Raw genomic sequence first — 57,099 nt, 5'->3', positions numbered from 1 at the left:
CTGGTGCACTTCCCCGGAGCGGTGGTCGTGGTCAGCCACGACCGTTTCTTCAGCGAGAAAATCGCCAACCGCCATGTCGTGTTCGGCGCCGACGGCGCGGAACCGGGTCAAATCGACGTCCGCGTCGCGTAGCGGTGTTCAGCCCCAGGCCGGCGGCGAACTCAGGTCGATGACGGTTCCATCGGGAGTCCGGAGGTAGGACACCGTCTGGCCCCAGGGCTGCACCGCGGGGTGCTGAAGCGGCGTTGCGCCGGCGTCGACAGCCCGGGCGAAATCGTCGTCGACCGCCTCGCTGAGCAGGGCGATCTCCACACTGACGTCCGACGGCGACGGCGGGGTGCAGCGGTATCCCTCGGGCAAGTGCCCCTGGCCGGCGTTGAAAGTCGCCAGCGAGATGGTGGTTTCGCCGGCGTGGACTTCGCCGTAGCCGGCCTCCGCGATGAAGCGGGTCTTGAGGCCAAAGGCCTTCTGGTAGAAGCGCAGGGACGCCTCGACATCGGCGACGTACAGAATGACTTTTCCAAATTTCATCGGGATCTCCTCATTTAGTCGGCGGCGCGGCGGGCCGCCGGAGTGCCGGCCGCTACTTATCTGACGCGCAGGCCGCTGAGAATGTGACGGCATGCTCTTCCGGACCGTGCACAGCGCCGTGGCCGCGGGATAATAGGAGCATGACCGAACAGGACCAGGACCGCGATCCGTGGGATGAGTTCGACAGACTCACGCCTGCGGGACCGGACCGCGTTGAGGGCTACCCCGGGGGCGAACCTGTGGGCTTTGGCTTCCGTACGGGCGTGCGCAGCGCGAAGGTTGCCATCGGCTTCGCCGTCTACGCCCTGACACTCGGGACCATCCTGGTGGTGATCGGAGCCGCCGTCTTCATCGGCGAAAGCCATTGGCTGATGGTGGGGCTCATGGTCCTGATCGAGGTGGTCTTTATCCTGGCGTTCAAACGGCTGGTCTCGCTCGCGCGGCGCCGCCGCTGACAGAACCGGCATTGGGAAGTCCCCTATTTCCGGGGCCGCGACGTAACGGCCAGGTAGGCCCCCAGCGCGCCCACGCCGCCGATCCCCGCGGCGAAAAGGGTCTTGGGCCAATTCCGCCACCGGTCGGGCTGCACGGATACCAGATCCCCGACAGCATTGATCAGGGCGGCGGTGATCAGCCCGGCGACGATCCGGTTCCCGGTCTTCTCCGCCTTGTCCATGAGCCGGTCCAGCTCATCGGCCCGGAAATGGATATCGATGCCGCCACGCTCCAGGACGTCCACTGCCCGGCGGATGATGTCCGGCGCGTCCGTCCCGAGGCGCAGGGCTTCCCGGCCGAGCTTCTTCAGCCGGTCCGCCAAAGCCTCGGGGGATAGCGAGCCTAGGATAATCCTCTGCGTGAACGGGCCCAGCTGTGTGGTCAGTTCGAATCCGGGATCCAGCTGTTTGCCCAGACCGTCCGCCATCACCAGCATCTTCAGCATGAGGGCTGTTTCCCTCGGCAGCCGCAGGCGGTATTCGCGCAGCAGGGCCGCCAGTTCGGCCAGCACCGCAACGATCGGAATCTCCGCGAGCGGCCGGCCGGAGTAGCGGTCCACCAGCCGCCCCAAAGCCGTCTGCAGATCGCTAAAGCCGCTGTCCGCCTGCGCCCCGCACATGCGGACCAGCGCCGTGGTCAGCCGGGCGGCATCCTGTTCCACGATCGCCAGCAGCATCCGGACCAGCTGATCGCGCGTGGAGTCGCTGATGTGGCCCACCATGCCGAAGTCGATGATGCCCAGGCGTCCGTCCGCCTCCACGAAGAAGTTCCCGGGATGCGGGTCGGCATGGAAAAAACCGTCCTCGAACACCATCTTCAGCAGAACGCTGCAGGCCTTCCTGGCCACCGCCCCTGCGTCGATCCCGGCCTCCCGCAGCCCGGCGGCGTCGTTGACTTTGATGCCGCGGATACGCTCCAGTGTCAGAACCCGGGATGTCGTGGTGTCCCAGAAGACCTGGGGGATATGGACCCGTGCTTCGTCCGCGAAGTTCGAGGCGAAACGTTCCGCGTTCCGGCCCTCCTGCAGGTAGTCCAGTTCGGCGCGCATGGTCTGGGAAAACTCTTCCACGAGGGCCGCCACATGGAATTCGGCGGCCCTCATGGAAGCCCGCTCCGCCCGTTTGGCCAACTCGGCCATGATCTCCAGATCCTCATTGATCTGGGCCACGACGCCGGGCCGGCGGACCTTGACCACGACGTCGACCACGCGGCCGGCGCCTGCCGGGTCACCGGAGACGCTGGATTCAGGGTCTCCGGGGTCCAGGGCAATCCGGCTGCAGTGGACCTGGCCGATGGAGCCCGTGGCGAGGGGAGTGTCGTCCAGCCAATCGAGGAGCCGGTCCGCCGCGGGACCAAGTTCCTCGGCGATGACGGTGCGAACCTCGCCGGCGGCAATGGGAGGGGATGCGTCCTGGAGCTTCGCGAGCTCGGTGACGTACTCCGGCGGAAGCACATCGGTGCGGGTGGAGACGATTTGGCCGAACTTGATGTAGACCGCCCCGAGGTCCTCCAGTGCGAGCCGGACGCGCACGGGCAGGCTCACGCCCGAGGGCCCAGCCCCGCGCCCCGGGGATCCGCTGGCCGGCCGGAACCAGTCCAGCCCGAGGTTCCCCAGCGCGAATCCCAGTCCGTGCCTCGTCAGGGTCTCCACGATGTCCCGGAACCGGTCCCGCCGCGCGCTCATGACGACAGACTACGGAGACGCGGACCCGCCGCCAAGACCGCGGAGCAGAAGCCGAGGTTCCGGCAGGACACGATATCCCGTGTCCCGCCGGAACCTTGCCGTGGCTAGGCCTTCTTCCTAAGCCCGCCCGCCATCATGATCAGGCCCGCCCCGACGAACAGCACGGCAACCCACAGCAGATCCGTGCTGGCGCCGGTGCGGGCCAGTGTTGTTGCCCTGGGTGCGGCAGCCGGAACCATCGAGGATCCGGAGACCACGACGCCGGCTCCGGGCGCCACTGCTGGCTGGTGCACCGCCGGCTGGTTCACAGCGCGCGGGTTCGCGGCAGCTGCCGTAGATTCGCCCACAACGCCGATCGACGCAGCGCCGAGGATGATCGGCGCCGTCACGGGTGCGGTGACCTGGGTGCCGGAGAGCAGCCCGTCGGAACCGCTCGTGCTGTTCCCGGGTGCGGGCTGGCCCGCGGTTCCGGGTGTGCCTCTGGTTTCTGCGGCTGAGTCGCCGAGCAGGCCCAGTGAGGTGGCGCCGAGGGTGATCGGCGCCGTCACGGGTGCGTTGACCTGGGTGCCGGAGAGCAGCCCGTCGGACCCGCTCGTGCTGTTCCCGGGTGCGGGCTGGCCCGCGGTTCCGGGTGTGCCTCTGGTTTCTGCGGCTGAGTCGCCGAGCAGGCCCAGTGAGGTGGCGCCGAGGGTGATCGGCGCCGTCACGGGTGCGTTGACCTGGGTGCCGGAGAGCAGCCCGTCGGAACCGGTGGTACTGTTCCCGGGTGCGGGTGCCGGCGCGGGCTGGGCCGCGGTTCCTGGTGTGCCTCCGGTTTCTGCGGCTGAGTCGCCGAACAGGCCCAGTGAGGTGGCGCCGAGGGTGACCGGCGCCGTCACGGGTGCGTTCACCTGGGTGCCGGAGAGCAACCCGTCGGAACCGCTAGTCGTGTCGGCTGCGCTGGCAGCGGTAGTTCCGAGGGCCAGCAGCCCTCCGGCAAAGAGGGTGCCAAGCAGCCCTCGTCGAATACTTTGATGCATGATGAATCTCCTGACGAAATTGGTGGCGGGCGCTGGTGCAGCCCGTATGGCCTCGTCCGCGCCATGGCGCGGTAGGGCTCCACTAGTCGGGAGATGATCCGGGTTCGAAGGAAACCGGCGAAGGTGCCCGCAATAGCGCACCCCGGACAGGGGATGCAGTGGGGCTTGGGATCATGAAGTGGTGGTTGGACAGCCAGGGAGGAACCGAGGGGCTCCCGCCGGTGTTGGCGCTTCCGGCCGCTCCGGAACGTGGCACGGCGGGCACGGGATGCAAGAGTGCGTCCAGGCCGCCCTCTGCCGGGGACTCCGGCGCGGCAGAGCCGGCCACGGCGGCCGGTGATTGGAAGTGTCCGCGGTGTCCCGACGTAGCAGCAGCACTAGCGGCAGATGATGTTGAAACCCCGGTCCTCGTCGACTCTGACGTGACGTCAACAAGTGGGTTTGGGGACGACGGCGCGGTTTCTTCCCAGACGCCGGGGAGAACATCAGAAAGCGAACCGCCGGGGAGCACTTCAGGCAATGCGGTGCCGGTGCCCGGAATTGGCGACGGTACGGGAACCCCGTGGTCGATAATCGGCTCCACTACGGTGTCCAGAATCTCGTTCACGGTTCCAATGACGGGTAGGACAGCCGCTGAAGCCGCGCCGACCACCGTGTCAGCCAAAGTTGCGACCGGGTCAGTCAAGGTAGCGACCGGGTTCGCTGGGGCGAGCGCAGGAAGCGCGATGACAGTCATCAGACCCGAAGGGGCCGGCGGCTGCTCAGTCTCCAGCTGAAGGACGTCGCTCCCGGCGTGATCCGCGGCAGAGGTTGCGATCGCAAGGACCGAAGGGCTGGTGCTCGTCACCAGCGGAGCCGGTTCAAGTGTGGAGTCAGCCGTAGCAGCCGGGGCCGAGAGGGCCAGCCACGAGGTGGCCGCCGCGGCCGCGAGCAGGACGGGGCGGAGCAAACGCCATATCGGACGTGTGTTTTTCACTCGGAACGCCTCCCCCCAGGTCAGCGAATAGGCCAGTGGACCCACCATAGGCACAGTCCGGAAGCCAAGTCCATGGAAAACCGGCGGAAAATCCGGCGAATGGATAAACGTGCAGGCCTTTGGCGCCGCCGGCGAATGCCCCGGGACGGGGGCGCGGTTTGTTCCAAAAGCGACTCAGGCGAGCTATGTCAGAGCCAGCCTTTTTTCTTGAAGATGCCGTACATCAGGGCGGCTGTGCCGGCCATCAGCCCGATCGCCATGGGATATCCGAAGCTCCACTGAAGCTCGGGCATCCGTTCAAAGTTCATGCCGTAGACGCCCGCGACAAAGGACGGTGCGAAGAAGATCGCAGCCCAGGACGAAATCTTCTTGACCTGCTCGTTTTGTTCCGCGCTGGCCTCGTTTTGGCGGTTGGCTGTCAGCGTTCCGTCGAGCGTGAGGGCGTTTTGCAGCAGGTCCCGGAAGGAGTCGGCGCGTGAGATCAGCCGCTCCACATGGTCCTCGACGTCGCGGAGGTTGTGCTGGAGCTCGGAATTGACCTGGTACTTTTCGAAGCCGCGCCGCAGCAGCTCGATCATGGCCGGGAGCGGGTGGATGGCGCGCTGGAACTGGATGACTTCGCGGGCCAGTTCGTAGATCCGCCGGGAGACGGTGGAGTCGCCGCTGAACAGCTGGTCCTCGATCTCGTCGATGTCGTTCTCCAGTCCCGCTACGACGGGCACGTAATCGTCCACCACCTGGTCCATCAGTGCGTAGAGCACAGCCTCGGGGCCGTGGCACAGGAGGTCGGGGCGCCGCTCCAGCTTTCGCCGCACCTGGGCCACCCCGCCGGTCTCGGCGTGCCGGACGGTGACTACGAAGTTCTTGCCGGTGAACACGTGGAGCTCGCCGAACTCGACGGTTTCCGTCTCGTCGAGGTACCGCGCGGGCCGCAGAACGGTGAAGAGGTTGTCGTCGTAGCGTTCGAGTTTGGGTCGCTGGTGGGCCGAGATCGCGTCTTCCACGGCGAGCCGGTGCAGCCCGAACTCCGCCGCGACGGCGGCCATTTCGACTTCCGTCGGCCGGTACAGGCCGATCCACGCCATCCCGCCGTGACGGTTGAGGGTCTCAAAGGTCTGCTCAAGGCTCTGCGGCTCGGCGGTGCGGGCGCCGTCAACGTAGACGGCGTTATCGATGATAGTCACCGGCTCATTATCCCGGCTTCCGCTGCCTTGGCCGCGCGGGCACGGCCGGCCGCGACGGCCGGCGCGTCCGGGGAATCACTTCGACCGGGCCGGTGCCAGGGAACTGCCTTGGGCGAGCCGGCTGATCAGCGGTTCGGTGCGGTACTGGATGTGCGTGTGCAGGGCCAGGACTGTCTCGGTCCGGATGACGCCCTTGATCCGGAGGATGGAGCGCAAGGCGGCCTGCAGGTTGTGTGTGTCGGTGGCCACGACGCGGCACCACACATCGCCGCGCCCGGAGATCTCGTGGACTTCCAGGACCTGTGCGATCAGGCGCAGGGCGCCCACCACGCCGTCGAGTTCCCGGTGGTTGACCTCGATCGTGACGAAGGCGACCACGTCGTAGCCCACCGCCTCAAGATCGATCTCTCGGCCGCCGTCGCGCAGCAGACCGGAACGCTGCATGCGCCGCACGCGGGACTGCGCGGTGTTGCGGGCGATGCCCAGTGCATCGCTGAGTTCCCCGATCTGGATCCGTGGGTCCCGGATCAGTTCCAGCAGGATCTTCAGGTCGGTGGGGTCCAGGCTGTTCAAATCGTCACTCCGGTTTATTCTGACAGTTTTCGATTGACTGTTTTGATCAATTTTGGCACGAAAATAAGCCGTTTAGATCAGTGATGCTGCATTCTTTAGGTATCAAATCTTCGCGGGCTGGCGGTTCCCCCATCACAGGGAGCACGCGGCCCGCTTCCACGCAAGGGCACGGACATGACGGTCTTCAGCGAACTTCGCATGCGCCCGGCCACAGCAGACCGCTGGGGCTGGGACGCTTCCACGACGGCGCGGCTGGTGATGGCCGGCGTCGTGATCTTCACGCTGCTGGTCGGGGCGAACCTCGCCACCCCGCTGTACCCGCTGCTGCAGGCCAAGCTCGGGATCACCGCGCTCGATGTCACAGTGGCCTTCTCCGCCTACGTCCTGGCGCTCGTGGCCACCCTGATCCTGGCCGGCCACTGGTCCGACCACATCGGACGCCGGGCCGCCCTGGTGCTCGCGGTGCTCGTTGGCCTCGCCGGCGGCTCCGTCTTCGCCACGGCGAACAGCCTGTTCGCGCTGTGCGCCGGCCGAGCCCTGCAGGGCATTGCGGTGGCGCTCGCCACGGGCGCCAGTTCGGCAGCCCTGCGGGAGCTGCTGCCCAGCCGTCCCGAGTGGGCCTCGAGATTCACCCTGCTGGCGTCCGCCGGCGGCGTGGCGGCCGGCCCCGCCATCGGGGGAGTGCTCTCCCTGCTGCCCGGGCCCACTTCCACGCCGTATTTCCTGCATTCAGTGGTCCTCGCCGCGCTGCTGCTTCCGCTGTCCCTGCTCAAGGCCCGGCCGGCCATCACCTCGGTTGCGGGTCCGCAGCCGCTGCGCGTGCTGGCGCCCCGCCGGCCGTCGGTGTCCAGTGACGCGCGCGGCGCCTTCTGGCTCGCGTCCTCGGTCGGGTTCCTCAGCTTCACCGTCTTTGGCTTTTGCCTCTCGCTGGCGCCGGGGTATTTCGCCCAGATCGTCCACGCCGATTCGCGGCCGCTCATCGGCCTGCTGGCGGGACTGACCCTCGGGTCCTCCGCGCTCAGCCAGCTGCTCGCCGTGCGGGGGCGGTTTGTGGTGCCGATCGGACTGGGCATGCTGGCCGTATCGGTGCTGCTGATCGCGGCGGCCGCCGCCTGGACCAGCCCCTGGCTGCTGATCCTCGCGAGCATCACCGCCGGAATCGGGCAGGGCGTGTCCTTCCGGACCGTCTTCAACGATGTGGCCGGCAAGGTGGAGGCCGCGCGCCATGCCCAGATCATCAGCACCGTCTATGTCATCACATACCTCGGCAGCGCCCTGCCCGTCATCGGGCTGGGCCTCGCCGCCGGCGTCGTCGGCCTGCAGGCGGCGATTGCCGGCTTCGTCGTGGTCTGTTCGATCGCGGCGGTCACCCTCGCGGTCATTACGCTGCGGGCGGCGCTGCGCCCGGCCGCCTGAAGTCCGGGGGCTCCGGCTCTGTCCGGCCCGGCGCGACAGCGACGCAGCGGCGCTAGTCCGGCAGCGGGCCCTGGTTGCCCTGGATGTGGTCGAACACGAGCGTGGTCTCGGTGTGGCCCACCACGGGATCGGTGGCCAGGTTGTCCAGCACCCAGTCACGGAGGTCCTCGGTGGTGGCGACCGCGATGTGCAGCAGGTAGTCCACCGAACCCGAGGTGTGGAAGGTCGAGAGCACGGCGGGAAGCTTGGGCACCCGGGACGTGAAGCGGTCGATCTGTTCCCGGTCATGGGCGCGCAGCCTGACGGCAATGAGGGCCTGCACCGAGCGGCCGATCGCGGACAGGCTCAGCTTCGCCTCGAAGCCCTGGATGATCCCGCGGTCTGAGAGGGCGCGGGTGCGCATCAGGGCGGTGGACGGCGCGATGCCCACCAGCTCGGCCAGCTGCTTGTTGGAGATTCGGGCATCGGCCACGAGTGCCGCGAGCAGACGCTCGTCGATGGCGTCCAGCGGCTCGCCGGCACCCGCTCCCGGCCGAAGATTCTTCGCACTGTTACTCACGGATCCTCCTTGAAGTGTTGTCAGTTCATCATAAACGCCATATTCCGACGCTTCCATTCATGGCCTCTACAAAACTCCGAATTATTGCCAGATACTTGCGGAATTCAATGGTGAATATTCATAAGGAGCAACGTGCTTTCTCAAGACTCGCTGGCTGTCCACGCCGGCCGGAACGGCCTCACTGAACTGGGCGTGCACGCAGTGCCGATCGATCTATCCACCACTGCGCCGCTTCCCTCGGTGCACGACGGCGGTCTCGCTTACGAGCGCATGGCCACGGGCGGCACCCATCTGGAAGGCCAGAGCACCGTCTACCAGCGGCTCTGGAATCCCACTGTGGCACGGTTCGAGGAGGGCGTCGCCGTCCTCGAAGACACCCCGGAGTCCGTCGCGTTCGCCACCGGCATGGCGGCACTGAGCGCAGTGCTGCTGGCCGTCGTCGCCACCGGGAAGAAGCACGTCGTTGCGGTGCGGCCGCTGTACGGCGGAAGCGACTACCTGCTTGCGTCCGGTGTACTTGGCAACGATGTCACCTTCACCACTCCGGAGGGCGTCCACGCTGCGCTCCGGCCCGACACCGGCCTGGTGATCCTCGAAACGCCGGCCAACCCGAGCCTGGAGCTGGTCGACATCGCCCGCGTGGCCGCCGCCGCGGACGGAGTACCACTGCTGGTCGACAACACCTTCGCGAGCCCGGTCCTCCAGCAGCCGTTCAGGCACGGTGCCGCCATGGTGCTGCACAGCGCCACCAAGTTCCTCGGCGGGCACGGCGACGCCATGGGCGGCGTGGTGGCCGCGGCTGCGGAGTGGACCACGAGGCTGCGCCAGATCCGGGCTGTCACCGGCGGCATCCTCACCCCGTGGCCCGCCTACATGCTTCACCGCGGACTGGCCACGCTGCCGGTCCGCGTGCGCGCCCAGCAGGCCAGCGCCCAGAAGGTCGCCGTCGCCCTGGCCGGCCACGGTCTGGTCCGCCGTGTCTTCTACCCGGGGCTTCCCGAGTGTGATCCGCAGGGTCTGATCGGGACGCAAATGGCCGGTCCCGGCTCGCTCATGGCCTTTGAGGTGGGGTGCGCGGAGCACGCCGAGCGGATTCCGGGTGCTGTCGGCATGATCACGCATGCGGTCTCACTCGGCGGCATCGATACCCTGATCCAGCATCCCGCCGGGCTGACCCACCGGCCGGTTGCCGCCGACGCGAAGCCGCACGCCAGCCTGCTGCGCGTATCGGTCGGACTGGAGGACCCCGCCGACGTCGTGGCCGACCTGGTGCAGGCCATCGAAGCTACGCGCTAGCGCCGGCACCGGTTGGCGCGTCAGCCAGTGCCGGCCGGGCAGGATGCACGACGGCGGTCATCACCGCCGTCGTGCAGGCCAGCCCGATGACGGTCAGGGCCAGGGCAGTCCAGCCGAGCGACTGGAACACCAGCCCGCCGGCCCAGCCGATGACGCTGGATCCGAGGTAGTAGGCGAGGTTGTAGAGCGATGCCGCCTGGGCCCGGCCGGTTGTTGCGATCACACCGGTCCAGCCTGCGCCGATGCTGTGTGCCGCGAAGAAGCCGCCGGTGAACAGGAGCAGGCCCGCCATGATGAGCGCCAGCAGCTGGGTGAGCGTCAGTGCCAGGCCCGCCACCATCAGCACGGTGCCTGTGATCAGCACCGTACGCCGGCCGAACCGCGCCGCCAGCCCGCCGGCCCAGCGGGAGGAGACCGTCCCGGAGAGGTAGGCCAGGAAGATGAGGCTGATGAGGGTGGCCGGCAGGCTGAAGGGTTCCGCGGAGAGCCGGAAGCCAAGGTAGTTGTAGACGGCCACGAAGCCGCCCATCAGCAGGAACGCCTGGATGTAGAGGGCCAGCAGCCGCGGATTGCGGCCGTGGCCCGCCAGCGTCCGGAGGGCCCCGCGGAAGCCGCCGGCCGCCGCGGCCGTGAAGCCCCGCGCCTGCGGCACCAGTACCAGGAACAGGACCGCAGCGACGGCGGCGAGGATCGAGACCGCCAAGGCGGCGGCCCGCCATCCCCACAGTTCGCCGGCCGTGCCGGCCATGAGCCGGCCGGCGAGGCCGCCCAGGGTGGTGCCGGCGACATAGGTGCCGGCCGCCAGCGCGGCGTGGGCCTTGTTGACCTCCTCGTTGAGGTAGGCGATGGCAATCGCGGGGATGCCGCCCAGGGCCATGCCTTCGAGCATCCGCAGGCCCAGCAGCATCGGGAAACTGGTGGCGAGCGGAACCAGCAGGCCCAGGACAGTGGCGGCCGAGATGCCCCACATCATTGCCCGGACCCTGCCGATCCGGTCGGCCAGGAAGGACCATGGCAGCACGGTCAGGGCCAGGCCCACGGTGGCCAGCGATATCGTCAGTGCGGCCTCGGCCGCAGTGACCTGCAGCTCCGCCGCCATCATGGGCAGCACCGCCTGGGTGGAGTAGAGCTGGGCGAAGGTGGCGACGCCGGCGAACGCCAGTCCCGCGAGGATCTTCCGGTAGGCCGCGGACCCTTTGGCATGTCCTGGCCAGGCTGCCTGCCCGCTGTCGTCCGCCGCCCGTCCGCCGCCCGCTTGTGCGGCGTCGGCAGCGTCCGGCCGGAACGGACCGGCACCAGCGGGGTGGGGGAGCTGCGTGAGTCGTGGCATGTCCCCAGACTAGGCTTCCGGAGAACATGCTTCCAATGCATCATTCTCATAGGATTTATAGCAAATACGGAACGATTGGAGGTGGCCATGGACGTGGAGCACAAACACCTGGTCCAGCTGCTGCCGCTGCTGCCCCTGCTGGCTGAGCTCGGGCGCACCCAGCACGTCACGGAGACCGCTGAGGTGCTGGGGCTGCCCCAGTCGACGGTCAGCCGGAGCATCTCGCGGGCCAGCAGCATCATCGGGACGGAGCTTCTCATCCGCGACGGCCGCGGCGTGCGGCTGACTCCCGCCGCCAAGGCGCTCCTGCCGCACATTGAGGCTGCGCTGGGCGAGTTCCAGGCCGGGCTGGACCTGGTCCGGCACGAATCGGAAGTGGTACGGGGCCGGATCGCGGTGTCTTTCCAGCACACATTCGGCGAGGCCATGCTGCCGCTGCTGATCAGCGCCTTCCGCAGCCGGCATCCCCAGCCGGCCTTCGAACTCAGTCAAGGCGCCCGGGACGGCTGCCTGGCCGAACTAGCCGCCGGAGACGCGGACCTGGCCCTGACCGCGCCCATCGCAGCGCCCAGCCGGCTGATTTCCTCGGCAGCGTTGTACCGGGAACCGCTGCGGCTTGTCGTCCACCACCGGCATCCCCTCGCCAGGCGCCGTCGGGCCCGCCTCGAGGAGATCCGGCAGGACCCGTTCGTGGCGATGGGTCCCGGCTACGGCATGCGCTCGCTGACCGACGCCCTGTTCCGGGAGGCGGGTTTCAGGCCACGTATCGCTTTCGAGAGCCAGGACTCCCACACGGCCCGGGGTCTCGTCTCGGCCGGACTCGGCGTGAGCATCCTCCCGCCCGGAGAGCTGGCCCCCGGCCGCAACCCTCCGGCGCAGTCCGGCGACCTGGGCTGGGTGGAGCTCGCCTTGGATTCCGGCCTGGCCTTCCGCGAGATCGGCCTGGCCTGGCGGGAACGGCGTGGGGGAGCGGACGCCGAGCCGGACCCGGTGCGGCTGTTCCGGGAGCTGGTGCTCAGCGAGGGCCCTGCCTTGCTCGCCGGCTTCGTCCGCGGGCGCTCCGGCACCTGAGCCTGCCCGTGCCCGGGTGTCCGAGCGGGCCCGTGGCACCAGTTCGCCGGAAGGGTGCGGGATCGCCGGAAGCTCCCGGCGATCCCGCACGTTTCCTGCGACCTCGGGCGCCCTCTGCGACCCCGACGGCGGCAACCTCGGTGGGCGTCGTGGGCGGTCAGACCAGCAATCCCGCCATGACCTCCGCCACGGAACCCGCCCGGGCCTGCTGCCAGCCCGCACCGGCCCAGAGGTTCAGCCGCTCCGCGTCCCCGGCCGCAGCCGCCGCCGCGCGCAGGGGCGCCGTGAGGTGGTGCACCGCGGGGTAGGACTCCGGGGCATCGGGGTGGTCAAGGACGAACTCGTTGACGAGCGCCCGTGCCGGCCGACCGGTGAAAGCCAGCGTGAGCCGGGTCTCCGTGAACCGCGGGCTGGCGAGGGCATCCTTGTGCAGTTGCCGGGCGCCGCTCTCGTCGGTGCGGAGGAACGCGGTGCCCAGCTGGGCAGCCTGGGCCCCCGCGGCCAGGACGGCCTCCAGCCCCGCCCGGTCCATCACGCCGCCGGCAGCCACCAGGGGGAGTCCGACGGCGGACCGCACCAGGGCGACCAGCTCCGCCGTCGTGCCTGGCCGGCCGTCATGGTGCCCGGCGGCGCCCGGCTGGAAGGCGGCACTGTGGCCGCCGGCGCCCGCATGCTGCACCACCAGCGCGTCGACGCCCTGCCCGGCGGCCTCCAGGGCCTCGGCAACGGTAGTCACAGTGGCGAGCACCGTGGAGCCCGCCCGCTGCAGCGACCGGACAACATCGGGGCCGGGCAGCCCGAAGGCAAAACTGACCAGTTCTACCGGGTCGGCCAGCAGGGCGGCGATCTTGCCGTGCCAGTGGTCGTCGTCGTCCAGCCGCAACGGCGGGACGTCCGCGCCGTACCGCAGCGCATCCGGCCGCAGGCTGGCGCGGTATTCCTCCAGCTGGTGCCGCAGGGCAGCGGAAGGTGGCAGTTGCGCGGGGTCGGGAACGAAGAGGTTCATGCCGAACCGTGTCCCCGCGGCACGGGCGCTGCGGATCTCCGCCTGCATGGCTGCCACGCTCTTGTAGCCCGCGGCCAGGAACCCCAGCCCGCCGGCGTCATGCACGGCCTTCACGAACGCCGGGGTGGAAGTCCCGCCAGCCATCGGGGCGGCAATGATGCGGGTACCGAAGATGTCGTGCGACATGCTCACTCCTGTGCGTGATTCAGTAGGCTGTTCCGGTGACCCATTCTGACATCCCGCCGGCGGCGGACACCGTTCCCCCCACTGCTCCTGCGACCGGCGCCGTCATAGGCCTCGATATCGGCGGGACCAAGACCCGCGGCGTCCGTTTCGAGGACGGCGCCGTGGTGGCCGACGAATCGGTAGGCAGCTCGAACGTCCAAAACGTCACCCGAGCGGAGGCGGCACTGCACCTCGCCGAGCTCTTTGGCAGGATCGGCGGCGGAACCGTCGCCCAGGTCTATGCCGGAGCAGGCGGCATCGATACCGACGCCGACGCCGAGGCGCTCGCCGCGCTGATCGCGCCGCACGTGCCGGGCGCCCGGATCACCGTGGTCCACGATTCGCGGCTTCTGCTGGCCGCGGGAGGTGCGAGCACCGGGGTGGCTGTCATCGGGGGCACCGGATCGGCTGCCTGGGGGCGGAACAGCCTCGGGGAGGAGGCCCGCGCCGGCGGCTGGGGGTATCTCCTGGGCGACGAGGGCAGCGGGTACTGGCTGGGCCGGGAAGCCGTCCGGCACAGCCTGCGCCGGATGAATCAGGGGCTGGAACCGGACGAACTGACCACCGCGCTGCTGGCCTCCTGCGGTGTTGACGACCCCAACAAGCTGATCGCGCTCTTCCATTCACCGGACACCGGACGCCGGTACTGGGCCGACAAGGCCCGGCTCGTGGTCGACGCTGCCGCCGCCGGACACACTGCGAGCCAGGAACTCGTGGACCAGGCCGGCCGTGACCTGGCCGGGCTCGCAGAGCAGACGGTCAGGCAACTCGGTATCGACGGCCCGGTGATCCTGGGCAGCGGACTGGGCATGAACGTTCCGCGGCTGCAGGAATCCTTCCGCACCGCCCTGGCCGCCGCGGGGATCACCGACGTGCGGATCCTGGAGCAGGATCCCGTCTTCGGTGTCCTCCAGCTCGTGGCCGAGCAGGGCTGACGCGGCCTCCGGACTACGCCACCGTCCGGCCACTACCCTTGAGGGATGAGCCTGAACTTTGACACCCGTCCCGCTGCCTACGCGGTCATCATCCGCGACGGCGCCCTTCTGTTGGCGTACTGGAAGCAGGGCGGCAAGGAGGGCTGGACCCTGCCGGGCGGCGGCCTGGACCTGGGCGAGCACCCGGTTGACGGGTGCCGCCGGGAAATCCACGAGGAAACCGGGTACCACGCCGAGGTCGGCACCATGCTGGGGGTCGACGTCGGGCACTGGCCGGCGGAAATCCGGATCGACGGCGGTGAACGGGACTTCCAGTCCCTCAGGCTGATCTACGAGGCGACCATCACCGGCGGAGAACTGCGGCACGAGGTGAATGGCAGCACGACGCACGCGGCCTGGATCCCGCTGGCTGAAATCGACGGGCTGAACAAGGTCTCGCTCGTCGACGTGGCGCTCCGGCTCTATCGGGAGAGGCCGTTCGACGGCAATCTTTCCTGACAGGTTCCCTGGCCAGATCCCTAGCCAGGCCGGCCGGGTCCCGCTATTCTGAGGAAGCTGCCGGGGGATGCCCCCGGCGGAACCGGCACCCAACAACCGGGTGGAGCACGGATAACGGGGAGGTGGAGACGATGACTGCAACAGTCCTGGGCGCACTGCGCGCCAACATCAGCCACGTCATTATTCCTGCCCCGGCCATCAGCACCGACTAGCCCAACCGCTGCCAGGTTCCACCCGCAGCGCGGCACGTGCACCGGGGCCCATCAAAGGGTTTTCGTTGACTACTTTTCTTGCACGTCAAGGCGCTTCCGGCGCCACCCACACCAGCTCCAACAACCTTCCCGAGGGTCCAGCCGGCTACGGTTTCACCGCCTCCGTAGCGGAGCGCTTCGCGGCCCACGCCGTGCCGGGCGGCACCGGCGCGGGCAGGGTCATCCGTGTGGACCGCAACCTGGTCCTGGTTGCGGCGCACGATTCGATCCTCCACCTGCCTTATCCCAGCACCGGGGAGATGCCGGCCACGGGGGACTGGGTCTGGCTGGGATCCAATAACGCGGGGGAGCCCGCCATCACGGGGATTCTGCCGCGCCACTCCGAGCTGAGCCGCAAACGCGCCTTCGAATCCTCGTCGGAGTCGCAGGTACTCGGTGCCAACATGGACATCGTCGGCGTCGTGGTGCCCGTGGACCGGCCCCTCACCCACAACCGGCTCGAACGCACCCTGGTCGCGGCCTGGGACTCGGGCGCCACGCCCCTCGTCATCATCACCAAAGCGGACCTCGCAGACGTTGCGGATGACGTTGTCGGCAAGGTGATTCTGCAGGCTGCCGGCGTCGCGGTGGTCACCACCTCCGCGGAACAAGGCGACGGCCTCGAAGAGCTGCTGGGCCATCTTCCGCCCGGTGGCACCCTCGTGCTGCTGGGGCCCTCGGGTGCCGGCAAATCCACGCTCATCAACGCCCTCGTCGGCGTCGACGTGCAGGAAACCGGGGCAGTGCGGGCCGGCGACGGAAAAGGCAAACACACCACCACGTCACGCGAACTCGTGCCCCTGCCGGACGGCGCCTTGCTGATGGACACCCCGGGCGTGCGCGGTTTCGGGCTGTTCGACGCTGATAGCGGCATGGCGGACATGTTCGGCGACCTCGAGGATCTCTTCGGGCAGTGCCGGTTCTCGGACTGTGCGCACGGCAGCGAACCCGGCTGCGCCGTGCAGGCCGCGATCGCGGACGGAACCTTGGATGACCGCCGCTGGGCCAGCTACCTGAAACTCCAGCGCGAACTCGCCGCCCTGGCCCGCCGGCACGATTCGGCAGCCCGCCGCGCCTACGCGCGGGAATGGCACCAGAAAATATCGGCCGGCGGCAAGAGCCAGCGCGCGGCTGAACGCGATAACCACGAGGCGGCCGAACAGCAGCGGGCGAAGCGTGGCAGCAAGGGCCGGGGCGGGGGTTCAGAAGGCGGCCGGCGGGCCCACTGACCGGGCGGAGCGCCGAGAAACAACGCGGGGTCACTTACGGCCGATTACGACCCCTCGAATGGGCGCTAGGTGACCCCCCGTTGCATAGTTGACGCTCCCTGTCAGGTGGCGGAAGGGTGCCGCGTCGGAAGTTGTTCCGGGGCGGCGCCCATCCATCTTCGGCGGGGCACCGAATAGCTACGTCAGCCACAGTGCCCTTGACAATGTCCCTGACTTTGTCAGCTGCGCTGGTTAGGCTGGGTTCTACGTGCTTTACAGCCAAAAATCGGCGTGTCTATGATCAGTTGGCTGGACTGTCCGATGTTGCCTCCAACAGTTAGGTATGCCCGGAATGGCTGAAGCCATGATCGAGTTCCAGAGCGTCACCAAGCAGTACCAGAGCGGGCAGGCTGCGGTGGATGGACTGACCATGTCCATCGACAAGGGGGCCATCACGGTCTTCGTCGGGCCGTCGGGCTGCGGCAAGACCACGTCCTTGCGGATGATCAACCGCATGGTTGAGCCGACGTCCGGGACCATCACCGTCGCCGGCGAGGACGTCACCTCGGTGCCGGCGGCTAAGCTGCGCCGCTCCATGGGCTATGTGATGCAGTCCTCCGGACTGATGCCGCACCGTTCCGTGCTGGACAACATCGCCACCGTGCCCCGGCTCAACGGCGTCTCCAAGGCCGAGGCGCGCAAGCGCGCGCAAGAGCTGCTCGACGTCGTCGGGCTGGCGTCCGGACTGGGTAAACGGTACCCCTCACAGCTTTCCGGCGGCCAGCAGCAGCGCGTCGGAGTGGCACGCGCTCTCGCCGCGGACCCTCCCGTGCTGCTCATGGATGAGCCCTTCAGCGCCGTTGACCCCGTGGTCCGCGACGAACTGCAGCGGGAACTTCTCCGGCTCCAGCGGGACCTGGCCAAGACCATCGTTTTCGTCACCCACGACATTGACGAGGCCACCATCCTGGGGGACAAGGTGGCAGTCTTCGGCCTCGGCGGAAAACTCGCCCAGTACGCCACGCCGGAGGAAATTCTGCGCGCACCGGCCAACGACTTCGTGGCATCGTTCGTGGGCCGGGACCGCGGGTTCCGGCATCTGGGCTTCAGCCCGTCCGACGGCGTCACAGTGCACCCGGCGCGGACGATCACGCCGGCCGAACTTGAGCATGGCGGCAACGCCTCGGGCGAGTGGCAGCTGGTGGTCGATGACGGCCTTCGTCCCCTTGGCTGGGCGGGTCCGGGCAAGGGTTCCGCGACGGTTCCCGGCGGTTCCCTGTTCCGGAAGGGCGACACGCTACGCCGAGCCCTCGACGCGGCACTGTCTTCGCCTTCCGGGCTCGGTGTCGCAGTGGACGCGGACGGCCGGGTGGCCGGGGTCATCACGGCCGAAGAAGTCCTGGCCGTGATTGAGTCGGACCGCCATATTCGCCAGGGCGCGCTCTGATGGAATGGTTCCTGGCCAACAGCGCCCAGGTCTTCAGCCTCGCGGGCCAGCACCTCGTCCTGGCCATCCTGCCGATGATCTTCGGTGTGCTCATTGCCGTCCCGCTGGCGCAGCTCGCCCGGCAGAGCCGCGGGCTCCGGTCCGTGGTCCTGACGGCGTCCTCCCTGCTGTACACCATCCCGTCCCTGGCACTTTTCATCATCCTGCCGACCGTCCTCGGAACCAGGATCCTGGACCCTGTCAACGTCGTGGTGGCCCTGACGATCTACGCCGTCGCCCTGCTGGTGCGCGCCACCCTGGACGCTTTTGACTCGGTGGACGAGGACCTCCGGCAGGCCGCCGTGGCCATGGGGTTCAAGCCCTTCGCCCGCTTCCTGCAGATCGATCTGCCGCTGTCCCTGCCGGTGCTTTTCGCCGGGCTGCGCGTGGTCTCGGTCAGCAACATCTCGCTGGTCAGCGTCGCGGCCCTGCTGGGCATCGGCAACCTCGGCATGCTCTTTACTTCCGGGATGCAACGCGACTTCGTCACCGAAGTGGTGGTGGGAATTATTGCCATCCTTATCCTCGCGCTGCTGATGGACGCCGTCCTCGTCCTGCTGGAGCGGCTGCTGACCCCGTGGACCCGCGCTGCGGCGGCACCCGGCGGCGGCGGCGAATCAGCCGGCGGCCAGGACAGGGCAGGCACAGCTGCCGGTGCGTTGCGGTTCGCGCGTCCCAAGACCGGAGGGGGAAACGCATGAGCAACGTCGTCACTGAGACTTTCGCGTGGCTCGCCGATCCCGCGAACTGGTCCGGCAGCGCCGGAATCCCGGCACGCATCGCCGAGCATCTGTTCTACACGAGCCTGGTGATGGTGATCGCCACGGCCATCGCCGTCCCCATCGGGCTCTACGTCGGGCACACAGGCCGCGGCCGGGTGGCCGCGGTGGCCGTCGCCGGCGCCCTCCGCGCCCTGCCGACCCTCGGTCTGCTCACGCTGTTCGTCCTGCTGGCCGGCATCGGGCTCATGCCGCCGATCTGGGCCCTCGTGATCCTGACCGTTCCGCCGCTGCTGGCCGGCACGTACGCCGGCATCGCCAGCGTGGACCGGAACGTCGTCGACGCCGCGCGGGCCATGGGCATGACCGAGCTCCAAGTGCTCTTCCGCGCCGAGTTCCCCAACGCGCTGCCCGTCATGTACGGCGGGTTCCGCACCGGTGTGCTCCAGGCCATCGCCACTGTTTCCGTGGTGGCATACATCAACCTCGGCGGCCTCGGCAGGTACCTCTTCGACGGGCTGGTGCTCTCCGACTTCCCCCAGATGCTGGGCGGGTCCCTGCTCATCGCCGCCCTGGCCATCGCCGTCGACCTTGTCCTTGCCCTTATCCAGAGGCTGTTCCTGTCCCAGGGGGCCTCTTCCCAGCCAAACCGGAGCCAGCAGGCTGCGGTTGATCTCACAGACCCCGTACCCGCGGGGACTGTTGTTCAAGGAGGTACGTCATGAAGGAAACCCGCCAACGAGCACTTGGCAGGCGCGCATTCGGCGGCCTGGCCGTCGGCGTCGGCCTGGCCATGGCACTGTCCGCGTGTGGAGGCTCATCCGATCCGCTGTCCACGGCACCGGCAACGGGCGGAGCCACCTCCGGTTCCGGTTCGGCGCTGGTGATCGGTTCCGCCGATTTCCCGGAGAGCCAGATCATCGCAGAGGTCTACGCCGGGGCGCTCAACGGAGCCGGCGTTACCGCGAGCACCAAGCCGAACATCGGTTCGCGCGAGGTCTACTTCAAGGCCGTCCAGGACGGATCGGTGGACGTCATCCCCGACTACAGCGGAAACCTGCTGCTGCACGTCAGCAAGGACGCCACGGAAGTTTCGGCCGAGGACATCTACAAGGCCCTGCCGGGCAAGCTGCCGCAGGGACTGGCCGTGCTGGAGGCCTCCAAGGCCGAGGACAAGGACGCGATGGTCGTCACGAAAGCCACCGCTGAGAAGTACCAGTTGAAGTCGATCGAAGACCTGGCCAAGGTCTGCAGCGAAATCGTGGTGGGCGCACCGGCGACGTTCGCAGAACGCGCCTACGGCCTTCCGGGCCTCGAAAAGAACTACAACTGCGTGCCCAAGAAGCTGGAACCCTTCAGCGACGGCGGCGGTGCCGTCACTCTGAAGGCCCTGCTCTCCGACCAAGTCCAGGTCGCCGACATCTACACCACCACCCCGTCCATCGCGGACAACGACCTGGTGGTGCTGGAGGACCCGAAGAACAACTTCATCGCCCAGCAGGTCCTCCCGCTGTACAACACGGCCAAGATGACGGACAAGGCGAAGGAAGCCCTGAACGCCGTCTCCAAGGTCCTGACCACTGAGGACCTCATCAACCTCAACCGGGCCGTCAGCGGCAGCCAAAAGCAGAACCCCAAGGACGCTGCGGCGGCCTGGCTCAAGGACAAGGGCCTGGTCAAGTAAGACACCTCACGGCCTTCTGACCAGCGACGGCGGCTGCCGCGCTCCTCCCGTTCCGGGGGAGCGCGGCAGCCGCCGTCGCGCGTGTTCCGGCCTGTGACGGCGGCACGGCCCTGTGAGTCAGATCTCAGCGGAAGTACATCCTCCATATGGCATATTTGATGAATGGCAGATTTCAAGCAGTCCACCAAGCTTCATAATGTCCTTTACGACATCCGTGGACCGATCCTTCAGGCCGCCCAGCAGATGGAGGCGGAGGGTCACCGCATCCTCAAACTGAACATCGGAAACCCCGCCCCGTTCGGGTTTGAAGCGCCGGACGCGATCCTGGTGGACATGATCCGCCACCTGCCGCATGCCCAGGGCTACAGCGATTCCCGCGGCATTTTCTCCGCCCGCACCGCCGTCTCGCAGTACTACCAGACCCGCGGCATCCAGAACATCCACGTCGACGACATCTATCTCGGCAACGGCGTCAGCGAACTCATCACGATGTCCCTGATGGCCCTCCTGGACGACGGCGACGAGGTCCTGATCCCCACCCCGGACTATCCGCTGTGGACCGCCTCCGTGGCCCTCGCCGGCGGCCGGCCCGTGCACTACCTCTGTGACGAGGACTCGGGCTGGCAGCCGGACCTGGAGGACCTCGAAGCGAAGATCACGCCCCGCACCAAGGGCATCGTGGTGATCAACCCCAACAACCCCACCGGCGCCGTCTATCCCGAGGACACCCTCAAGAAGATTGTTGCCCTGGCCGAAAAGCACGGACTCGTCCTCTTCGCCGACGAGATCTACGAGAAGATCCTCTATGAGGACGCCGTCCACGTGAACATGGCCAGCCTGACCGGCGACCATGTCCTGTGCCTGACGTTCAGCGGCCTGTCCAAGGCCTACCGGGTGTGCGGCTACCGGGCCGGCTGGATGGCCATCTCCGGGCCGAAGAAGGACGCCGCGGACTACCTCGAGGGCATCAACCTGCTCGCGAACATGCGCCTGTGCGCCAATGTCCCAGCCCAGCACGCGATCCAGACGGCGCTCGGCGGCTACCAGAGCATCAACGACCTCATCCTGCCCGGCGGGCGCCTGCTCGAGCAGCGCAACAAGGCCTATGACATGCTCAACGCCCTGCCGGGGGTCAGCACCCAGCAGGCCCGGGGCGCCATGTACCTCTTCCCGAAGCTCGACCCCGAGGTCTACCACATCCGTGACGATGAGAAGTTCGTCCTGGACCTCCTGCGCGAGCAGAAGATCCTGGTCTCGCACGGCCGCGCCTTCAACTGGGTGCGCCCGGACCACTTCCGAATGGTCACCCTGCCGCTGGTGAAGGACCTTGAAGAGGCAATCAACCGCATGGGGGACTTCCTGAGCCGGTACAAGGGGAACTAGCCTAGGGCTCAGCAGCGCGGCTGGAGGAACATCCGGTCGAAGGGCTGCCCGAACCGGAAAGAGGCTTTGATGGCAGATTTCGTGGACTTCGACGAACACCCCTCCGAGATCCTGAAGGCAGGCAAGAAGTTCAGGCTCCGCGATGTCGACCCGGACTCCACTCCGGGCTACACCGGTGACAAGGATGCCGGAGAGACGCTGCTCGCCGAGCTCGACGGCAAGCTCACGCAGCTACAGGAGCAGCTCTTTGCGGAGTCCCGGACCGGTGGCAGGAAGCGCGTGCTGCTGGTCCTGCAGGCCATGGACACCGCGGGCAAGGGCGGCATCGTCAATCACGTGATGGGCCAGATGAATCCGCAGGGCGTGCAGCTGAAATCCTTCAAGGCACCCACGCCCGAAGAGCAGTCCTACGATTTCCTCTGGCGGATCGAAAAAGAAGTGCCCGCGGCCGGAATGGTGGGGGTCTTCGACCGTTCCCACTATGAGGACGTCCTGATCCACCGCGTGCATCGTTGGGCGGACGCCGAGGAACTGGAGCGCCGGTACCGGGCCATCAACGAATTCGAGGCCCGGCAGGCGGCCGCCGGAACGAAAGTCGTCAAGGTCATGCTGCACATCAGCCGGGACGAGCAGCGGGAACGGCTGCTGGCGCGGCTGGAAGATCCCGCGAAAAGGTGGAAATACAGCGGCAACGACCTCAAGGAACGTGCCTTTTGGGAAGATTACATGGACGCGTACCAGGCCGCTTTTGAACAGACGAGCTCCGAGCTCGCCCCCTGGCACATTGTCCCCGCCGACAAGAAGTGGTACGCCCGGATTGCCGTCCAGCAATTGCTGCTGGACGCGCTGGAGGGACTGGCGCTTGAGTGGCCCGTCCCGGAGCTCGACGTCGACATGGAATCTGAGCTGGTGCGGCGTTCCTAGCTGTCCGGCCTTCGCCGAGACCCTATAACTGGCTGCCCTGGCCGGCCTGGTCTCGTGCTGCGGCCAGGCGCTTGCGGGCACCCTCGAGCCACTCTTCGCAGCGTTTGGCCAGCGCCTCGCCGCGTTCCCAGAGTGCCAGGGACTCTTCCAGGCTCGCCCCGCCGGCCTCCAGACGGCTGACGACGCCGACGAGCTGCTCACGGGCCTCCTCGTAGCTCAGGCCCTCGATGTCGGGGTTGGACGTTGCTTCTGCTGCCATGGCGTGGTGCTCCTTGTTGTGTCCCGCAGGACGGATGGTTTGGGTTGCGGTGGCCGGCCGCGGCGCCGGGCCGGATGGCGGGTCACTCGTCGGCGGGTTCCTGGCCGCCGGTCGACTCCGCGGTGAACCGGCCACCTGCCACGCGGACGGTCAGCGAGGTGCCCGACGGCGCCTGGTCGGGGTGCCGCACGACGTCCCGGCGGACCCCGGGAGCCGGCCCGGCTCCGGCGAGCTGCACCACGGCGTATCCCCGGTCCAGGGTCTTCTGCGGCGAAAGGGCGCGGACCTGGGCCTTGAGGTGGACGAGTTGGTCGGCGGCCCGTACGACGGCGGTGGTGACCGCCGCCTGGGACCGGCCCTTGAGCCGTTCGACGTCGTCGTGCCGGGTGCTGACCATAACTTCGGGGGATGCCAGTACGGGGCGGGAGCGCAGGGAGTCCAGGCGGTCGGTTTCACGGTCCACCAGCCGGACAGCGCCACGCCGCAGCTGGTCCCGGGCCTGGCGCACGCGGGCGAGCTCTTCCACGACGTCCGGGACGATCCGCTTGGCGGCGTCGGTCGGGGTGGAGGCGCGCAGGTCCGCAACATCGTCCAGGATCGGCCGGTCCGCCTCATGGCCGATCGCGCTCACCACCGGGGTGGAAGCCGCGGACACGGCCCGGATGAGTTCCTCGTTGCTGAACGGCAGCAGATCCTCCAAGGCGCCGCCGCCGCGGGCGATGACAATGACGTCCACGTTGGGGTTCGCATCCAGCTCGCGCAATGCGGCGATCACTTGTGCGACGGCGGTGTTGCCCTGCACGGCCACCTCGCGGACTTCAAATTCGACGGCGGGCCAGCGCAGGGCCGCATTGCGGAGCACGTCCTTCTTGGCGTCCGAATCGCGGCCGGTGATCAGGCCGATCCGGTGGGGGAGCAGAGGCAGGCGCTTCTTGCGGGCGTCGGAGAACAGCCCTTCCGCGGCCAAGGCATGCCGCAGCCGTTCGATCCTGGCGAGCAGGTCCCCAAGGCCCACCGGCCGGATGTCCTTCACGGACATGTTCAGCCGGCCTGTCTTGAGCCAGAATTCGGCCTTGATTAAGGCCACCACCCGGGAACCCTTTTCCAGCGGGATTTCCTGGCGGTCCAGGACCTTGGTCCAGGCGGAAGCCGGGAGGGAGATCTCGGCGTCGATGTCCCGCAGCGTCAGGTATGCGTTGGTGCCCCGCCGGTTCATTTCGATGACCTGGCCTTCGACCCAGGCGGACGGGGCGCGGTCGATGTGCATCTTGAGCTTTTGGGACAGCAGCTGCAGCGGCCAGGGGTTGTCCGGGCTGGTTTCCGCCGCGGTGGCAGGAACCGTTGTGGCAGCCGCGACGTCCTCAGACATGCCGGGACCCCGGGGCGGAGATGGCCTTGTGCATATGGTGGTTGTCCTTTGCCGGAGCGGGGCTGTCAGCAGGCACACCCCCGGCGACAGCGCGTCCGGCAGGGCTCCGGCAGACAACTCGAACTTGTCTGTTTCAACTCTATCCATAGCTCTACCATCGGGGCCCGACTTTATCGTTCCGCAGGCGGCCCCCGTAGGATGGCACTACCCATCAACCCCCTAGGATTCTCTGTGCGCACTTTTGTCTCGGCCGTAGCGGTCCTCGTCGGCCTTGTCCTGGCGGCTGCCGCGGTTCCGGCCATGTGGGTGGACCGGAACATTGTCCAGGAGGACGGTTTCGTGGCGTTCACCGCACCGCTCGGCAAGGACCCGGCATTCCAGGAGCGGCTGGCCGCGGCCTCCGTCGGAAGCCTCGCCGCGGACCGGATCCCGGCAGCGCTCACCGGACTGGTCACCCCCATTTTGGAGAGCGCCGCGCAGTCCCTGACCAGCATGCCCGGCTACCCCGACGCCTGGACCGAAACGCTTCGCAAAAGCCACCGGTTGAATTTCCCCGGCCCCGGGGCCGTCCCCGCCGAGGGCGCCACGGCGCTGACCCTGGACCTTGCGCCCCTGGTCGGTCTGGTGGCCAAGCAGGTGGCGGATGCCACGACTTTGCCGCTGGAGGCCCCCGACCAGCTGCTGATCACGATGGGACAGCCCGAGCACCGGCAGGTCCTGGACCGCGTGGCCGCTTTCGCGCCGATGGGCTACGCCGTGGCGGCCGGTGCGCTGATCGCCTTCGCCCTGGCCTTCGTGGCCGCCCGGCGGCGCTGGGCAGTACTGGCCGGTATCGGTCTCGGAACCCTCCTGCTGGCGGGCGCCTGGACGCTGGCCGCAGACGCCGCAGGGCGCGCGGTGACGGCAACGAGCAGCGGCAATGAAGTCGCGGAGATCTTCAAGAGCGAGTTTGTTGTGGCCGCCGGTTCGAGTTTCGGGCAGTGGGTCCTGGCGGCCGCCATCGTGGGCGGCGTCCTGCTGGCGGCCGGGCTCGTCCTGCGCGTCGTCGGCGGGCGCCGCCGCGCCTGAGGCCCGGCCACGACGGCGGTCCGCTGAACACCGGTAGCATTGGGGGATGACCTCCACCGCTGTTTCCATTCCGATGCCAACCGTTCCGCGCCGGCGGCGTACGCCGGAAGAAGTGCTGGCGGCAGCCCCTGTCACCGGCGCAAAAAAGGTCCTGCTCGCCGCGCCGCGCGGTTACTGCGCCGGCGTCGACCGTGCGGTCATCGCGGTGGAAAAGGCGCTGGAGCACTACGGTCCGCCGGTCTACGTCCGCAAGCAGATCGTCCACAACGTGCATGTGGTCAGCTCGCTGGAGGAAAAGGGCGCCATCTTCGTTGACGAGACGGACGAGGTTCCCGAGGGCGCTCTGGTGATCTTCTCCGCGCACGGAGTCTCACCGGCCGTGGTCCAGTCTGCCGAGGACCGGGGCCTGCGGACCATCGACGCCACCTGCCCCCTGGTGACCAAGGTGCACAAAGAGGCCGTGCGCTTCGCCAAGGACGACTTCGACATCCTGCTGATCGGCCACGACGGCCACGAGGAAGTCGAAGGAACCGCGGGCGAGGCCCCGGAGCACATCCAGATCATCAACGGCCCGCACGAGGTGGACAAGGTCACGGTCCGGGACCCGGAGAAGGTCATCTGGCTGTCCCAGACCACGCTCAGCGTGGACGAAACCATGGAAACCGTCCGCCTCCTCAAAGAACGGTTCCCCACCCTCCAGGACCCGCCCAGCGACGACATCTGCTACGCGACCACGAACCGCCAGGTGGCCATCAAGAAGATCTCACCGCAGGCGGACCTGGTGATTGTGGTCGGATCCGCCAACTCCTCGAACTCGGTCCGGCTCGTGGAGGTGGCGCTGGAGTACGGTGCGAAGGCCTCCTACCGGGTGGACTTCGCCAACGAGGTGGACGAGACCTGGTTCGAGGGCGTGGCCACGGTCGGTGTCACCTCGGGGGCCTCGGTCCCGGAAGTCCTCGTCAAGGACGTCCTGCGCCTGCTGGCCGACTACGGCTACGGCTCCGTCGAGGAAGTGGTCACGGCCGAGGAGGACCTGCTTTTCTCGCTGCCTAAGGAGCTTCGCGCCACCCTGAAGCAGGCCGGCGATGTCACCCGTGCCCTGGGTGGCCGCGGGTCACGCCCGTCGCAGACCTCCTAGGCGCCCCCCGGCAGGGCCGCATCCTAGGCGGCCGACTCCCGGTCCTCTTCGCCTGACTCGTCCACCGCGTCGTCCGCCGGCCGGCCACCGGACCCAATAGCAGGCCCGTTCCCGGGCTGGAGTTCCGGAGCGGCCACGGAACGCGGCGTCACCTCCACGGCTGCCGGCGTGGTCAGGCCCGCCGCGTCCAGGGCGTTGAGCTTCCGTGCGGTCGGCAGCACCCGGGCTTCCAGCGTGCCCACCATGGAGTTGTAGCGGTCCACCGACGTCTTGAGGGACGCCCCCAGCTTGGTGACGTTCTCGCCGAGCGTTCCCATCCGCTCATAGAGCTGGTGGGCGAGTTCGAAGAGCTCCCGTGCACTGTCCGTCAGCACGTCCTGGCGCCAGGTGAAGGCGACGGACTTCAGGACTGCCAGCAGGGTTGAAGGCGAGGCCAGCACCACGTTTCGGGAGAGGGCGTAGTCCAGCAGGGTCGGATCCGCGGACAGTGCGGCCGCCAGGATCGACTCGGCCGGCAGGAAGCAGACCACAAGTTCCGGAGAGTTGCCGGGAATGTCCCAGTACTTCTTGCTACTCAGCGCGTCGACGTGGGCCTTCAGGGCCTTGGCGTGGGCCAGGAGCTGGGCATGCTGCCCTGCCAGGGCCTGCGCGTGCTGCTGACCCCCGGCGGACGTCCCCAGCTCCTGCGCCGCCAGATAGGCCGTGAGCGGCACCTTGGCGTCGACCACCAGCTGCTTCTCGCCGGGAAGCTGCACCACGAGGTCGGGACGGACGCTGGCCTCCGCGGCGCCGTGCTGCTGCCCGCTGTGGACCTGTTCATGGAAATCGACGTGGCGCAGCATCCCGGCCGCCTCGACCACGCGCCGCAACTGGACCTCGCCCCACTGGCCGCGGGCGCTGTTGGACCGCAGCGCGGACTCCAGCGCGTGCGTCGAGCGCAGCAGCTGCTCGTCGGACAGCCTGGCCTCCTGCAGCTGCTGCGCCAGCTGTCCGTACTGCTCCAGGCGGTCGCGCTCCAGCAGCGAAACCTGCTGCTGTACCGCGGTGAGCTTTTCCGCCACCGGCGCCAGGGCCCGCAGCACACTGCCGTCCTGGTTTCGGGACTCGCCGAGTTCCCGGTTCTGCACAGCCAAAAGCCGCCGCTCGGCGTCGGCCGCGGCGAACTGCGCGCTGACGTCGGAGAGCCGGGCCGACACGGCGTCGAAGTCCTGCTCCACGGCGAGGGTCCGGCGCCGGAGCAGCACATAGACCACCGCGGCTCCGGCGACAGCGCCGACGAGCAGCATAAGCAGGGCAAGTATCAATCCAAAAGCGTCCATGCCTTCACTGTGGCACGACCCTGCGACACTTTTAGGATGACGGCCTGCAGACGGCCTCGCATTCCGCGATCCAGTCCGCGATCCAGTCCGCGCAGCGGCCGGCTGAGCGCGTGGCCGGGCGGGCGACCGGGCGCGCGGCCGGCCGGGCAGGCCAGGCCGTCGCGGGGTCCCCGGCCACAGCAGGTAGAATTAGTACTCGTGGCTCTTACTATTGGCATCGTCGGACTGCCCAACGTCGGCAAATCAACACTTTTCAACGCACTGACCCGCAACCAGGTGCTCGCAGCGAACTACCCGTTCGCCACGATCGAGCCCAACGTCGGCGTCGTCAACCTGCCGGACCCGCGGCTTGCCAAGCTGGCCGCTGTTTTCGGCTCCCAGCGACTGCTGCCCGCTCCGGTGTCCTTCGTGGACATCGCCGGGATCGTGAAGGGCGCGTCGGAGGGTGAAGGACTGGGCAACAAGTTCCTCGCCAACATCCGCGAGGCCCAGGCCATCGCCCAGGTTGTCCGCGTGTTCGATGACCCCGACGTCATCCACGTCGACGGCAAGGTGGATCCCCGCTCCGACATGGAGATCATCAACACCGAGCTGATCCTGGCCGACCTCCAGACCATCGAAAATGCAATCCCCCGGATCGAAAAAGAAGTCAAGATCAAGAAGCGGGAAGCGGCCGAGCTGGCTGCCATCAAGGCCGCCCAGTCCGTGCTGGAGCGTGGCGACACCATTTTCTCCTCAGTCAAGAGCGACAAGCTGGAGATGGAGCACCTCAAGGAGCTCGGACTCCTGACCGCCAAGCCGGTTATCTACGTCTTCAACGCGGACGAGGGAATCCTGGGCAGCACGGAGAAGCAGGACGAACTGCGGGCCATGGTTGCCCCGGCGGACGCGATTTTCCTCGACGCCAAGCTCGAGTCCGACCTCGTGGAGCTCGACGAGGAAGAGGCCCGGGAAATGCTGGAAATGAACGGCCAGGACGAATCAGGCCTGGACCAGCTGGCCCGCGTCGGCTTCCACACCCTGGGGCTGCAGACCTATCTCACCGCAGGGCCCAAGGAAACCCGGGCCTGGACCATCCACCAGGGCGACACCGCGCCGCAGGCGGCCGGCGTGATCCACTCCGACTTCCAGCGTGGCTTCATTAAGGCCGAGGTCGTCTCCTTCGACGACCTCATCGAAGCCGGGTCCATGGCGGAGGCGAAGTCCCGCGGCAAGGTCCGTATTGAAGGCAAGGAATACGTGATGGCCGACGGCGACGTGGTGGAGTTCCGCTTCAACGTCTGATGGTTTGATGATTTCATCAAGTAATTAAGGATTAACTCGAAGAGCCCCGATTGTTGAATCGGGGCTTTTCCTGTGTCCGGGGACATTAGCGCGGCGGCGCCGTCAGGTCAATACTTTGTGGGGAATTTGGTCCGCGGACCGCTGTCAAATGTTGCAGCTCTGTAACGAACTTTACAGCTGGTCAACTTTCCGAGCGCAGGGTGGTTTTTGGGGCTTACGCTACATCCCATGTGAGACGTGCCACACTCCGGCTGGGAGTGGGGACGTCTGCCCGGTGCCTACGGCCTCGGTCTCAACCACACCACAGAAACAAGGAGGCGGAATGCGCTTCGGTCGTATTTCCAAAGCAGTGGGCGTGGCAGCAGCAGCTGCCCTCGCCCTCAGCGCCTGCGCGGGCAACAGTGGCGGGACAACCCCGACAACTGCTGCGGCAGCAAGCAAATCAGGCGGATCTGCAACAGTCGTGGAGGTGAACGCCTTCAACACGTTCAACTCCAACACGGCGGACGGCAACACCGACATCAACTCGAAGATCAGCTACGCCACCCACTCGGGGTTCTTCTACATCGATAATAAGCTGAACGTTGTTCGCAACGAAAAGTTCGGCAAGATGGAAAAGACCTCGGACAACCCGCTGACGGTGAAGTACACCATCAACGAGGGCGTGAAGTGGTCTGACGGAACCCCCGTTACCGCCGCAGACCTCGTGCTGCAGTGGGCCGCCTTCTCCGGCTACTACGACGATGCCGACGCCGAGGCAAAGACCGGAACGTCCTACTTCTCCTATGCCGGTGACCCCACGGGCATCGCCCTGACGGACTTCCCGGAGCTTGGCGCGGACAACCGTTCCATGACCCTGAAGTACTCGAAGCCGTTTGCCGACTGGGAAATCGCCATTGGCGGCCCCGGCGTCGACATCCCGGCCCACGTCCTGGCCAAGAAGGCCGGACTGGCCGATGCCAAGGCATTCGTTGACCTGGTCAAGGGCATGCCGCGCGGCGACGCCAAGGCGCCGAAGCCGGCCAACGCGCAGCTCCAGGCAATGGCGGAGATGTGGAACACCGGCTTCGACTCCAAGACCCTGCCGGCCGACCCGAGCCTCTACCTCTCCAACGGCCCCTACATCGTCAAGGGCGTCAACCAGGACCAGTCCCTGACCATGGTCAAGAACAAGGACTACAACTGGGGTCCGGAAGCCAAGCTGGACGAAATCACCGTCCGCTACATCGGTTCCGCTCCCGCCCAGGTGCAGGCGCTCAAGAACGGCGAAGCTGACATCATCGCACCGCAGGCCTCGGCCGACACGGTCGAGCAGCTGAAGGCCCTCGAAAGCCAGGGCGTCACGGTCGAGGTCGGAAACCAGCTTTCCTACGACCACATCGACCTCAACTACAGCGGCGTGTTTGCTGAGAAGAGTGTCCGCGAAGCGTTCATGAAGAGCGTCCCGCGCAAGGACATCGTCGACAAGATTGTCAAGAAGCTGGACCCGAAGGCCGCACCGCTGGACTCGCAGCTGTTCGTGCCGGACCAGGCCCTGTACGCCGACTCCGTCAAGGAAAACGGGTCTTCGGCCTACCAGGATGTCGACATCGAAGGTGCAAAGAAGCTCCTCAACGGTGCCACGCCTGAAGTCCGCATCATGTACAACAAGGACAACCCCAACCGTGCCGACACCTACGCGCTGATCAGCGAGTCCGCCACCAAGGCAGGCTTCAAGATCGTCGACGGCGGACTCGGCAAGTCTGACTGGGGCAAGGCCCTCGGCGACGGCTCCTACGATGCGACCATCTTCGGCTGGATCAACTCGGGTGTTGGCGTCTCCGGCGTTCCGCAGATCTTCAAGTCGGGCAACGACTCCAACTTCAACCTGTTCAGCGACCCGGAAGCCGACAAGCTGATGGACGAACTGATTGTCACCACCGACAAGGCCAAGCAGGATGGACTCATCAAGCAGATCGACAAGAAGATCTGGGATTCCTCCTACGGCCTGCCGCTGTTCCAGGCAGTCGGCGTGGACGCGTACAGCGACCGCATCACCGGCGTGAAGTACATGCCGAACCAGACCGGTGTCTGGTGGAACTTCTGGGAGTGGGCACAGAAGTAGCCGACGACCGCAAGTAACACTTGCTAGCTAAAGGCGTCGGGACCGGGCAATTTGGTCCCGACGCCTTTCTAGCGACACCCCCACGACGACGGCGGGCCCGCCCCACCATCGCGGGACAACGGCCAAACTCTGCGACCGGTCCGGGCAACCCCTGGGCCCGAATACCGAGGTTCTATTCCAATGGTGACCTACATAGTCCGGCGGCTTATCACTGCCGCCCTCATACTTCTCGGCGCATCCTTCCTGGTGTATCTCCTGACAGCGGCGTCAGGCGATCCCCTCGAGGAATTCCGCGCCATCAGCGCGGCCAACAAACAGCAGCTGATGGACGCCCGCATCGAGCTGCTGCAACTGGACACACCCGCTCCCATCCGCTATTTCCAGTGGCTCGGCGGTGCGGCCGGGTGCCTCATCCCGTTCGCCGACGCCTGCGACCTGGGCAAGAACATCGCGGGCCAGCCCATCACGGACGCCCTGGGGCACGCGCTGATCCAGACCCTGACCCTGGTCACCGGAGCCACCGTGCTGGCGATCCTGATCGGCATCACGCTCGGCATCATCACGGCCCTGCGCCAGTACAGCACGCTGGACTACGGCGTGACATTCATGGCCTTCCTGTTCTTCTCCCTCCCGATCTTCTGGGTCGCGGTCCTCCTGAAGGAGTTCGGCGCCATCGGGTTCAACAACTTCCTGCGGAACCCCGAGATACCCATACCGGCAGCACTCGCCATCGGCGCCGTCTTCGGTGTGCTGACAGCCGTGACGGTCGGCGGCGAGATGAAGCGCAGACTGCTCACAGGCGGCGTTGTCTTCCTCTTCGCTGCCGCCGTGCTGATGTACTTCTCCGCCACCGAGTGGTTCAAAACCCCCGGGCTGGGCCCGGTGGTCATTGCGATCGCCGGCGTCGGCATTGCATTCGCCGTAACCCTGCTTTCCGCGGGACTCAAGAACCGCAAGGCGCTGCAGTCGGCGCTGATCGCCGTCGGCGTCGGCCTGGTTGTCTACTTCGTCATCCAGCCGTTGCTGAACGAAGCAACCTTCCTGATGATCGTGCTCCTCGCGATCGCAGCGGTCCTTGTCGGCCTGGGCATCGGCTACCTGATGGGCGGCTACGACCGCGGACAGTCCATGCGGGCCGCCGCACTCACATCCTTCCTGGTGGGGTTCCTGATCCTGATGGACCGCTACATGCAGGCGTGGCCCACCTACTTCAACAACAGCCGGGTCCGGGGCCGGCCCATCGCCACCATCGGCGCCAGTACGCCGAACATCGAAGGCGACTTCTGGACCCTGAGCCTGGATTCCTTCACCCACCTGATCCTTCCGACCCTGGCGCTCATCCTGATTTCGCTGGCGGGCTACACACGCTTCACCCGTGCCTCGATGCTGGAAATCATGAACATGGACTACATCCGGACCGCACGGGCCAAGGGCCTGTCGGAACGGACGGTCGTCATGCGCCATGCCTTCCGCAACGCGCTGATCCCGATCGCCACCATTGTCGCCTTCGACATCGGCGGCCTGATCGGCGGTGCCGTCATCACCGAAACCGTCTTTTCGGTCCGGGGGATGGGCTTCCTGTTCCTCGACGGCATCTCGCATGTCGACCCCAACCCCGTGATGGGCGTCTTCATCTGTGTCGCCATCACGGCCATGGGTTTCAACCTCATTGCGGACCTTGCGTACTCCGCACTTGATCCACGCGTAAGGGTAAAAGCATGAGCCAGCCAAGTCAGCAGGACGAGATCATGGCCGAAGACGAAGCGTTGGGCCGGCCGGCGGCCGGCATCGAGCCGATCCTCGACGCCAAGGGCCTGAGCCAGGGCCAGATCGTCCGGAAACGGTTCCTCGGCCACTCCGGCGCCATCATCGGGCTGGTCGCCTTCGCCATCATTTTTGTGACGGCATTCACCTCCGTGGGCTACTGGGGCATCCCCGGCTGGTGGAAGTACAACCACGAGGAAGTATCGCCCCTGCTCAACGACGGCGTGCCCACGGCCTCGCTGTGGCCGCTCGCCTGGGGCGAACACCCCTTCGGCCAGGACCGGATCGGCCGCGACCTCTTCGCCATGACCATGCGCGGCACCCAGCAGTCCATCACGGTCATGCTGGTCATCGGACTCATCGCCGGCTTTATCGGCGTCGTCGTCGGCGCCCTCGCCGGCTACTTCCGCGGCTGGACCGAAGCAATCCTGATGCGCCTGACCGACGTCATCATCATCATTCCGGCGCTCCTCCTCGCTGCGGTCATGGCACAGATGGCCGGCCGGCGTGACTCCGGCAGCTGGTTTGCCTCGTTCGCCAGCAGCAACGGCATCCTCGCGCTGGGCATTTTCCTTGGCCTGATCACCTGGGTGGGACTCGCCCGCCTGATGCGCGGGGAATTCCTCTCGCTGCGCGAACGCGAGTTTGTGGACGCCGCGCGGATCTCGGGCGCGAGCAATGCCCGCATCATCTTCAAGCACATCCTGCCCAACGCCATTGGCGTGCTGATCGTCAACGTCACGCTGACGATGTCCGCCGCGATCCTCACGGAAACGGCCCTGAGCTACCTCGGCGTCGGCGTCAAGGCACCGGACACGTCGCTGGGCCTGCTCATTTCGCAGAACCAGGAGGCCTTCGCCACCCGCCCGTGGCTGTTCTGGTTCCCCGGCCTGTTCATCGTGCTGATCTGCCTGAGCATCAACTTCATCGGCGACGGCCTGCGGGACGCTTTCGACCCGCGGCAGAAGAAGTTCAACGCCAAGAAGGCCAAGGACACCGGGCACCCGCTCGGGGCGACACCCGTCACCGCGTTCGACGGCACCAAGGGCGACTAGGTGACCGCCCCCCGCACTGCCTGCGAGGCCGGGCTACTGGGCGGCGATCGTCCAGTAGCTGGCCGCCAGCAACAGCACGACGGCGCCGCCCGCCGCCCAGCGGTACGTCACCTTCACCGCTGTGGTGGCGGCATCGCCGTCGGCAAGCGCGCCGCTTTCCACCAGTTCCTGCCAGCGCGCCCGCACAAGGCGGGCGGCCTGGCCGGAGTCCGTGGTCTTCAGATCCCCGGGCCGCACGGACTGGCCCGGACCGTACGTTGTTGCCGGCAGGCCCCGGAGGTCTTCCGGCTGGGCATGGCGCCCGCCCCAGATTCCTGGCGCCGGCGCCGCCCAGGCCACGTAGCTCTTGCGGGCAGTGATCAGGGTGAGGGCGAAGCGGGTGTCGACGTGCACCAGCGCTGCCCACGGCACCAGGACGGACCGGAACGGGTTCTCCAGGGTCACCCCGCCGTCGTGCACCACGACGGCGGGCATCCAGAACAGCTGCCAGCCAAGGAACGCGATCAGCAGCAACGGGGCCGTTTGGGCCAGGGCCGCCGGGCCGGCGGTGACCGCCGTGACCACTATGCCGAGGGCGGCAACGGACCAGGACAGCCAGGCGAACCAGGCGTTCGTTCGGGCCTTGAAGATTTCAACGGTACCGGCATGCGGCGCAGAGCTCATGCCCCTAATAATTCAGTATTCCGAGCCGCAGCACTAATCCCGGGTGGACCGGCGGCCCGGGTGGAAGGAAAGCCCCATCATGACTGACTTCATCACCCTCGATCCGGCCATCACCCCCGCGCCGGGCAGGAACGAACCTGTACTGGAAGTCCGCGGCCTGAGCGTCGATTTCGGCGTGGACAAAAAATGGGTGCCCGCCGCCATCGGCCTGAACTACGAGGTGCGGGCCGGTGAGGTCCTGGCAATCGTGGGCGAGTCCGGCTCGGGCAAGAGCGCCAGCTCCATGGCCCTGCTGGGCCTGCTGCCGAGCAACAGCCGTGTGGCCGGAAGCGTCAAGCTGGCCGGACAGGAGCTGCTGGGGGCCAACGAGGCCAATATCCGCGCAGTCCGCGGCAAGGAAGTGGCCGTGATCTTCCAGGAGCCGATGACGGCCCTGAACCCGGTCTACACGGTGGGTGCCCAGATCGTGGAGACGGTCCGGCTGCACAGCGAGGTCTCTCCCGACGAGGCCCGGCTGCGGGCCCTGCGCATGCTCGAGCTCGTGGAGCTGCCGGACCCGGAGAAGGCGTTCCGCTCCTACCCCCACCAGCTCTCCGGCGGCCAGCGGCAGCGTGCCATGATCGCGCAGTCGCTGTCCTGCGATCCCAAACTGCTCATCGCCGACGAGCCCACCACGGCCCTCGACGTGACGGTCCAGGCGGAAATCCTGGACCTCATGCGCAACCTGCGCAACAAGCTGGACAGCGCCATCGTGCTGATCACCCACGACATGGGGGTCGTGGCTGACCTCGCTGACCGCATCGCCGTGATGCGCCGCGGCGTGATCGTGGAAACCGGCACGGCCGCCGAGATCTTCCACAACCCGCAGCACGAATACACCAAGGCCCTCCTGGCCGCCGTTCCGCACCTGGGACAGGGCGGCGCGGACACCGTCGGGGAAGTCGACGTCACGGCAGCCCTCGCGGCCGCCACCCATGCCGAACTCACGTCCATCCCGGAGGAGCAGCTCCGCCGGCGCGAGCGTGAAAATGCCGCCGCCCTGGCGGCCGCGGAAGCCGCCAAACCGCAGGGCCAGCCGGTGCTGGAGCTGACGGATGTGGCCATCGAGTACCCCAAGCAGGGCCGCGTGCCCGCCTTCCGTGCCGTGGAAGGCGCGAACCTGGTGATCTACCCGGGACAGGTTGTCGGGCTGGTGGGGGAGTCCGGTTCGGGCAAGACCACGATCGGCCGGGCCGCCGTCGGGCTGCTTCCGGTCGCGGCCGGCACCATGAAAGTCGTCGGACAGGACATTTCGGCAGCGAAGCGGAACGGCCGGCAGCTCCAGGAGATGCGCCGCCACGTCGGCATGGTGTTCCAGGACCCGTCGTCGTCCCTGAACCCGCGGCTTCCGATCGGCGAAAGCATCGGCGAGCCGATGTTCCTGTCCGGGGTGGCGAAAGGCGCCGAGCTGCAGCATCGGATCGAGGCGCTGCTGGATCAGGTCGAGCTCCCGCGCAACTACCGCAACCGCTACCCGCACGAACTGTCCGGCGGGCAGAAGCAGCGGGTGGGCATTGCCCGGGCGCTCTCGCTCAAGCCCAAGCTGATGGTCGCCGACGAGCCCACCTCGGCACTGGACGTGTCCGTACAGGCCAAGGTGCTCGACCTGTTCCAGAACCTGCAGAAGGAGCTCGGGTTCGCCTGCCTTTTCGTCACCCACGACCTCGCCGTCGTCGATGTGCTGGCGGACCGGATCTGCGTGATGCAGCGCGGCCGCATCGTCGAGCAGGGCACCCGGGACCAGATCCTGCGCAATCCGCAGGAACCGTATACGCAGCGTCTCTTGGCCGCTGTGCCGCTCCCGGATCCGGAAAAGCAGCGGGAACGCCGCGAATTGCGTGCACAGCTTCTGGCGGCCGAATCGAGTTAACTCAACCTAACCGGGATCGCCGGGCGGCGAATACTACCAGCCGGTAGCGTGTGACTTGAAATACATTGCGCTTGACGCTACTGGTCACGCTTTTGTCGGGTCACGGTTTGGCAACAGAGTTCCACCATCTGGACAATCTGGGGTTAGGCTACTCGTATATGTAGGCCACGTCACAGGGGATACCCCTGTGCCTGCCTACGGGGAAGCATAAGTTTTTCCCTCACGAACTCCCACAACTCATAGGAGGCGGAATGCGTTTTTCGCGCACTTCCAAAGCACTGGGCATGGTGGCCATCGCCGCCCTCGCCCTGACCGGATGCGGCGCCGGAGGCGGCACCTCAAACGGTGCCAGCCAGGCTGCCGGCGACCCCAACAAGGTCATCACCGCTTACAGCAACGAACCGCAGAACCCCCTGATGCCCGCCAACACCGGCGAAGTTTACGGCGGCCGCGTAGTCGAGCTCCTCTTCGAGGGCCTCACCAGCTACGACCCCAGTGGCAAGTCGGTCAACGCGCTGGCCGAGTCCATCGAATCCCCGGACGGCCAGAACTACACCATCAAGGTCAAGTCCGGCACCAAGTTCACCAACGGCGAGGCAGTCACCGCCAAGAGCTTCGTTGACGCCTGGAACTTTGCCGCGCTGAGCACCAACGCGCAGGGCAACAGCAGCTTCTTTGAGTCCGTCGAAGGCTACGACGCCGTCAGCGCCACCTCGAAGCAGAAGGGAGCGGACGGCAAGGAAACCGAGGTTCCCGCCCCCACCGCCCAGACCCTCTCCGGCCTTGTGCTGAAGGATGATTCCACGATCACCGTCAAGCTGACGCAGCCGGAGGCCGACTGGCCGCTGCGCCTGGGCTACTCGGCATTCATGCCGCTGCCCGCCGACGCCATCAAGGACCCGAAGAAGTTCGGCGAGAACCCGATCGGCAACGGCCCGTACAAGATGGAGAAGGAAGGCGCCTGGCAGCACGACAGCCAGATCGCCCTCGTCAAGAACGCTGACTACAAGGGTGCCCGCGAAGCCAAGAACGGCGGCGTGACCTTCAAGTTCTACACCGATCCGGCCCCGGCCTACACCGACATCCAGGCCAACAACCTGGACGTCACGGACGTTCTGCCCACGAACGCCCTGAAGACCTACACCACGGACTTCCCGGAGAACCACCTGAACAAGCCGTACGCCGGCAACTCCACCCTGAACATCCCGGGCTACCTGCCCGAGTTCCAGGGCGAAGCAGGCAAGCTGCGCCGCCAGGCCCTCTCCATGGCGATCAACCGCGACGAGATCACCAAGGTCATCTTCTCCGGCACCCGCATCCCGGCCAAGGACTTCACCTCCCCGGCTGTTGACGGCTACAACGACAACGTTGCCGGTTCCGAGGTCCTGAAGTTCGACGCCGCCAAGGCGAAGGACCTCTGGACCAAGGCTGACGCCATCAGCCCGTGGCCCGCAGACAAGACCCTGCAGCTCGCGTACAACACTGACGGCGGCAACAAGGAATGGATCGACGCCGTTGCCAACAACTTCAAGAACAACCTGGGAATCAAGGCCGAAGGCCAGCCGTTCGCCAAGTTCGCCGAAATCCTGAAGCTGCGTACCGCCAAGGAGCTGCCGGGCCTGACCCGCGCCGGCTGGCAGGCCGACTACCCGTCGCTGTACAACTTCCTGGGCCCGCTCCTGAAGACCGACGCCAGCGCCAACTACGAGGGCTACACGAACCCTGAGTTCGACAAGCTCCTCAACGAGGGCCTGGGCGCCAAGTCCACGGACGACGCCAACAAGAAGTTCACCCAGGCACAGGAGATCCTGTTCAAGGACCTCCCCAACCTGCCGCTGTGGTACTCCGCACGCCAGGCTGTCTGGAGCCAGAATGTCAGCAACGTTGACTCCGGCTGGAACGGCGTTCTGCAGTACTGGGCCATCACGGCCAAGTAGTTCCTGAGTTCTGCGGAACTCTTTTCCACATCACTAAAGCTTGGGGGTCCGGCCTTGCCGGACCCCCATATGCTTGAAACCGGCAGGAAGCTGTCCCCCATGATTCCCCTTCGTTCCACCATCTCACCAGAGGCACTGCTGTGATCCAGTTCATCCTCCGGCGCCTGCTGCAGGTCATTCCGGTCTTCCTCGGAACCACCCTGCTCGTCTACTTCATGGTCTTTGCCCTTCCCGGCGACCCCATCCGTGCACTCTTCGGCGACCGCCCGCCGAGCGAGGCCGTCATCGCGCAGCTGCGCCAGCAGTACAACCTGGACGAGCCGTTCTGGGTCCAGTACGGGCTGTTCCTCAAGAACCTCTTCACCTTCAACCTCGGTGTCGACTTCACCGGCCAGCCGATTGCCGACACCCTGGCCCGGGTCTTCCCCGTCACGGCCATGCTGGCCATCGAGGCCCTCATCATCCAGGGCGTCTTCGGTATCGCCTTCGGCCTCGTCGCCGGCCTGCGCAAGGGCGGCTTCTTCGACAGCACGGTCCTCGTGCTCTCGCTCGTTGTGATCGCCATTCCCACCTTCGTGCTCGGCTTCGCGCTGCAGCTGCTGATCGGCGTCCAGCTGGGGTGGGCCAAACCCACGGTCGGTTCGAATGTCACGTGGGGAAGCCTGATCCTTCCCGCGGTCGTCCTCGGCATGGTCTCCTTCGCCTACGTGCTGCGCCTGACGCGTGCGTCCGTCATCGAGAACATGAACGCCGACTACGTCCGCACCGCCACCGCCAAGGGCCTGGCCCGACACCAGGTGGTGACCACCCACGTCCTGCGCAACTCGCTGATTCCCGTGATCACGTACCTCGGCGCCAGCCTGGGCGGCCTCATGGGCGGCGCAATCGTGACCGAAGCCATCTTCAATGTCCCCGGCGTTGGCCAGAAGCTCTACCAGGCCATTCTCCGAAGTGAAGGCCCCACCGTGGTCGCCATTGTGAGCGTCCTGGTGCTGGTCTTCGTTCTCGCCAACCTGTTGGTCGATCTGCTGTACGCCTGGCTTGACCCGAGGATCCGCTATGAAAACTAATCGAACATTCGAGCACTTCGTTGCCCCGGTCGAGGAAACCCCTCTGCTGGCAACGGACGCCGTCAAGGTTGACGACGCCCCGCTGAGCCTCTGGGCAGATGCCTGGCGCAAGCTCCGCCGTCGTCCGCTCTTCATCATTTCCGCGGTCATGATCGCTCTGATCATCATCGTGGCGATCTTCCCCGGGCTGTTCACCCAGGTTGCCCCGGACAACGGCTGCGAGCTGGCGAACTCCAATGGCGCTCCCGCCGAAGGACACCCCCTCGGGTTCACCTTCCAGGGCTGCGACATCTACTCGCGCATCATCCACGGCACCCAGGCTTCGCTCATGGTGGGTGTGTTCTCCGTGATCTCCGTGCTGATCATCGGCGTCACCCTCGGTGCCCTGGCCGGCTTCTTCGGCGGCTGGGTGGACACGGTGATCGCCCGTCTCGGCGACATCTTCTTCGCGCTGCCTATCGTCCTCGGCGCACTGGTCCTCACCCAGCTCCCGCTGATGCGTGAAAACCGCGGAGTCGGAACGGTGGTCCTGGTCCTTGTGGTGCTTGGCTGGCCGCAGATGGCCCGCATCACCCGCGGCGCCGTCATCGAGGTGCGCAACGCCGACTTCGTGACGGCCGCCCGGTCGCTCGGCGTCTCCCGGCTGGGATCCCTGGTCAGCCATGTGCTCCCGAACGCACTTGCACCGATCATCGTGCTCGCCACCATGGAACTCGGCGTCTTCATCGTCGCCGAAGCCACGCTCTCGTTCCTCGGAATCGGCATGCCCGGCTCCGTGATGTCCTGGGGCAATGACATCTCCGCCGCACAGGCGTCCATCCGCACCAACCCGGCTGTGCTGCTTTACCCGGCAACAGCCCTGTCCATCACCGTGTTGAGCTTCATCATGCTGGGCGATGCCCTGCGTGATGCGCTCGACCCGAAGAGCCGTCAGCGATGAAGGAGGCAACCATGACAACTTCCGACGTCACGATTCAAGAGGCCGGAACCCCGGCCGACCGGCCCCTGCTGGAAATCCGCGATCTCGCGATCTCCTTCAAGACCGGCAGCGGCGAGGTCCAGGCCGTGCGCAACGCACACCTGACCATCATGCCCGGCGAGACGGTCGCCATTGTGGGCGAGTCCGGGTCCGGCAAGTCGACGACGGCGCTGGCCGCGATCGGCCTGCTGCCCGGCAACGGCCGGGTGGCCGGCGGGCAGATCCTGCTCGACGGTGAAGACATTTCGCACGCTTCCGAGAAGCGCATGATCGAACTTCGCGGCAACATCATCGGCATGGTCCCGCAGGACCCGATGTCCAACCTGAACCCGGTGTGGAAGATCGGCGACCAGGTCAGGGAGACGCTGAAGGCCAACGGCCGCCCCAGCGGCCCGGACGACGTCGCCAAGGTCCTGGCCCAGGCCGGACTGCCGGACGCCGCCCGGCGGGCCAAGCAGTACCCGCACGAGTTCTCCGGCGGCATGCGCCAGCGCGCGCTGATCGCCATCGGCCTGTCCTGCCAGCCGCGCCTGCTCATCGCCGATGAGCCGACGTCGGCCCTGGATGTCACCGTGCAGCGCCAGATCCTGGACCACCTCGAAAAGATGACCTCGGAACTGGGCACCTCCGTGCTGCTCATCACCCACGACCTCGGCCTCGCTGCCGAGCGTGCCGACAAGGTCGTGGTCATGTACCGCGGCAACGTTGTCGAGGCCGGTCCGTCCCTGGAGCTGCTGCAGAACCCGCAGCACCCCTACACGCAGCGGCTGGTGGCCTCGGCGCCGTCGCTGGCGTCACGCCGCATCCAGGTGGCCAAGGAGCTCGGCGTCTCGACGGACGAGGTGCTGGCCCCCAGCGAGTCCGTTGCGGTGGAACCTGCCATGACTGAAGACGTGCTGCAGATCCAGAATCTGAGCAAGGTCTTCAAGCTGCGCTCCGGGTTCGGCAAGTCGACCGACTTCACCGCCGTCGACGACGTGTCCTTCAACGTCAAGCGCGGAACGACGACGGCGATCGTGGGCGAGTCGGGATCCGGCAAGTCCACCGTGGCGCAGATGGTGCTGAACCTGCTGGAGCCGACCTCCGGCAAGATCATCTTCGACGGCGTGGACACCTCCGCGCTGAACACCAAGGAGATCTTCGCGTTCCGACGCCGGGTGCAGCCGATCTTCCAGGACCCCTACGGTTCCCTCGACCCGATGTACAACATCTACCGGACCATCGAGGAACCCCTGCGGGTCCACAAGATCGGGGACAAGGTCAGCCGGGAAAAGAAGGTCCGCGAACTGCTGGACCAGGTGTCCCTGCCGCAGTCCACCATGCAGCGGTACCCGAACGAGCTCTCGGGTGGCCAGCGCCAGCGCGTCGCGATCGCACGTGCCCTGGCACTGGATCCCGAAGTGATCATCTGTGACGAGGCCGTGTCCGCCCTCGACGTCCTGGTGCAGGCGCAGGTGCTGAACCTGCTGGCGGAACTGCAGTCCCGGCTGGGCCTGACCTACCTGTTCATCACCCACGACCTCGCGGTGGTGCGGCAGATCGCCGACCACGTGTGTGTCATGGAGAAGGGCAAGCTGGTCGAGACGGGTTCGACTGACGACGTCTTTGAGGCGCCGCAGCGGGATTACACCAAGGCGCTGCTCCACGCGATCCCGGGTGCACGCCTGATGCTGCCTCCGGAAGTTGCCTGATCCGCAACGAGTGAGCTGACTGACACAGGACCGGTGTCCGCCCTTCGGGGCGGGCGCCGGCTCCTGCCGTTTAAGCTGCCTGGGCCGCGCTAGCGGGTTGGTGCGGTCTTCGCCGGGCCGGAACCGGGGAAACGTAAACCGAGGTCGTCCAACCGGCGGGCCAGCAGGACGCCCAGTGCCGCGTGCCCCTCGGGGCTCATGTGGACGCCGTCGGTCATCGACTGGGTGAGGCTGTAGCGCGTCAGCCAGTCACCGACGCCCACAAAGGGAATCGAATGCCGGGCCGCGACAGTGCCCAGCAGCGCGTCCACCTCGGTGCGTCGCCCCCCGCCGTTGGCCGTGCCGCGGGCCAGGGTTCCGACCATGGCCAGCTGCGCCTCGGGGTAGCGCTGCCGCACGCTGGCAATCAGGCGCTCGGCGTTGGCGGAAATCTGCTGGTCGGATGCGCCGCGGGAGGCGTCGTTGCCGCCGCCCTCGATGACCACGAGGGGCGGCGAGCCGTAGGGGAGCAGCCAATCGCCGCGTTGCAGGGCGTCGATGTAATTGCCGGTCTTGCCGTTGGACGCGACGAAGCCGGTTCCGCCGCGTCCGCAGAAGTGGACTGCGTAGCCCAGGCTCGCCAAGGCTGTGCGGGGCCAGGAATTGGTGGGCTCGGACTGGGAATCGCCGATCAGCACGGCCGTCCGGGCAATGTCCTCCACGACCACTTCGTTGCGGCCATTGGCGGGGTTCCGGTAGACGGTGCCCGCCGGCATGGTGCCCGGGGCGGTCGGCTGGGGGAGCCTGGTGTTGCCGTTCGAGCCGGCCGCCATCGGCTCGCCGGGGGCCCCAGCGGGCACGGGAGCGGTCCCGCCGTAGAGGCCGGTCGCGCCGGCGTCGGCGGTTGCGGCGGTTCCGGCGGTTCGGGGGGAGGGGGTCTGTCCGCAGCCGCCCACAAGGATGCCTACGGCGATCATCGGTGCGACCAAGCGGTACAGGGCCGAGGCGTTGCGCATAGATGTCTCCGGGCTGGCTGCTGCTGTCTCAGCAATGATGGGGCATCGGGGCAGGAATATCCAGTGACTTTACTCACATCCGGAACGGTGAACCCCCGTTCTGACCACTCCGGCGGGCTGCCGGGCGGAAGGGATTTTAGGCCAATAAAAGCCCTAGCGTTTAGAATGGATGAAGGTGCCCTGTGCCAAAGGGGCGTATCCGTCGTGCGTTCCGGTTGGAAATGTCGCGATACAACAGCTGACTTCACCACTGAATCGAGCAATAACGCATGTCTGAAACCACCACCAACACCGCGGTAGCCACTGCATCGCGCAGTGACCTGCGCAACGTCGCGATCGTGGCCCACGTTGACCACGGCAAGACCACGCTGGTCGACGCCATGCTCAAGCAGACCAACTCCTTTGCCGAGCACAACCACCTCGAAGACCGTGTCATGGACTCCGGTGACCTCGAGCGTGAAAAGGGCATCACGATCCTGGCCAAGAACACCACCGTGGCCTACAACGGACCGTCCTCCAAGGGCGAGACCATCACCATCAACGTCATCGACACCCCCGGCCACGCCGACTTCGGCGGCGAGGTCGAGCGCGGCCTGTCCATGGTCGACGGCGTTGTCCTCCTCGTCGACGCCTCTGAGGGCCCGCTGCCCCAGACCCGCTTCGTCCTCCGCAAGGCCCTCGCCGCCCACCTGCCGGTGATCCTGCTGGTCAACAAGACCGACCGCCCCGATGCGCGGATCGAAGAAGTTGTACACGAGTCCATGGACCTGCTCCTGGGCCTGGCCTCCGACCTCGCCGACGAAGTTCCGGACCTCGACCTGGACAAGATCCTCAACGTCCCCGTCGTCTACGCCGCCGCCAAGGTTGGCCGCGCTTCCCTCGAGCAGCCCGCCGACGGCTCCGCTCCTGAGAACGAGGACCTGGAGCCGCTGTTCCAGGCCATCATCGAGCACATCCCGGCGCCGACCTACAACCCGAACGGTGTCCTGCAGGCGCACGTCACCAACCTTGACGCCTCCCCGTTCCTCGGCCGCCTCGCCCTGCTGCGTATCTACAACGGCACCCTGCGCAAGGGCCAGACCGTTGCCTGGGCCCGCGCCAACGGTGAGCTCAAGAACGTCAAGATCACCGAACTCCTCGCCACGAAGGCACTTGACCGCGTCCCGACCGATTCCGCCGGCCCCGGCGAGATCGTCGCCGTCGCCGGCATCGAGGAAATCACCATCGGTGAGACCCTGACCGACGCCGAGAACCCGCAGCCGCTGCCGCTGATCACCGTTGACGACCCGGCCATCTCGATGACCATCGGTATCAACACCTCCCCGCTGGCCGGCAAGGTCAAGGGCGCCAAGGTCACGGCCCGCCAGGTCAAGGACCGCCTGGACAAGGAACTGATCGGTAACGTCTCCATCAAGGTGCTCCCCACCGAGCGCCCCGACGCCTGGGAAGTCCAGGGACGTGGCGAGCTCGCGCTGGCCATCCTCGTCGAACAGATGCGCCGCGAAGGCTTCGAGCTGACCGTCGGCAAGCCGCAGGTTGTCACCCGGACCGTTGAGGGCAAGATCCACGAGCCGATGGAACACATGACCATCGACGTGCCGGAAGAGTACCTTGGCGCCGTCACGCAGCTCATGGCCGCACGCAAGGGCCGCATGACCAACATGGCCAACCACGGCACCGGCTGGTGCCGCATGGAGTTCATCGTTCCGGCCCGTGGCCTGATCGGTTTCCGCACCAAGTTCCTCACGGACACCCGCGGCGCGGGCATCGCGGCCTCGATCTCCGAGGGCTACGAGCCGTGGGCCGGCCCGATCGAGTACCGCACCAACGGTTCCATGATCGCTGACCGCGCCGGTGTTGTGACGCCGTTCGCCATGATCAACCTGCAGGAGCGCGGTTCCTTCTTCGTGAAGCCGACCTCCGAGGTGTACGAGGGCATGATCGTCGGCGAGAACTCCCGCGCCGACGACATGGACGTCAACATCACCAAGGAAAAGAAGCTCACCAACATGCGTGCGGCTTCCTCCGACACCTTCGAGAACCTGACGCCCCCGCGCGACCTGACCCTCGAAGAGTCCCTCGAATTCGCCCGCGAAGACGAGTGCGTTGAAGTTACCCCGGACTCCATCCGTATCCGCAAGGTCATCCTGGACACGAACGAGCGTGCCAAGGCCAACCGCGCCCGCGCGAAGGTCTAGTTTCCGCGTCCTGCGCTGAAACAACGGGTCATTTGTGAATAAGAGAGCTGCCGGTATGGCAGGCGGTATTGCCGCCGCCGTGCCGGCAGCTCTTTTTGTTGCCCTCGCAGGCACGGTGCTGCACGGCCAGGACATCCTTGTCGCCGGCGTGGAGGTGCCGTGGGGCGCCGCCGCCGCGCTGGTGCTGCTGGGCGCCGTCGAGCTGTGGCTCAGCGCCACGTTCCGTTCATTGCTTCCGACGGCGGCGTGCGGCGTCCTCTGCTACGCGCTGGCGGGGTGGTGGTCCACTCTTGAGAACGGAAAGCGGTTGATCATCGGAGACTTGGCCGGGAATCTCTGGATCTACGGCATCGCGGTGGTCACCATCCTCATGCTGGCCTGGTGCCGCCGCTACCGGAAGCCGCAGGCTTAGAGGCCCGCCGGCGTCCTGCAGGAACGCCGTCCCTCCCGCGGGACATGCCCAGCCTTCCCGGCTTCCCGTGGACATAGCGGCACTCTGTCCACCGACGGCACCCTCCGCGGAACATGCTCAATTTCCCTGCCCGGGGGACATGCTCATTTGTGGCGTGCGCGGGTGGGCATAGCGGCTGTATGTCCGCCTCTGAGGCTGGCCGCAGGAGATGTCCAGTGCTGACCGTGGACCAGCCCCCATCCCGGACGTAGGACATGTCCCCGACATGCCCTGTACAAGGGACATGCTGTTTTGCACATAGCGGCGCGGGGCACTGTTCCGCCATCACGCTTTGGCGCCACCATGTCCGCATGGTCAATATCACCGAAGTGCTTTCAACCTACGACGGCGTCGCGCGCGCCAAACACCTCGCTGCCGCGGGCGTCTCGGACTTCCAGCTCAAATCGGCGCTGGCAAGAGGCGCAGTCACGAGGGTGGCACGTGGCGTTTACGCAGTCCCGGACGCTAATGCCCAGCTCATCGCCATCCGCTCACTTCCGGCCGAACCCGCCTGCGTCACGGCAGCCCAGTTGCGGGGCCTTTGGGTTCTTGAGCCGCCCCCGCAGCCTCATGTCGCGGTCCCTCACAGCCGGCACTATCCGGGATTTGTGTGCCACCGGTCCGCCGCACCGCCGACCCTGTTGGACACCGTCGTGCAAAGCCTTCGATGCCTGCCGGAACTCGACGGCCTCGTCATTGCCGAGTCAGCTGTCGTCGGCAAAGGAGTAACCCTTGCCGAGCTGCGGCAACGGCTGGCCGGCCGCAACGACCTACGGGAGCGCCGATCGGTGAGCAGGATCGTCCCCCAATCGCAGTCCGTCATCGAGTGTGTGGCCCGGTACTGGCTCCGGAGGGCCGGGTTTCATGTGGAGTCCCAGGTCCACATCCCCGGAATGGGCCACATCGATCTTATGGTCGACGGCAGGCTCGGTATCGAGACCGACGGGGCGGCCTTCCATATGGACCGGACAAGCTTCGAGGAGGACCGGCGCCGGTGGAACGTCACCACCCGGCTCGGCATCCCGACCCTTGTTGTCAGCTACCCGCTCCTCCTGAACCGGCCAGACGAATTCATCGCCATGGTCCGCGACGCATTGAGTAGGCTCTCTGCTGCCGCCTGACTTTGGACATGTCCTTCTGGATCGCGGCGCGCCCGAGGAACATGTCCAGTCTTCGTGGCCCCCGCCGGGCATGTTTCCCGGTTTGAGGCCGGGACCAATGAACATGTCCAGTGGTGGCAGCGGGGGATGGGCATAGTGGGGTTATGTCCAACGGCCGGGGTCAGGGGAGGGCATGTCCGGCCGGAGGGCCGTGGCGGGCTGAGCGAGGGAGCGCACGTCCCGGGGGTTCGCGGCCGGGACTAATGAGCATGTCCAGTGGTGGCAGCGGGGGATGGGCATAGTGGGGTTATGTCCAACGGGCGGAGTCAGGGGAGGGCATGTCCGCCGGGAGCGGACCGCGGGCCCGCCGCGGCGGCGCCGGCGGAACCTCCTTGGCGGCCACCACCAGGGACAGCGGAATCACGACGTCGGCCCGCCGGGTCCGCACGGTGCACTCGCGATCGGTGCGTGCCACCAGCTCGCCCAGCGCGTCGGTCATGCCGCCCTCGATCCGGTAGCGGACCACTACGCGGGTACCCAGGCCGGTGGCGGCAAGGAACGCTTGGGGAGGTGGCATCGGGGAACTCACCTCTTCATACTAGGTCCGGCAGATTCAAGAGTTCGGACCCGTGTGACGCCCGGCTAGGTTCGCGGGAACAGGCTGGGAGATAATAGGCTCAGAAGTCAGCAGCCGGCGCTCAGGCCGGGAGCAGTGATCCGGCCGTCGCCGGAACCAACGTGGAAAGGCCAGGGACGTGACGTACGTAATCGCGCAGCCGTGTGTAGATGTCAAAGACAAGGCATGTATTGAAGAGTGCCCCGTCGATTGCATCTATGAGGGTGAGCGTTCCCTGTACATCCATCCCGACGAGTGCGTGGACTGCGGCGCGTGCGAGCCGGTCTGCCCCGTCGAAGCCATCTACTACGAGGACGACACCCCCGAGGAATGGGCCGACTACTACAAGGCCAACGTTGAATTCTTCGACGTCCTGGGGTCCCCGGGCGGAGCCGCAAAGATCGGCAACACCCACACGGACCACCCGATGATCGCGGCCCTTCCGCCGCAGAACCAAGAAGGCTAAGGCGGGGCGTCGGTGACATCTGCGCTGCGCAGCTTCGGCCTCAGCCTGCCCGACTACCCGTGGGAAGCCCTGGCGCCGTACCTCGCCAGGGCCGCCGAGCACCCCGGGGGAGCCGCGAACCTGTCCATCGGGACACCGGTGGACGCCACCCCCGAGGTGGTGCAGGAAGCCCTGCGCGCTGCAGCCAACGCCCCCGGCTACCCCACGGTCCACGGCACCGCCGGGCTCCGCGAAGCGGTCGCGGCGTGGTTTGACCGCCGCCGCGGCGTTCCCGGCCTGGATCCGCGGGACATTATGCCCACGGTGGGCTCCAAGGAACTCGTGGCCTGGCTCCCGTTCCTGCTCGGGCTCAAGCCGGGGGACGTTGTCGTCCGCCCCACGGTCGCGTACCCCACGTACGACATCGGCGCCACGTTCGCCGGGGCGGAGCACATCGCCGCGGACGACCTGGACGAGCTCGACGCCGCCACCCGGGCGCGGGTGCGCCTGGTCTGGGTCAACTCGCCGGCCAACCCGACGGGCAGCGTCCGGAACGCCGAGTCGCTGCGCCGGATTGTCCGGCAGGCCCGGGAGCTTGGCGCCGTGGTGGCCTCGGACGAGTGCTACGCCGAACTCGGCTGGGGCGAATGGGACGTCCAGCGCGGCGGGACGCCGGTGCCCAGCATCCTGGACCCGCATGTCGCGGAGGGCTCCCATGAGGGCCTCCTGGCGGTGTACTCGCTGAGCAAGCAGTCCAACCTGGCCGGCTACCGCGCCGCCTTCGTGGCCGGCGACCCCGCCATCATGGCGAACCTCGTCAACAGCCGCAAGCACGCGGGCATGATCGTCCCGTACCCCGTGCAGGAAGCCATGCGGGTGGCCCTCGGCGACGACGCCCACGTCCAGGCCCAGAAGGACCTCTACCGCGGCCGCCGGGAACGGATCGTGCCCGCGCTGGAGCGCTTCGGGCTGACCATCCACGAATCCCGGGCCGGACTCTACCTCTGGGCCACCGCCGGCGAAGCGACCTGGGATACGGTCGGCCGGCTCGCGGACCGCGGAATCGTCGTCGGCCCGGGTGTGTTCTACGGCGACGCCGGCAACGGATTCATCCGCGTCGCACTGACGGCCAGCGATGAGCGGATCGACGCCGCGGCCTCCCGACTAGCCGCAGGGCCGTAACAATGCTGTGACGCGTACCACAACTGGCGCGATTTAGGCGGTTCCGGGGGGCCTTGGATTAGTGCCACCCGGAATCTGCCGGTAGTTTTTAACTGACTATCAATGGTGGCTTTCCACAAGAAGGCAGCGCAGCCGTTGGAATCCGTGTCTAGAACAGGTTCCGTGGGCGGCTTCACCAGAAGTTGGACCAGCTTTCTACAGAGGCCCCGACGCCTCAGAGGAGACTCCATGACTGAGACCACCAGCGCAACCCTGCGCCATGCCGGCGGCGAGCTCGTACTCCCGCGCATCCAGGTTGTAGAAGGGAACGAAGGCTACGACGTTTCCAAGCTGCTGAAGCAGACCGGTGCCGTGGCCTTTGACCCCGGCTTCATGAACACCGCGGCGACCACCTCCGCCATCACCTACATCGACGGCGACGCCGGTGTCCTGCGGTACCGCGGCTACCCGATCGAGCAGCTCGCCCAGCACTCGAGCTTCCTGGAAGTTTCCTACCTGCTGATCTATGGCAACCTGCCGACCGCCACGGAGCTGGAAGCTTTTGACCAGCGGATCCGCCACCACACGCTGCTGCACGAAGAGCTGAAGGGCTTCTTCAGCGGCTTCCCGCGTGACGCCCACCCGATGCCCGTGCTGTCCTCGGCCGTGTCGGCGCTGTCCACGTTCTACCAGGACTCGCTGGATCCCTTCAACGCCGAGCAGGTGGAGGTCTCCACCTACCGGCTGTTGGCCAAGATGCCGGTCATCGCGGCCTACGCCCTGAAGAAGAGCATCGGCCAGCCCATGCTCTACCCGGACAACTCCCACAACCTCGTGGAGAACTTCCTGCGGCTGAGCTTCGGCCTGCCGGCCGAGCAGTACGAGGTGGATCCGGTGGTCGCCAAGGCCCTGGACCTGCTGCTCATCCTGCACGCAGACCACGAGCAGAACTGCTCCACCTCCACGGTCCGGCTGGTCGGCTCCTCCAACGCGAACCTCTTCGCCTCCGTTTCCGCCGGCATCAACGCGCTCTTCGGCCCCGCCCACGGCGGTGCCAACGAGGCCGTGCTGAAGATGCTGCGCCAGATCCAGGCCGACGGCACCAAGCCCGAGGACTACATGGAGAAGGTCAAGAACAAGGAAGACGGCGTCCGCCTCATGGGCTTCGGGCACCGCGTCTACAAGAACTACGACCCGCGCGCCAAGATCGTCAAGGCCACGGCCCACGAGATCCTCACGAAGCTCGGCGGCAACGACGAACTCCTGGAGATCGCCCTGCGGCTCGAGGAGAAGGCGCTGAACGATGACTACTTCATCCAGCGCAAGCTTTACCCGAACGTGGACTTCTACACCGGCCTGATCTACAAGGCCATGGGCTTCCCGGAGAAGATGTTCACCGTCCTCTTCGCGATTGGCCGCCTTCCGGGCTGGATCGCACAGTGGCGCGAAATGATCAGCGACCCCAACACCAAAATCGGCCGCCCGCGCCAGCTTTACATCGGCGAGCCGGAGCGAAACTACCCTTCGGTGTAGTTCACTTTCGACCACAGCCGTACGACGCCGGCCGCGCACCTTTCGAGGGTGCGCGGCCGGCGTCGTTGTGTCCGGGGAAAGCGCCGGGGGCGGGTCAATTTCGGTATTTGTGCAGGTGGGAAGGCTGCCGGCCGGTGTGGCCCGCCGCCGTCGGGTGCCCATCCGTGCTAAAAAAGACTAATGCCCAAATTTGTCGACGCCGGATTGCGGCGCCAGGAAGTGGTCGAAGCGGTCTTCCGGATCGTCGCAGCAGACGGACTTGAAAGGGCTTCGCTCCGCGAAGTCGCGGACGAGGCGGAACTGGCCGTCGGATCGGTCCGGCATTACTTCGCCAGCAGCGATGAACTCCTGACCCACTCCTTCGGAGTCGTCGTCGACCGGATTGTCGGCCGGTTGACGGCTGCCGACGAGCGCCTCGCGGAGGCGCAGCCCGGCACCCCGGAACACCGCCAGGCCGTATTAACACTGCTGGGCGAGCTGCTGCCCCTGGACGACGAACGCGCGGTCGACGCCTGCGTGTGGATGGCGTTCAAGAACGCCGCCAGGACCAAACCGTTCCTGGCCGCGGAAGCAGACCGGAGCCACCGAGCCGTCGCTGCGATCGTCGGGAGGCTCGTGATGGACCTGTCGTCCGCCGCCGACACCGACGTGGCCGAGGACCAGCAGCGGTTGGTCACCGAGGCGGAGCGGCTGCTGGCAACCCTCGACGGGCTTACGATGCACGCCCTCCTGCAGCCCGAATGGATGACCGCGCAGATGTGCGGCGACGTGTTGGAGTCCCATCTCAGCGGACTGGGCAGCCACGCCGGCAGCCATTAACGTGCGTTAACTTGAGGAATAGACTGGGAACGTACGTCTTGCCAAGGAGGCAATTGGATGCACCACACAGGCGGGCCGGGCTGGCGGATCACCATGGACACTTCGGGTCCGATGCTCATTGCACTTTACGTTCGCGACGCAGCCGGCTTGGACAGTGCTGGGCACCCGGCGCTTAGCCACGCGGCACCGAAGATCCGTCCTGCGGACCACACCCACCTCATTGCCGAGGTAGGCGGACAGAGTGCACTCAAGACCGAGTGGGAAGCCTGGTGGGAGCAGCTCCTGAAAGCGCATCCCGAAATGTCCCCGGAACTGGGACCGCCCGGCTTCCGCAGCTTCAGCAATTCCCCAGCCCTCCGGCGTGTGCTGCAGGCCCACTTCGGGGCGGCCCTGTCGTGGGCGCGGGAGCGCCGCGGCGAGTACCTGGCACTGGAAGCCGAACGCGAAGCCGCCGGCGGCGTGCAGTTGCTGCAGGACATGGTGGATGACCGGCTGCTCGAAGTGGGCCGGGCCGCCAACGATTTTTCGTTGACCATCATCGAGCTGCCCCTGGCTGAGCCGCGGGCCTGGTACCTGGAGCCCGATAAAATCATCATGAGCTCCGACCTGCTGTCCCAGCCCGAACTCTTCCGCAGCTACGTGCAGCCCGTGGTGGACCTGCTGGTCTGAGCCGGCCACGGTGCCCGGCTGGAGCGGCGCCTACTGCGCAGGTGCGTCGGCGACAGTGATCCGGACCTGGCCGGCGGGCACGTCGGAGGGCTGCCAGCCGTTGCGGTCCTGCCGCGTCCAGCTGCGTCCGTCCGCGTGGACCTCCGTGATGGAGAGCGCTTTGGCGTTGGCGACCGCCCATTGCGCCATGGCCCAGGCCCGCGTTCCCTGGGTATCCAGCACGAGGGTGCTGCCGTCCAGGGAAGCCGGCACTCCGCCGAAGGCCGCGGACAGCCGTTCCTGCACTGCGGCAGGGTCTCCGGCCTCGTCGGGGGCCCGCAGCGAGCAGTCGAGGCCGGCAGGGGTCTGGCCGGTCAGGGAGGACGCGAAAGAGCGGGCCATGACCTCGTGCTGGGCGTAGGCGTGGGGGTAAGCGGAGCGCTGGACGCGTTGCGCGGCGTCGGTGATTTCCAGCGTCTCGTAGCCGGGGATCTTCACGAGGGCATCGTAGAAGGCGTTGCTGGCATGGTACGGGTCAATCACCTGTTCCGCGGTGCCCCAGCCCTGCGAGGGGCGCTGCTGAAAGAGCCCGCGGGAGTCCGGGCCGGCCTGGTCGCCGTGGTTGATGTTCCGGATCTTGGATTCCTGCATGGCCGTGGCCAACGCGATGCTGGCGGCCCTGGCCGGGAGCCCCCGGCGGACCGCCACTGCGGTAATGAGGCCGGCATTGGCGGCCTGGTCCGTCGCCAGTTCGGCAGTGCCGCCCGCAGCCGTGCAGCGTTCGGTGATGAGGACCTCCGACCGCTGCACGAAGGCAAACGCCGTGTAAATGCCGCCCACCACCATCGCCAGGGTCAGGAGCAGCACGATCCAACGGCGCAAGGTGCCTCTGCGTGCCACGAAACTACTCCCTCGGGCCCCCAGGGGCCGGTACATTCTTCTAACGGTTGGGCTTTCCGCACCCAACCTTAGTTGGCGTGCAGTGCCTCGTTGAGTTCGACGGTCTGTCCCTTGCGCGGGAGGACCTCGACCTGACCGGTGGAGGAGTTGCGGCGGAAGAGCAGGTTGGGGACACCGGACAGCTCGACGGCCTTGACGATCTGGGTCGTGTCCTCGCCGTCGGCGTCCTTGGCCCCGACGACGCGGACGCGGGTTCCGGCCGTGACATAGAGCCCGGCTTCGACGACGGAGTCGTCGCCGATGCTGATGCCCACGCCCGAGTTGGCTCCCAGCAGCACACGTTCGCCCAGGGAGATCTTTTCCTTGCCGCCGCCCGACAGGGTGCCCATGATCGAGGCGCCGCCGCCGACGTCGGACCCGTCACCGGTGACGACTCCGGCGGAGATGCGGCCTTCCACCATGGACGTGCCAAGGGTGCCCGCGTTGAAGTTCACGAAGCCTTCATGCATGACCGTGGTGCCTTCGGCCAGGTGCGCGCCGAGGCGGACCCGGTCGGCGTCAGCGATCCGCACGCCGGAGGGGATGACGTAGTCCACCATGCGGGGGAACTTGTCTACGCCGTAGACAGTGACGGCGCCGCGCTTGCGCAGCCGGGCGCGCGTCAGTTCGAAGCCCTCGACGGCGGCGGGCCCGAAGTTCGTCCACACCACGTTGGGGAGTTTGCCGAAGATCCCGTCCAGGTTGATGCTGTTGGGCTGCACCAGGCGGTGCGAGAGCAGGTGCAGGCGCAGATAGGCGTCGGCAGTGTCTGCCGGTGCTTCGTCGAGGTGGATCTGCACGAACACGACTTGCTGCTCGGTGCCCCGGTCGGCGTCCGCGCCGGTGCTGGCGATGTCCAGCAGCGACTGGTCCGCGTTGGCCACGTCGCGGAGGTTCTCCGCCGCTGTTCCGAGGGCCGGCGCCGGGTACCAGACATCCAGCACGGTGGCTGCATCGTTGCTGGTGGCGATGGTGGCGACGCCATAGCCATAGGCCGAGCGGGAGTCTGCGGGCACAGCGGAAGAAGCGGTTTCAGTCATGCCCCAAGTCTATAGACGGCGCCTGCCCTCGCCGAAACCCGTGACAGAGCCGAGACCCGTGACGGACGGGAGCTGGCCTGGGCGGGGTCAACGGATAAAGTGGGACGGTGACTGCCCCGGACTTGAACGCGCGCCCGACCTCCCGCCCCCATGCCGCCCGACTGGACCCGCGCCAGGATGTGGCGCTGCTGACCGCCAGCCTCATCGACATCAACAGTGTCTCCGGCGCGGAGGGGGAGCTGGCCGACGCCGTGGAGCATGCCCTCCGCTCGATCCCGCAGCTGGAGCTGGTCCGCGACGGCGATTCGATCATCGCCCGCAGCAACCTGGGCCGCGCCGAGCGCGTCATCCTGGCCGGCCACCTGGATACTGTTCCCCTGCCGGCCACGGAAGGGGCCCTCGGGACCGTCCCGTCGTACTGGCCGTCGGGAGCGCCGGGCGAGGGGATTCTGTACGGCCGCGGTGCCACCGACATGAAGGGCGGCGTCGCGGTGCAGCTGGCGCTGGCCGCGGCTTTGTTCGACGGCGGGGCGGAGCCGGACAAGGACGTCACCTTCGTTTTCTACGACCACGAGGAAGTCGAGGCCGTCAAGAGCGGGCTGGGCCGGCTCGTCCGGAACCATGGCAGCCTCCTGGGCGGGGACTTCGCGATCCTGCTGGAACCCACGCACGGCACGGTGGAGGGCGGGTGCAACGGCACGATCCGCTTCGAAGCGACAACCGTGGGGGAAGCCGCGCATTCCGCCCGGGCCTGGATGGGCAGCAACGCGATCCACGCCGCCGCCCCGATCCTGGCCCGGCTCGCAGCGTACGAGCCCCGGACCGTCTCCGTGGACGGCCTGGACTACCGGGAAAGCCTCAACGCCGTAAAGGTCAACGGCGGGACCGCCGGCAACGTGATCCCGGACCGCTGCGTCGTGGAAATCAACTACCGGTTCGCCCCGGACAAAACCCCGGACGAGGCGGAGCAGCACGTCCGGGAACTGCTGGAAGGGTTCGACGTCATCCGTACCGACAGCGCTGCCGGCGCCCGTCCCGGACTCAACCACCCCGCCGCGGCGTCGTTCGTCGCCGCTGTAGGTGCCGAACCGAAGCCGAAGTACGGCTGGACCGACGTCGCGCGCTTCAGCGAGCTGGGTATCCCGGCGGTGAACTTCGGGCCGGGCGATCCGCTGCTGGCGCACAAGGACAACGAACATGTCGAGGCCGACGCGGTCCGCGAATGCCTGCGGGCGCTGCGGAGCTGGCTCACGACGTAAGGCGGGAGAAGAAACCGCAGGTCGACAGGCTGCAACAAAAAGGTCCGGAACCCCTCTCGGGATTCCGGACCTTCTTGCGTGCGGAACAGCCTGCGCAGGCTGCTTGGCTGCGGACTACTTGACGGGGATCCCGGCAACGGGAACGTGCACGACGCCGCCGGCGGCCTTCTTGGAGCCGCGCCTCTCGATCCAGATGGCGAGGCGGGAGACGGAGAAGTTGATGGCGATGTAGATCGCCGCCGCAACGAAGAACACCGGGAACAGGTAATCCGGGCCGAGGAAGTCGGCCATGATCTGGACCTTCCGGAGCAGTTCCTCGTAGGACACGATGTAGCCCAGCGAGGTGTCCTTTAGCAGCACCACAAGCTGAGCGACGAGCGAGGGCAGCATGCGCCGGATCGCCTGGGGCAGCTCGATGCTGCGGCGGGAGGCGAAGCTGGTGAGGCCGATCGCAAGGCCGGCTTCACGCTGGCCCTTCGGCAGGGACTGGATGCCGGCGCGGATGATTTCGGCGAAGATTGCCGAGTTGTAGAGCACCAGGCCGGCGACGACGGCGACAAAGGAATTAGTCGCGAACACCAGCAGCACAAAGAACATCATCAGGACCACGGGCATGCCGCGCAGGAATTCCAGCACGATCCGGGTGGGGATGCGGATCCAGGCGACGTCGGAGATGCGCATGAGGCACAGCACCAGGCCCAGCGGGAAGGCGATGACCGCGGCGACCGCGGCTGCGGTGAGGGTCGCGCCGATGCCGTTGCCGATCAGCACCCAGACATCGGGAATCTGGAAAACGGCCCAGCGTTCCGGTTCGAAGATCCCCTGCTGGGCGAGGATGGTAATGGACCACCAGAGCAGTCCGGCGATGGCGATGACGCCGATGATGGAGCCGATCAGTGAGATGCGGCGGGCCTTGGGGCCGGGGACGTCGTACAGGACCGAGCTCATCGGGCGATCGCCACCTTTCGTTCAACCAGGTTGGCGACGTAGCCAAGCGGGACGGTTATCAGCAGGTAGAAGAAGGCGACGCCGACGAGGACCCACAGCACGGCGTCACCGTTGGCGTTGGCGAGCTGGCGGCCGTAGCCGAAGAGCTCCATCACGTAGAAGGCGCCGGCCACCGAGGAGTTCTTGACGAGGGCGATCAGGATGTTGATCATGGGCGGGATCACCGTGCGCAGCGCCTGCGGAAGGATGATGAGGGTCAGTACCTGGCTGAACTTCATGCCGATGCTGCGGGCGGCCTCGGCCTGGCCGACCGGGACGCTGTTGACGCCGGAGCGCACCGCTTCGGCGATGAACGCCGACGTGTAGGCGCTCAGGGCGATGATGGCGGCGACCTCGAACTGCTGGAACGTCACCCCGAGCCGGGGCAGGACCACGGCGGCGAAGAAGAATGCGATCGTCAGCGGGGTGTTCCGGACGATCTCCACGTACGTCATGCTGAAGCCGCGCAGGGCGGCGACCGGCGAGACGCGGGCTGCCGCGAGCAGGGTGCCGAAAATCAGTGCGAAGATCCCCGAGACCACGGACAGGAAGAGGGTTCTGAGAAAACCGTCCACATACGCGGGAAGGTTATCAATGATGACGTCCATAGGTTCCTTAGGCTGCCTTGAGGGGAGTGGTGCGGGAGACGGGAATGGCGGTTGCCGGGGCCGCGTCGGGCGCGTGCCCCGGCAACCGCCACAGCTGCCTAGTAGCGGTTGATCGTGGGAAGTGCGGGAGTGGTCTTGATGACCGTGCCGGCGGTGGTTTCCCAGGCCTTCTTGTAGGAACCGTCCTTGTCGGCGGCTTCCAGCTGGTCGTTGATCCACATGCGGAACGCGGTGTCGT

At 66.9% G+C, this 57,099-nt stretch carries 53 protein-coding genes (2 of these 53 only partly in view); 34 read left to right on the top strand and 19 right to left on the bottom strand.

From position 1 onward, the window contains the following. Positions 1–132 carry the end of an ABC-F family ATP-binding cassette domain-containing protein gene (locus LDO13_RS13245; RefSeq protein ID WP_224047185.1) on the top strand. Its footprint begins 1,461 nt before the window's first position, so 132 of the gene's 1,593 nt are visible here — the last part of the coding sequence; the start codon falls outside the window, past its left edge; the stop codon is at positions 130–132. A 6-nt stretch (positions 133–138) separates the two neighbouring features. Here the strand turns inward: LDO13_RS13245 and LDO13_RS13240 are convergent, their stop codons facing one another. Beyond that, positions 139–531: a VOC family protein gene (locus LDO13_RS13240; RefSeq protein WP_224047184.1), complete on the bottom strand. Its 393-nt coding sequence runs from the start codon at positions 529–531 to the stop codon at positions 139–141. A gap of 140 nt (positions 532–671) precedes the next feature. Between LDO13_RS13240 and LDO13_RS13235 the strand changes: the two genes are divergently transcribed. Then, complete coding sequence (locus LDO13_RS13235) at positions 672–986, top strand: hypothetical protein (RefSeq protein WP_224047183.1); 315 nt, start codon at positions 672–674, stop codon at positions 984–986. A gap of 23 nt (positions 987–1,009) precedes the next feature. On the opposite strand, the gene LDO13_RS13230 is transcribed toward LDO13_RS13235, so the two are convergent. The 4 genes from LDO13_RS13230 to LDO13_RS13215 all read right to left on the bottom strand — a co-directional run bounded on the left by LDO13_RS13230 (position 1,010) and on the right by LDO13_RS13215 (position 6,462). Next, a complete protein-coding gene (locus LDO13_RS13230) occupies positions 1,010–2,710 on the bottom strand; it encodes an AarF/UbiB family protein (RefSeq protein ID WP_224047182.1) in 1,701 nt (566 codons plus the stop codon). Positions 2,711–2,814: 104 nt separating this feature from the next. Further along, the gene (locus tag LDO13_RS13225; RefSeq protein ID WP_224047181.1) at positions 2,815–3,729 is read right to left on the bottom strand and encodes a chaplin family protein; all 915 of its coding nucleotides are present in this window, start codon (positions 3,727–3,729) and stop codon (positions 2,815–2,817) included. 1,164 nt (positions 3,730–4,893) lie between these two features. Further along, positions 4,894–5,889 (bottom strand): magnesium/cobalt transporter CorA, encoded by a 996-nt coding sequence (corA, locus tag LDO13_RS13220; RefSeq protein ID WP_224047180.1) that lies wholly within the window; start codon positions 5,887–5,889, stop codon positions 4,894–4,896. A 75-nt stretch (positions 5,890–5,964) separates the two neighbouring features. Then, complete coding sequence (locus LDO13_RS13215) at positions 5,965–6,462, bottom strand: Lrp/AsnC family transcriptional regulator (RefSeq protein ID WP_224047179.1); 498 nt, start codon at positions 6,460–6,462, stop codon at positions 5,965–5,967. Positions 6,463–6,636: 174 nt separating this feature from the next. Between LDO13_RS13215 and LDO13_RS13210 the strand changes: the two genes are divergently transcribed. Continuing rightward, on the top strand, positions 6,637–7,878 hold the full coding sequence (locus LDO13_RS13210) for an MFS transporter (protein ID WP_224047178.1): 1,242 nt from the start codon (positions 6,637–6,639) through the stop codon (positions 7,876–7,878). Positions 7,879–7,930: 52 nt separating this feature from the next. Here LDO13_RS13210 and LDO13_RS13205 read toward each other — a convergent pair whose 3' ends face one another. Further along, complete coding sequence (locus LDO13_RS13205; protein ID WP_224047177.1) at positions 7,931–8,437, bottom strand: Lrp/AsnC family transcriptional regulator; 507 nt, start codon at positions 8,435–8,437, stop codon at positions 7,931–7,933. 132 nt (positions 8,438–8,569) lie between these two features. Between LDO13_RS13205 and LDO13_RS13200 the strand changes: the two genes are divergently transcribed. Further along, positions 8,570–9,733, top strand: coding sequence for a PLP-dependent aspartate aminotransferase family protein (locus tag LDO13_RS13200; protein WP_224047176.1), 1,164 nt, complete (start codon positions 8,570–8,572; stop codon positions 9,731–9,733). Here the strand turns inward: LDO13_RS13200 and LDO13_RS13195 are convergent. Then, positions 9,723–11,063, bottom strand: coding sequence for an MFS transporter (locus LDO13_RS13195; RefSeq protein ID WP_224047175.1), 1,341 nt, complete (start codon positions 11,061–11,063; stop codon positions 9,723–9,725). The two genes, LDO13_RS13200 and LDO13_RS13195, sit on opposite strands and share 11 nt — an antisense overlap. 87 nt (positions 11,064–11,150) lie before the next feature. Here LDO13_RS13195 and LDO13_RS13190 point away from each other — a divergent pair, with 87 nt between their 5' ends. Continuing rightward, positions 11,151–12,134, top strand: a complete 984-nt coding sequence (locus tag LDO13_RS13190) for a LysR substrate-binding domain-containing protein (RefSeq protein WP_224047174.1) — start codon at positions 11,151–11,153, stop codon at positions 12,132–12,134. A 157-nt stretch (positions 12,135–12,291) separates the two neighbouring features. On the opposite strand, the gene LDO13_RS13185 is transcribed toward LDO13_RS13190, so the two are convergent. Beyond that, a complete protein-coding gene (locus LDO13_RS13185) occupies positions 12,292–13,326 on the bottom strand; it encodes a nitronate monooxygenase (protein ID WP_224047173.1) in 1,035 nt (344 codons plus the stop codon). Between the two features lie 50 nt (positions 13,327–13,376). Between LDO13_RS13185 and LDO13_RS13180 the strand changes: the two genes are divergently transcribed. From LDO13_RS13180 to LDO13_RS13140, 9 genes are all read left to right on the top strand, one after another. Beyond that, positions 13,377–14,300: a BadF/BadG/BcrA/BcrD ATPase family protein gene (locus tag LDO13_RS13180; protein WP_224049784.1), complete on the top strand. Its 924-nt coding sequence runs from the start codon at positions 13,377–13,379 to the stop codon at positions 14,298–14,300. Between the two features lie 45 nt (positions 14,301–14,345). Then, entirely contained in the window at positions 14,346–14,798 is a 453-nt protein-coding gene (locus LDO13_RS13175) for an NUDIX hydrolase (RefSeq protein ID WP_224047172.1), read from the top strand. Positions 14,799–15,075: 277 nt separating this feature from the next. Next, positions 15,076–16,278: a ribosome small subunit-dependent GTPase A gene (rsgA, locus tag LDO13_RS13170; RefSeq protein WP_224047171.1), complete on the top strand. Its 1,203-nt coding sequence runs from the start codon at positions 15,076–15,078 to the stop codon at positions 16,276–16,278. Between the two features lie 331 nt (positions 16,279–16,609). Further along, the gene (locus LDO13_RS13165) at positions 16,610–17,704 is read left to right on the top strand and encodes an ABC transporter ATP-binding protein (protein WP_275959832.1); all 1,095 of its coding nucleotides are present in this window, start codon (positions 16,610–16,612) and stop codon (positions 17,702–17,704) included. Continuing rightward, the gene (locus LDO13_RS13160) at positions 17,704–18,444 is read left to right on the top strand and encodes an ABC transporter permease (protein ID WP_224047170.1); all 741 of its coding nucleotides are present in this window, start codon (positions 17,704–17,706) and stop codon (positions 18,442–18,444) included. Before LDO13_RS13165 ends, LDO13_RS13160 begins: the two co-directional genes overlap by 1 nt. Beyond that, positions 18,441–19,187 carry an ABC transporter permease gene (locus tag LDO13_RS13155; RefSeq protein ID WP_224047169.1) on the top strand — a complete coding sequence of 249 codons (747 nt, stop codon included), beginning with the start codon at positions 18,441–18,443 and terminating at the stop codon, positions 19,185–19,187. Before LDO13_RS13160 ends, LDO13_RS13155 begins: the two co-directional genes overlap by 4 nt. Next, positions 19,184–20,146, top strand: a complete 963-nt coding sequence (locus tag LDO13_RS13150) for an ABC transporter substrate-binding protein (RefSeq protein ID WP_224047168.1) — start codon at positions 19,184–19,186, stop codon at positions 20,144–20,146. Before LDO13_RS13155 ends, LDO13_RS13150 begins: the two co-directional genes overlap by 4 nt. Positions 20,147–20,308: 162 nt before the next feature. Next, positions 20,309–21,529: a pyridoxal phosphate-dependent aminotransferase gene (locus tag LDO13_RS13145; RefSeq protein WP_224047167.1), complete on the top strand. Its 1,221-nt coding sequence runs from the start codon at positions 20,309–20,311 to the stop codon at positions 21,527–21,529. A gap of 69 nt (positions 21,530–21,598) precedes the next feature. Then, the gene (locus LDO13_RS13140) at positions 21,599–22,453 is read left to right on the top strand and encodes a polyphosphate kinase 2 family protein (protein ID WP_224047166.1); all 855 of its coding nucleotides are present in this window, start codon (positions 21,599–21,601) and stop codon (positions 22,451–22,453) included. Between the two features lie 22 nt (positions 22,454–22,475). Here the strand turns inward: LDO13_RS13140 and LDO13_RS13135 are convergent, their stop codons facing one another. Continuing rightward, entirely contained in the window at positions 22,476–22,712 is a 237-nt protein-coding gene (locus tag LDO13_RS13135) for an exodeoxyribonuclease VII small subunit (protein ID WP_224047165.1), read from the bottom strand. An 82-nt stretch (positions 22,713–22,794) separates the two neighbouring features. Then, complete coding sequence (gene xseA / locus LDO13_RS13130) at positions 22,795–24,081, bottom strand: exodeoxyribonuclease VII large subunit (protein WP_224047164.1); 1,287 nt, start codon at positions 24,079–24,081, stop codon at positions 22,795–22,797. A 231-nt stretch (positions 24,082–24,312) separates the two neighbouring features. Between xseA and LDO13_RS13125 the strand changes: the two genes are divergently transcribed. Both LDO13_RS13125 and LDO13_RS13120 read left to right on the top strand, forming a co-directional pair. Then, positions 24,313–25,149, top strand: coding sequence for a hypothetical protein (locus LDO13_RS13125; protein WP_224047163.1), 837 nt, complete (start codon positions 24,313–24,315; stop codon positions 25,147–25,149). A 46-nt stretch (positions 25,150–25,195) separates the two neighbouring features. Continuing rightward, the gene (locus LDO13_RS13120; protein ID WP_224047162.1) at positions 25,196–26,287 is read left to right on the top strand and encodes a 4-hydroxy-3-methylbut-2-enyl diphosphate reductase; all 1,092 of its coding nucleotides are present in this window, start codon (positions 25,196–25,198) and stop codon (positions 26,285–26,287) included. Positions 26,288–26,310: 23 nt separating this feature from the next. Here LDO13_RS13120 and LDO13_RS13115 read toward each other — a convergent pair whose 3' ends face one another. Further along, positions 26,311–27,606, bottom strand: coding sequence for a DNA recombination protein RmuC (locus LDO13_RS13115; protein WP_224047161.1), 1,296 nt, complete (start codon positions 27,604–27,606; stop codon positions 26,311–26,313). 198 nt (positions 27,607–27,804) lie between these two features. Between LDO13_RS13115 and ychF the strand changes: the two genes are divergently transcribed. The 4 genes from ychF to LDO13_RS13095 all read left to right on the top strand — a co-directional run bounded on the left by ychF (position 27,805) and on the right by LDO13_RS13095 (position 33,813). Beyond that, positions 27,805–28,890: a redox-regulated ATPase YchF gene (gene ychF / locus LDO13_RS13110; protein WP_224047160.1), complete on the top strand. Its 1,086-nt coding sequence runs from the start codon at positions 27,805–27,807 to the stop codon at positions 28,888–28,890. A 322-nt stretch (positions 28,891–29,212) separates the two neighbouring features. Continuing rightward, complete coding sequence (locus LDO13_RS13105) at positions 29,213–30,994, top strand: ABC transporter family substrate-binding protein (RefSeq protein WP_224047159.1); 1,782 nt, start codon at positions 29,213–29,215, stop codon at positions 30,992–30,994. A 180-nt stretch (positions 30,995–31,174) separates the two neighbouring features. Beyond that, on the top strand, positions 31,175–32,716 hold the full coding sequence (locus LDO13_RS13100; RefSeq protein ID WP_224047158.1) for an ABC transporter permease: 1,542 nt from the start codon (positions 31,175–31,177) through the stop codon (positions 32,714–32,716). A 26-nt stretch (positions 32,717–32,742) separates the two neighbouring features. Beyond that, on the top strand, positions 32,743–33,813 hold the full coding sequence (locus tag LDO13_RS13095; protein ID WP_224049782.1) for an ABC transporter permease: 1,071 nt from the start codon (positions 32,743–32,745) through the stop codon (positions 33,811–33,813). A gap of 33 nt (positions 33,814–33,846) precedes the next feature. On the opposite strand, the gene LDO13_RS13090 is transcribed toward LDO13_RS13095, so the two are convergent. Further along, positions 33,847–34,476, bottom strand: coding sequence for a PH domain-containing protein (locus LDO13_RS13090; RefSeq protein WP_224047157.1), 630 nt, complete (start codon positions 34,474–34,476; stop codon positions 33,847–33,849). A gap of 79 nt (positions 34,477–34,555) precedes the next feature. Between LDO13_RS13090 and LDO13_RS13085 the strand changes: the two genes are divergently transcribed. The 5 genes from LDO13_RS13085 (at position 34,556) to LDO13_RS13065 (ending at position 42,062) form a co-directional block, all read left to right on the top strand. Beyond that, positions 34,556–36,385: an ABC transporter ATP-binding protein gene (locus LDO13_RS13085; RefSeq protein WP_224047156.1), complete on the top strand. Its 1,830-nt coding sequence runs from the start codon at positions 34,556–34,558 to the stop codon at positions 36,383–36,385. A 251-nt stretch (positions 36,386–36,636) separates the two neighbouring features. Then, entirely contained in the window at positions 36,637–38,322 is a 1,686-nt protein-coding gene (locus tag LDO13_RS13080) for an ABC transporter substrate-binding protein (protein WP_224047155.1), read from the top strand. 140 nt (positions 38,323–38,462) lie between these two features. Then, a complete protein-coding gene (locus LDO13_RS13075) occupies positions 38,463–39,392 on the top strand; it encodes an ABC transporter permease (RefSeq protein WP_224047154.1) in 930 nt (309 codons plus the stop codon). Beyond that, positions 39,382–40,332 carry an ABC transporter permease gene (locus tag LDO13_RS13070; RefSeq protein ID WP_224047153.1) on the top strand — a complete coding sequence of 317 codons (951 nt, stop codon included), beginning with the start codon at positions 39,382–39,384 and terminating at the stop codon, positions 40,330–40,332. Before LDO13_RS13075 ends, LDO13_RS13070 begins: the two co-directional genes overlap by 11 nt. 11 nt (positions 40,333–40,343) lie before the next feature. Then, complete coding sequence (locus LDO13_RS13065) at positions 40,344–42,062, top strand: ABC transporter ATP-binding protein (protein WP_224047152.1); 1,719 nt, start codon at positions 40,344–40,346, stop codon at positions 42,060–42,062. Between the two features lie 89 nt (positions 42,063–42,151). On the opposite strand, the gene LDO13_RS13060 is transcribed toward LDO13_RS13065, so the two are convergent. After that, entirely contained in the window at positions 42,152–43,057 is a 906-nt protein-coding gene (locus LDO13_RS13060) for an SGNH/GDSL hydrolase family protein (RefSeq protein ID WP_224047151.1), read from the bottom strand. A 269-nt stretch (positions 43,058–43,326) separates the two neighbouring features. Between LDO13_RS13060 and typA the strand changes: the two genes are divergently transcribed. The 3 genes from typA (at position 43,327) to LDO13_RS13045 (ending at position 46,827) form a co-directional block, all read left to right on the top strand. Beyond that, complete coding sequence (gene typA / locus LDO13_RS13055; protein ID WP_224047150.1) at positions 43,327–45,255, top strand: translational GTPase TypA; 1,929 nt, start codon at positions 43,327–43,329, stop codon at positions 45,253–45,255. A gap of 55 nt (positions 45,256–45,310) precedes the next feature. Next, the gene (locus LDO13_RS13050; protein ID WP_224047149.1) at positions 45,311–45,667 is read left to right on the top strand and encodes a hypothetical protein; all 357 of its coding nucleotides are present in this window, start codon (positions 45,311–45,313) and stop codon (positions 45,665–45,667) included. A 350-nt stretch (positions 45,668–46,017) separates the two neighbouring features. Further along, a complete protein-coding gene (locus tag LDO13_RS13045) occupies positions 46,018–46,827 on the top strand; it encodes a type IV toxin-antitoxin system AbiEi family antitoxin domain-containing protein (RefSeq protein ID WP_224047148.1) in 810 nt (269 codons plus the stop codon). 286 nt (positions 46,828–47,113) lie between these two features. Here LDO13_RS13045 and LDO13_RS13040 read toward each other — a convergent pair whose 3' ends face one another. Further along, positions 47,114–47,395: a hypothetical protein gene (locus LDO13_RS13040; protein WP_224047147.1), complete on the bottom strand. Its 282-nt coding sequence runs from the start codon at positions 47,393–47,395 to the stop codon at positions 47,114–47,116. Positions 47,396–47,561: 166 nt separating this feature from the next. Between LDO13_RS13040 and fdxA the strand changes: the two genes are divergently transcribed. The 5 genes from fdxA (at position 47,562) to LDO13_RS13015 (ending at position 52,049) form a co-directional block, all read left to right on the top strand. After that, the gene (gene fdxA, locus LDO13_RS13035) at positions 47,562–47,888 is read left to right on the top strand and encodes a ferredoxin (protein ID WP_224047146.1); all 327 of its coding nucleotides are present in this window, start codon (positions 47,562–47,564) and stop codon (positions 47,886–47,888) included. Positions 47,889–47,900: 12 nt separating this feature from the next. Continuing rightward, a complete protein-coding gene (gene dapC / locus LDO13_RS13030) occupies positions 47,901–49,049 on the top strand; it encodes a succinyldiaminopimelate transaminase (RefSeq protein WP_224047145.1) in 1,149 nt (382 codons plus the stop codon). Positions 49,050–49,277: 228 nt separating this feature from the next. Continuing rightward, a complete protein-coding gene (locus LDO13_RS13025; RefSeq protein ID WP_224047144.1) occupies positions 49,278–50,561 on the top strand; it encodes a citrate synthase in 1,284 nt (427 codons plus the stop codon). Positions 50,562–50,741: 180 nt separating this feature from the next. Beyond that, positions 50,742–51,380, top strand: coding sequence for a TetR family transcriptional regulator C-terminal domain-containing protein (locus LDO13_RS13020; RefSeq protein WP_224047143.1), 639 nt, complete (start codon positions 50,742–50,744; stop codon positions 51,378–51,380). A gap of 57 nt (positions 51,381–51,437) precedes the next feature. Next, positions 51,438–52,049, top strand: a complete 612-nt coding sequence (locus LDO13_RS13015) for a hypothetical protein (protein ID WP_224047142.1) — start codon at positions 51,438–51,440, stop codon at positions 52,047–52,049. A 30-nt stretch (positions 52,050–52,079) separates the two neighbouring features. Here the strand turns inward: LDO13_RS13015 and LDO13_RS13010 are convergent, their stop codons facing one another. Further along, positions 52,080–52,928, bottom strand: a complete 849-nt coding sequence (locus tag LDO13_RS13010) for a hypothetical protein (protein WP_224047141.1) — start codon at positions 52,926–52,928, stop codon at positions 52,080–52,082. Between the two features lie 68 nt (positions 52,929–52,996). Beyond that, on the bottom strand, positions 52,997–54,007 hold the full coding sequence (gene dapD / locus LDO13_RS13005; RefSeq protein ID WP_224047140.1) for a 2,3,4,5-tetrahydropyridine-2,6-dicarboxylate N-succinyltransferase: 1,011 nt from the start codon (positions 54,005–54,007) through the stop codon (positions 52,997–52,999). A gap of 107 nt (positions 54,008–54,114) precedes the next feature. Here dapD and dapE point away from each other — a divergent pair, with 107 nt between their 5' ends. Then, positions 54,115–55,266: a succinyl-diaminopimelate desuccinylase gene (dapE, locus tag LDO13_RS13000; RefSeq protein ID WP_224047139.1), complete on the top strand. Its 1,152-nt coding sequence runs from the start codon at positions 54,115–54,117 to the stop codon at positions 55,264–55,266. Between the two features lie 114 nt (positions 55,267–55,380). On the opposite strand, the gene LDO13_RS12995 is transcribed toward dapE, so the two are convergent. The 3 genes from LDO13_RS12995 to LDO13_RS12985 form a co-directional block, all read right to left on the bottom strand. Continuing rightward, positions 55,381–56,214, bottom strand: coding sequence for an amino acid ABC transporter permease (locus LDO13_RS12995; protein ID WP_224047138.1), 834 nt, complete (start codon positions 56,212–56,214; stop codon positions 55,381–55,383). Next, entirely contained in the window at positions 56,211–56,861 is a 651-nt protein-coding gene (locus LDO13_RS12990; protein WP_224047137.1) for an amino acid ABC transporter permease, read from the bottom strand. The genes LDO13_RS12995 and LDO13_RS12990 overlap by 4 nt, the downstream gene beginning before the upstream one ends. A 98-nt stretch (positions 56,862–56,959) precedes the next feature. Next, positions 56,960–57,099 carry the end of a glutamate ABC transporter substrate-binding protein gene (locus LDO13_RS12985; RefSeq protein WP_224047136.1) on the bottom strand. Its footprint extends 739 nt past the window's final position, so the window shows 140 of its 879 coding nt (coding positions 740–879); its start codon lies beyond the right edge, outside the window; its stop codon occupies positions 56,960–56,962.

The organism is Arthrobacter sp. NicSoilB4, assembly GCF_019977335.1.
Taxonomy (GTDB): Bacteria; Actinomycetota; Actinomycetes; order Actinomycetales; family Micrococcaceae; genus Arthrobacter.
This window is presented reverse-complemented; position numbering and strand designations above follow the sequence as displayed.

Coding starts and splice junctions, on each gene's coding strand:
- LDO13_RS13240 (WP_224047184.1), bottom strand. CDS start 531: ATGAAATTTGGAAAAGTCATTCTGTACGTCGCCGATGTCGAGGCGTCC.
- LDO13_RS13235 (WP_224047183.1), top strand. CDS start 672: ATGACCGAACAGGACCAGGACCGCGATCCGTGGGATGAGTTCGACAGA.
- LDO13_RS13230 (WP_224047182.1), bottom strand. CDS start 2,710: ATGAGCGCGCGGCGGGACCGGTTCCGGGACATCGTGGAGACCCTGACG.
- LDO13_RS13225 (WP_224047181.1), bottom strand. CDS start 3,729: ATGCATCAAAGTATTCGACGAGGGCTGCTTGGCACCCTCTTTGCCGGA.
- LDO13_RS13210 (WP_224047178.1), top strand. CDS start 6,637: ATGACGGTCTTCAGCGAACTTCGCATGCGCCCGGCCACAGCAGACCGC.
- LDO13_RS13195 (WP_224047175.1), bottom strand. CDS start 11,063: ATGCCACGACTCACGCAGCTCCCCCACCCCGCTGGTGCCGGTCCGTTC.
- LDO13_RS13190 (WP_224047174.1), top strand. CDS start 11,151: ATGGACGTGGAGCACAAACACCTGGTCCAGCTGCTGCCGCTGCTGCCC.
- LDO13_RS13185 (WP_224047173.1), bottom strand. CDS start 13,326: ATGTCGCACGACATCTTCGGTACCCGCATCATTGCCGCCCCGATGGCT.
- LDO13_RS13175 (WP_224047172.1), top strand. CDS start 14,346: ATGAGCCTGAACTTTGACACCCGTCCCGCTGCCTACGCGGTCATCATC.
- LDO13_RS13165 (WP_275959832.1), top strand. CDS start 16,610: ATGGCTGAAGCCATGATCGAGTTCCAGAGCGTCACCAAGCAGTACCAG.
- LDO13_RS13160 (WP_224047170.1), top strand. CDS start 17,704: ATGGAATGGTTCCTGGCCAACAGCGCCCAGGTCTTCAGCCTCGCGGGC.
- LDO13_RS13155 (WP_224047169.1), top strand. CDS start 18,441: ATGAGCAACGTCGTCACTGAGACTTTCGCGTGGCTCGCCGATCCCGCG.
- LDO13_RS13150 (WP_224047168.1), top strand. CDS start 19,184: ATGAAGGAAACCCGCCAACGAGCACTTGGCAGGCGCGCATTCGGCGGC.
- LDO13_RS13145 (WP_224047167.1), top strand. CDS start 20,309: ATGGCAGATTTCAAGCAGTCCACCAAGCTTCATAATGTCCTTTACGAC.
- LDO13_RS13140 (WP_224047166.1), top strand. CDS start 21,599: ATGGCAGATTTCGTGGACTTCGACGAACACCCCTCCGAGATCCTGAAG.
- LDO13_RS13135 (WP_224047165.1), bottom strand. CDS start 22,712: ATGGCAGCAGAAGCAACGTCCAACCCCGACATCGAGGGCCTGAGCTAC.
- xseA (WP_224047164.1), bottom strand. CDS start 24,081: ATGTCTGAGGACGTCGCGGCTGCCACAACGGTTCCTGCCACCGCGGCG.
- LDO13_RS13120 (WP_224047162.1), top strand. CDS start 25,196: ATGACCTCCACCGCTGTTTCCATTCCGATGCCAACCGTTCCGCGCCGG.
- LDO13_RS13115 (WP_224047161.1), bottom strand. CDS start 27,606: ATGGACGCTTTTGGATTGATACTTGCCCTGCTTATGCTGCTCGTCGGC.
- LDO13_RS13105 (WP_224047159.1), top strand. CDS start 29,213: ATGCGCTTCGGTCGTATTTCCAAAGCAGTGGGCGTGGCAGCAGCAGCT.
- LDO13_RS13100 (WP_224047158.1), top strand. CDS start 31,175: ATGGTGACCTACATAGTCCGGCGGCTTATCACTGCCGCCCTCATACTT.
- LDO13_RS13095 (WP_224049782.1), top strand. CDS start 32,743: ATGGCCGAAGACGAAGCGTTGGGCCGGCCGGCGGCCGGCATCGAGCCG.
- LDO13_RS13090 (WP_224047157.1), bottom strand. CDS start 34,476: ATGAGCTCTGCGCCGCATGCCGGTACCGTTGAAATCTTCAAGGCCCGA.
- LDO13_RS13085 (WP_224047156.1), top strand. CDS start 34,556: ATGACTGACTTCATCACCCTCGATCCGGCCATCACCCCCGCGCCGGGC.
- LDO13_RS13080 (WP_224047155.1), top strand. CDS start 36,637: ATGCGTTTTTCGCGCACTTCCAAAGCACTGGGCATGGTGGCCATCGCC.
- LDO13_RS13070 (WP_224047153.1), top strand. CDS start 39,382: ATGAAAACTAATCGAACATTCGAGCACTTCGTTGCCCCGGTCGAGGAA.
- LDO13_RS13065 (WP_224047152.1), top strand. CDS start 40,344: ATGACAACTTCCGACGTCACGATTCAAGAGGCCGGAACCCCGGCCGAC.
- LDO13_RS13060 (WP_224047151.1), bottom strand. CDS start 43,057: ATGCGCAACGCCTCGGCCCTGTACCGCTTGGTCGCACCGATGATCGCC.
- typA (WP_224047150.1), top strand. CDS start 43,327: ATGTCTGAAACCACCACCAACACCGCGGTAGCCACTGCATCGCGCAGT.
- LDO13_RS13050 (WP_224047149.1), top strand. CDS start 45,311: ATGGCAGGCGGTATTGCCGCCGCCGTGCCGGCAGCTCTTTTTGTTGCC.
- LDO13_RS13045 (WP_224047148.1), top strand. CDS start 46,018: ATGGTCAATATCACCGAAGTGCTTTCAACCTACGACGGCGTCGCGCGC.
- LDO13_RS13025 (WP_224047144.1), top strand. CDS start 49,278: ATGACTGAGACCACCAGCGCAACCCTGCGCCATGCCGGCGGCGAGCTC.
- LDO13_RS13020 (WP_224047143.1), top strand. CDS start 50,742: ATGCCCAAATTTGTCGACGCCGGATTGCGGCGCCAGGAAGTGGTCGAA.
- LDO13_RS13015 (WP_224047142.1), top strand. CDS start 51,438: ATGCACCACACAGGCGGGCCGGGCTGGCGGATCACCATGGACACTTCG.
- dapD (WP_224047140.1), bottom strand. CDS start 54,007: ATGACTGAAACCGCTTCTTCCGCTGTGCCCGCAGACTCCCGCTCGGCC.
- LDO13_RS12995 (WP_224047138.1), bottom strand. CDS start 56,214: ATGAGCTCGGTCCTGTACGACGTCCCCGGCCCCAAGGCCCGCCGCATC.
- LDO13_RS12990 (WP_224047137.1), bottom strand. CDS start 56,861: ATGGACGTCATCATTGATAACCTTCCCGCGTATGTGGACGGTTTTCTC.